The following is a 57671-nucleotide window of genomic DNA, read 5'->3' on the forward strand; positions in this document are numbered from 1 at the left end:
GTTAAAAGCAAACCCAGATTGTCTAAAAAGGGTAATAGACACCTACGAAAGGCCTTTTACCTACCCGCTTTATCCGTTATCAGAAGTGATGATCACTTTAAAGATATATTTAATAAACTAGTTGCAAGACATGGTATAAAAAAGAAAGCTATTGCTGCTATACAAAGGAAATTGTTGGAGATGACCTTTATTATCTTTAAAAAGCAAGTTCCCTACGATAAACTATACTATAAAAAATTAGAGAGCTGTACAAGTACAACTCTCTAAACAGGCTAACTTAGGTTGCCTTATAGACTACTAAGTTAAATATTATTTGGTTTTAAACACAGAATCTTTGCGTGAAACTAGTGTTTGGTGGTGTCTGCGGATTTCTTCTTGAAGAGGTTGTTCAGCGTGCCCTTCACTGTTTCGCCGGCTTGTTTGCCTATGTTTTCGAGGGGTTTGCCGGTGTTGGCCTGGCCGGAATCCTTTTTGCCTGTAAGCTGGTTTTTCAACTCGTCTTTCAGGGAATTCACCGCGGTGTTCTTAATGTGATTCAGGCTGTCTTTGATGGTGGCCTTGGCTGAATCTACCTGGTTCTTTACCAAAGTGGCGACCTCTGATTTCAGGTTGTTGGCAGATTCGCGCAGGTCTGTTTTTAAGCTCGGTTTTAAGATGTTTCCTGCCATTAATACCTGCAGGTGAACACTATCCCCCAATTTAACCGGGATACCCTTGCTTTGAGCCTGGGAAGCGAGGTTATTGACAAGGTTATTGCCGGCGCTGCCCATCAGGCTGCGTGGCAGGGCCAGTTGAAGGGTATAGTCCAGCGACTGGTCAAAACCGTGAGAACCTGCTATGAGCATCTGTATGCCGTTAACAGTTACTTTGAAAGGATCTACTTTTACTCTTCCGTTTTCGAAAGAAATATAGTTCTTAATATCTCTCAAAGAAAGATCTTTTAACTGGGAGATGTTAAGGGTATTGGCCAGCTGGTCTACCGGTGCAAACTGTTTCAGGAAGCCTTGTACCAGGAGCAGGCTGGCGTCGCCGGTCAGGGTGCTGAGGTCGGGCGACATATCTTTCCCCAGTTTGCCGTGCATGGTTAACTGAGATGTGATCTTACCATTCAGGAATTTACCGATCGGCATCAGTTTCTGCACGGTGTTGAAGGTATTGAAGGTTTGTTGTACATCCAGTTCCTGGACATTGTAAGCCAGGTTAATGTCCGGGTTGGTTTTGCTGTTCTTTGTACTGTAGCTGCCGTTGATCTCCATCGTTCCCTGGAGGGCGTTGGCTTTCAGGTGTTGTATGGCTACTGTTTCATCTTTCACCGCCAGGTTACCTGTTACATTGGTCAGGTCGGCTTTGGCGTAGGTGATCTTGCCAACGTTGGCCTGCAGGCCCAGATCCAGGTTGGCAGGAACTGCAAACGGCTGCGCAGCGGCAGTATCAGGAGCAGCGGTGGTTGCAGTGGACGAGGTGCTGTTACCCATCCATTTATCCAGGTTAATATCGTCTGCTTTGAAACGCAGGTTGCCTTGCAACGGGTCGTTCTTCAGGGCGTAAGCCAGTAGGTTGTTCACTTCCCCGTTTGCTTCGAAATTGGTTCCCAGGTAACGGCCATTCAGATCTTTTACGGTTACGTTCTTGGGGTTGAATTGCAGGAACAGGTTATTTAACTGAACCCCATCCGGGTAGTCCTTGCTCTTATAGAGCATGTTGCTGAGCTGCAGGGTGCCCGCTGCATAGAACTTATCGTACTGCTGTTTTTCGATGGCGCTCATGTTTCCTTTGGCGTTGATATCCGCATCCAGGATCCCGCTAAGGTTAGTGCCGGCTTCCAGTTTTACAAAATCTTTGATCTTCGAGAGATCCAGTTTTCCTTTCGCCGATGCATCTACATACATATCGGAAACAGGGGTCTTAACCAGTAAGCGCAGGTCTACCGGCGCATTGTCCATTTCCAGGTGTCCTGTTGGCATGTCAACGATCGTGTGATCAGGTACGCCGTCAGGATTGCTAACTTTCAACGCGATCTGTATATTCTTTACAGGTTTAGGCAGATCAGGGTATTGGAAGAAACCATCTTTAACGCCCAGGTTGATGCCAAATGCCGGCATCTGAACAGCGTTGTAGTTGCCTTTTACATAACCATCGAAGTTCGCGTTCCCGCTGGTTTTTATCTTGTCAAAATCTGTTTTGTAAACTGCCGGAACCAGGGATAATAAGTCTTTGAAATTAGTGGAAGGCGCTTTGAAACTGATGTCCATTCCATAGGTCGTATCGTTCACGAATTTAAAGAGACCCTGTAATGCAAGCTGCAGGTTGTTCAGAGATGCTTTACCATCTTTTAAGGTATAGGTGCTGGTAGTATTATCTACTTCTACCCCCGCATCAAGCGTGGTTCGAACCTGCGACAGGTAAGGGATAAGACCGTACCTGAAAGTAATGGCATTGGCCACTGTATTGGTAGCCAGCAGGAATTTATCCTGTGTAAAATCACCCTTTCCCTGGTGTGTCAGGCCATCTACTACCAGGTCCATATTCCCCTGGCGGTCTTCATACCTGATCCAGGCGTCTTCGATCTTATATTGTTGCAGGCTCAAAGCAAAGGTGCTTTTGGAAGTATCTGCACTTACAGCTGCGGTATCAGGTTTGGTGATATTCCAGTTTGCCTGCCCGTTCTTATCCACAATGGCGTGTATACGTGGCTGTGAGAGAGTGATATTATAGATCTCCATTTTATCTCCCCTGATCACGCTCATCAGGTTAACGGCAACGTCTATTTGTTTTACCGCTGCCAGGGTATCACCGGCAAACTGCCCGGTACCGACGATCTGCAGGTCATCCAGTCCTACAGCCACTCTTGGGAAATGCCTGAATAAACTGATATCTACGTCCGAGAAGTCAACTTTTGCGACAAGTTCTTCATTTAAAACGGTTTTAACTTTTGCTATAATCTTATCTTTAAAGAGATAAGGAACCGATATTGCAGCAATTACCAGCAATAAGATGATGATGGCCACAATTTTTAGGAACTTTTTGAGCATAGGTTTATGTTGTATTTTGGCGTGAAGATAAGGGAAAGAATTATTTTTGCGACAACACCGATATTATGACACCAGAAAGAAGAGAAAGATTACTGACTGTACTACAGAAGCGACAAACAAATCTGACAGTAGTATTGGAAGATGTTCAGGACCCGCACAATGTGGCTGCCGTAATGCGTACCTGCGATGCTGTTGGTATCCAGGATCTTTATATTATCACTACCCTGGCGCCAAGAAGAAAGAAATGGGGCCACAGGAGCAGCAGCAGCGCTGAAGGCTGGCTGACCATCCACCAGTTCACCGATCCCGAAGCCTGTGTAGCTGAATTAAGGAAGAAGTATAATAAGATCTACACTACTCACCTGGCCACTGATTCCGTGACTTTATATGATATAGACTTTACTGATTCTGTAGCCCTGGTATTTGGAAATGAAAGAACGGGAGTGAGCGACAAGGTAAGAGCCCTGGCAGATGGAAACTTTATTATTCCGCAGATGGGCATGATACGTTCCCTGAATATTTCTGTAGCCTGCGCCGTTAGTATTTATGAAGCCATGCGGCAAAAATCCCTTGCCGGGCATTATGACAAGCCAAGCCTCGCCCCGGAAAGATATAATGCGTTGCTGGAAGAATGGGGATTCAGGGGAGAAGAACTGAATGAAGAATTGTTGTAGCAGATATACTACATGATATAGATAAAAATGGCGAAGAGAAATCTTCGCCATTTTTATTGGTTTGCTGACAGCATGGATTTTTTTATACAGCGATAAATATTAATTAATTTATTTTTTATATATGTTTGGTGTATGAAAAGAATCCTATTTCTGTTTATTATAATTTTTTCAGCCTGTACCGGGGCACAGCAGGATAAAGGGGGCCTGCACACGGAAACCGCGGGGATTATTCCATCTGCCGATTCAACTATTCAAGTCGCCGGTTGGGAAGAGGATGAAGACCTGGATCTTCGCCCGCGTTTTGAAATGGATACCAGCGAATGCTCACGGCTATTGAACAGTTTTATCCAGAGCAGCAGTTTCACCTGGCTTGAAAACCAACCCAAAGACAGTATTTACGCGATGGTGAACGAGGTAGATGACAGCCTGGTAACTATCAGGTTGGAGTATCATAATGATGGAGAACATTTCACGGCGGGTTGGTTATCCCTGGATCTGCGTTCGGGGTTATTGAAAGATGAAATGAGCGAGTCGGATACTGTCAGGTCATTTACCTACGACAAGAAGAAGCTGGAAGCGTTGATGAGCAATTGTTTGTTTGAGGATAGCGAATAAAAAAAATCCCTGGCCTTGAAGGGCCAGGGACCAACATTTATACTTACATAAACCCTTATGCGCTGCAGGTTACGCAACCTTCTTCCATGGTGCAAACAGGGCCGGAAATGATCTCTTCCTGCATTGATTCTCCGCTTGGAGCAACAACCGGCTGGATCTGCTGACCGCCTTGTTTTTCTACCGTAAACTGTACGGCCTGGGTAGCGGCTTGTGTGCGCAGGTAGTACATGCCGGTTTTGAGTCCTTTCTTCCACGCATAGAAGTGCATGGAGGTCAGTTTACCCGTACTTGGCGTATCTACGAATAAGTTAAGCGATTGTGACTGGCAGATATATGCACCCCTGTCGGCAGCCATATCGATCAGGCTACGTTGCTTGATCTCCCAGACTGTTTTGTACAGTTCTTTAATATTAGCCGGGATCTCGTTGATGTTCTGGATAGAACCGTTATGGGCAATGATCTTGTTCTTCATGTCATTATCCCACAGGCCTAATTCTACCAGGTCTTTCAGAAGGTGTTTGTTCACGACGATGAACTCTCCGCTTAATACGCGGCGGGTATAAATGTTCGAGGTATATGGCTCAAAGCATTCGTTGTTGCCAAGTATCTGAGAAGTGGAAGCAGTAGGCATTGGCGCCAGCAACAGGGAGTTGCGGATACCGTCCTTGATGATGGATTTTTTCAGTGCGTCCCAGTTCCAGCGAGGACCCGGAGTTACGCCCCACATATCGAACTGCAGGATACCTTTGGAAGCCGGCGAACCAGGGAAGGTTTCGTAAGGGCCGTCTTTTTTAGCCAGGTCGTTTGATGCAGATAATGCAGCAAAGTAGATGGTTTCAAAGATATCTTTGTTCAATTGTTTAGCTTCTTCGCTTTCGAAAGGATAACGCATTAAAATAAATGCATCAGCCAGTCCCTGTACTCCTAATCCTACAGGGCGATGGCGCATGTTGCTGCGTCTTGCTTCCTCTACAGGATAGTAGTTATAGTCAATGATCTTGTTCAGGTTCAGGGTAGCCTGGTAAGTTACCTCGTATAATTTCTGGTGATCGAACTGTCCGTCGCTGATAAAGCGTGGCAAAGCCAGGGAGGCCAGGTTACATACTGCTACTTCATTTGCATCGGTATACTCGATGATCTCAGTGCAAAGGTTGGAGCTTTTGATTGTACCCAGGTTCTGCTGGTTGGATTTGCGGTTAGCCGCATCTTTATACAGCAGGTATGGGTTGCCGGTTTCGATCTGTGCATCGAGGATAGCGAACCAGAGATCCTGTGCTTTTACAGTTCTGCGGGCGCGGTTTTCCTCTTCATACTGGGTGTATAATTTTTCAAATTCATCACCCCAGGTTTCGTGCAGTCCCGGTGCTTCGTGAGGACAGAACAGCGACCAGTTGCCATTGGATTCTACTCTTTTCATGAACAGGTCTGGTACCCAGAGTGCATAGAAAAGATCGCGGGCGCGGAGTTCTTCTTTACCATGGTTTTTACGGAGATCCAGGAATTCGAAGATATCTGCATGCCATGGTTCCAGGTAAATGGCGAATGCGCCTTTCCTTTTACCGCCGCCCTGGTCTACATATCTTGCTGTGTCGTTGAACACGCGCAGCATTGGAATAATACCGTTGGAAGTACCGTTGGTGCCGCTGATATAAGAACCGGTAGCGCGAATGTTGTGGATGCTGAGACCAATACCGCCGGCGCTCTGAGAGATCTTGGCAGTTTGTTTCAGCGTATCGTAAATACCTTCGATGCTATCGTCCTGCATGGTCAGCAGGAAGCAGGATGACATCTGCGGTTTTGGAGTACCTGCGTTGAAGAGGGTAGGAGTAGCATGGGTGAACCAACGCTCGCTCATCAGGTTGTATGTTTTGATGGCAGACTCAATATCCTCTTTATGAATACCTACGGCTACACGCATTAACATGTGCTGAGGGCGTTCCTGGACTTTACCGTCTGTTTTCAGGAGGTAAGAACGTTCCAGGGTTTTGAAACCGAAGTAATCGTATGCGAAGTCACGATCGTAGATGATGCTGGAATCCAGGATCTCTGCATTCTTTCTAATGATCTCATAAATCTCGTCAGACAGCAAAGCCGCTGATTTGCCGGTTTTAGGATCAATATATTCATACAGTTTCTTCATCGTTTTGGAAAACGACTTGATCGTGTTCTTATGAAGATTGCTTACCGCGATGCGGGAGGCAAGCAAAGCATAATCCGGGTGTTTGGTAGTCAGTGAAGCCGCAGTTTCTGCAGCCAGGTTATCCAGTTCGCTCGTTGTTACGCCATCGTATAATCCTTGTATCACCTTCTTTGCTACGTCAATAGCATCTACATATTCAGTATTGAAGCCATAGCAGAGCTTTTCAATACGTGCAGTGATCTTGTCGAATTTCACTGCTTCTTTTCTTCCATCTCTTTTAATTACGAACATGGGTTTACGAATTTAAGAGGTTAGTAATTTAAAAAATTAGAAATCTTCTTCCAGGCTGAAGGTTTGCGCTTCTTTAGTACCGCCCATAACGCCGGATTTCTGGTAGTCGCCCACACGTTTTTCAAAGAAATTGGTCTTACCCTGTAAGGAGATCATTTCCATGAAGTCAAAAGGATTAGACGAGTTATATATTTTAGAATAACCTAATTCAGAGATCCATCTGTCGGCAACAAACTCGATGTACTGGCCCATCAAATCTGCGTTCATACCGATCAATGCAACTGGCAATGCTTCTGTGATGAATTCTTTCTCATAAGTCACTGCATCACGGATAATGGTATGCACCTGTTCTTCTGTTAATTTATTTTCCAGCATGCTGTATAACAGGCAGGCAAATTCACAGTGCAATCCTTCGTCGCGGCTGATCAGTTCATTGGAGAAGGTCAGGCCTGGCATCAGTCCTCTTTTCTTCAGCCAGAAAATAGAACAGAAACTTCCGCTGAAGAAGATACCTTCTACAGCAGCAAATGCTACCAGTCTTTCAGCAAATGTTCCGTTTTCTATCCAGCGTAAAGCCCATTCCGCTTTTTTCTTTACAGCAGGAACTGTATCAATGGCATGGAATAAACGATCTTTTTCGATAGGATCTTTCACATAAGTGTCGATCAGCAATGCATATGTTTCTGAGTGAATATTTTCCATCATGATCTGGAAACCATAAAAGCAACGGGCTTCAGGGATCTGTACTTCACTCATGAAGTTTACAGCCAGGTTCTCGTTAACGATACCATCACTGGCGGCAAAAAATGCTAATACATGAGAGATGAAATGACGTTCGCCATCATTTAAGGCTGCCCAATCTTTCAGATCAGCGCTCAGGTCAATCTCTTCTGCGGTCCAGAAACTGGCTTCATGTTTTTTATATTGCTCCCAGATTGCAGGAAATTTGATTGGCAATAACACAAAGCGCTCCTTGTTCTCTTTTAAAAGAATTTCATTCTCGTTACTCATCGTTTAATATTTTATATGGGTACTGTCGAAGTTTTTTGGTTTTTCATCTTTGGGGGTCAGCTGCTGAAATTACCACTTGATCCGACGACACATCTGGCTATTTCATCATCCCTGCTTTCCAAAACTATACGCTCAGGATTACAAATGTAAGCATCCAGTTAAGGGTGCAAAGAGATAGTTTTCAACAGGTGTGGAAAAAGATGTTGAACATTGTTGAAACGGAGTGCCGGTAAGCATTTGAAGGATTGTGAGCATTGCTATATAAGGAATGATTTGCATGTGAAAAACCCGGGGAAAAAAAAGAGGCTTTCGTGACAATTTTTTGAACAGTTGATAAGTCTATGACCCTCAGTACAAAAATCGCTCTCAAAAAAAATTGTGTATATATAAGCGAATTTTTCATATTTACATTTCTCAAGCATGATCATATGTCGGAATCGGTTATTACATTAAAGAATGTGCGAAAGGCATACCAGGGAAACCCAGTACTGGAAATCCCGTTCCTGGAAGTTCCTGTTGGAATCCACTGGCTGAAAGGACAGAACGGGGCAGGAAAAACAACTTGTATGAAAGTAATAGCCGGGTTGATTCCGTTCTCCGGTGAAATATTGTTGCGGGAAGATATTAGTAATAAATATAATCCGGTGGCGCTGCGCAAAGCTATCAACTATGCAGAGGCAGAACCGCTTTTTCCCGCCTACCTGACAGGCAACGACCTGCTGGCATTATACATGAACACCAAGGGAGGGGATAAGGACTGGATAAACGAAGTGGCCACACAGTTAGGCATACACGCTTATATCAACTTTCCCGTAAGCAGCTATTCAAGCGGGATGTTGAAAAAGTTGTCGCTGCTGCTGGCTTTTACAGGCACTCCTCAACTGATCCTGCTGGACGAACCCCTGATCACTATCGATACCGCGGCTGTGGAAACGTTATACGGGCTCATCCGTGAAAAATCTGAACAGGGCGTGTCTTTTATTATCACCTCTCACCAGCCGATCGATGAATCGGTCATCCGCCTGAGCGGCGTCTTAAACGTAGCTGATAAAACCATTACCCGGAACTGATATGCGCAGCACGACATCCATCCTCGACAAAATATTCGTCAAACGCTTCTACCTGGAGAACGTTGGTTTTTTCCTGATTCTCTTCTACCTGTTTTTTGGAACAGTCAATGGAGCGAACCTTATCAGCTATCATCATGCCCTCATCCGTGGATTTATTTCCAGTACCGGTTTCCTGCTTATTGTACTCGGTATCTGGACAGCCTACGCCATCAAGTGCATGTGGTTTGTGATGAAAACGCTGCATTCGCCGGGTTACGATTTTTTATTTTCCACGATGGGAAGCATTCCGCATGGCGAAAGAAAATGGCACTGGGTAAGGATACAAACAGAAATTTATTTACCGGTCCTGATCTATTCGGCAGTTTCCATATTCATCGCGGTGGCTGAACACCGGTATATACCTGCTGCAATTATCGCTGTAGTAAACATACTACATTGCGTATGGCCGTTATGGTTATATGAACGTAAGATATGGAAGCCTGATACCATTTTCTTCACAGGTTATATACAGCAATGGATCAACAAACACTTCATCAAACCGCCGGTGCTGTTCTTTATCTACGAACTGCTTACCAACTTCCCGATGCGGATCATTTCTACGAAACTGGCGTCTACAGGCGTGTTATGGCTTACCTTCCTGTTGCTGAGCCGCGATCAGGCGTTTGACCTTAGAGGATTGCAGCTGGGAGTGATCTGCTGCGCCCTGTTGCATATGCAGCTGATGATCCACCACCGCGCATTTGACGACACGTACCTGAGTTTCATGGAGAACCTGCCCATCCCTTTGTGGAAGATCTATGCAAGGCTGACAGGCATCTATGTTTTATTATTTCTCCCTGAAATATTGATGATCATTGTCAATGCGGCGCATGCTACGTCTGCCGTTGGCATTGCCACTGTACTGATAACAGGCATTTCATTAATGATGGTATTCCGTTGCCTGTTGTATTTCCCTAAAATGAATACGGAGATCCATATACGTTATACGCTTTCCATTTCCTTTGTAACACTATTTATGATACTGGCGCATTACGAATGGCTGGCCATACTGCTGCTGCAGCTGGCGGCAGCCACCCTTTTCTTTAGCAGGTACAGGAAATATGAAGCGTATATAGACCCGGATCTATGATCTGAGCCTGCGGCTCAGGTGAGCCAGCGCTTCCAGCAGTTGAGGCAGCTGCTTTTTGATCACTTCGTTGGTTAACTGCCCGTTGGCATCGAATTTATCCTGCGCATTCGCGATCATTATTTCAGGTTTGTTGATCACATAAGCATTCAGGAATACCATCACCTGCCGCAGGTGATATTGCATCCGCGCTGTTCCTACCTGGCCCTGTGACGCTCCCATAATGGCTACCGCTTTTTCGCTGAAAGGTTTGTCGGGATGCCTGGAAACCACGTCCAGCATGTTTTTCAGGGCGCCGGGGATAGAGTAGTTATATTCCGGGCTCACAAAGATCACTCCATCTGCAGATTTAATTTTTTCTACCAATGGCACTACTGTGGCTAATAATTCGGTATGCTGATCAGCATTGTACCAGGGAATATTATCGTACAAAACATGCTCTACCGTTATGTTGGCGGGCGCATGCTGCTGCAGGGCATGCAAAGCCATGGTGTTGTAGGAACCGCTGCGCAGGCTGCCGGAGAATGCGATGAAATGATACTGTTGATCTGTCGACATACTTTTGGAGTTTGATGTCTGGCAAATCTAAGCTATTCTGTTATATACGTTTTTCCTTGTTCACGAACTTGCGGTGGATCACTTCCTGTACAGGTATGCCTTCGATCTTGCTTTCCAGCCAGGAGATGATATCCAGGTACAGGAATGAACGTCTTTCGTATGGATCTTCAGAGATAGTTACCAGCCTGTCTTTCAGCTCAATAAAGGCATTACGCAAGGCTTTCGGATCTGCATAAATATAACGGCGCAGGAATTTCATGATCTCTTCCATCATTAATCCCAGGTCTTTATTCTTTGAAATAAAATGGTATACAGATTTGATCAGGTATTCTACGAGGCTGTAATTCTCCAGTTCGTAATGCGCTATCAGGTGCAGGATACGGGCAAAGCACTGGATATCGGCTCTGAGGTTGCCGATACGCAGGTTGATGATCTTATTCAGGTACAGGATGGCTTTACTGTTATCCCCGCTTCCGAAATAAAGACAGGCGATCTTGTAATAGAAGACCAGTACCCGGTGCTGGTCTATTTTCAGGGTATGTTTGCCGATCTCTGTTTCCAGTTCAGGAACCATTTTCAACCCTTCGCTGAAAGTACCTTCCAGGAAGTAACGGTTGATCTTCGCCGTGTAGAGGTATACAAAGGCAGAGGTCCGGGTGTTTTCATGAAATGAATCCTGGTTTTCGTGTATGTAGTTTTCCAGGTCAGCTAGCGCTGCTTTGAATTTCTCGAAGTTTGAAATATAGAAATGCGCGGTTAATAAGTTGTGCTGGGCTTTGATGTAGAGGTCTGCATCCGTGCGTTGCAGGGATGGATAGGCTTTGAAGAGGTCTACCCACTTTTGCGTATAGCGGTAGTACATCAGGAAATCCTGCAGGATGTAGTAGTACCAGCTGGATGCCTGGTATATGTAGATCTTTTCATAGAAGCTCATTTCCCCGTGTTTCAGTGGCGGAAGCTGGCTTTCAAAGAAGGATTTCACCATTTCGGCGTCCCGCTGGTTGCGGGCATGACCCAGTTTCAGGTAGAGGCCGTACATCCGGAGCGAGAGGGTAGATAAGCGGCTGATGTTGGTCAGCTGTTGTTCTATCTGCCGGGATTCGCAGCTGAGGACTTCGGCCCTGTTTTCGAGGCTGCGGGTGATATGACGGGCTTCTATCAGCTTCTCAAATTCTACTATTTCCCATGCCAGCATCACTTCTTCCTGCTCCATGGCCACAGACTTGGCTTTGGCCAGCAACTTCAGGCTCTGGTTGTATAATCCTTTGTTATAAAGTACCCGGGCATGGTCCATCTGCTCCCGCAGATCGATCACGGGGTCTTTCTGTTTATACAGTTGGCGGAGGCTGGACAACAAGTGTTTATATAAATGAGCCTTGACATTTGACAGCTGCTGCTTCTTTATATCTGTTATCTTCTTGAGAATCAACTCTTCATCATACTCTTTCATTTTGTCGAGCGTGTTGAAAAGCTGGATAAACAGGACATCTTCCTTGGTATTATTCTTATTGAACGCCAGCTGAAAGTTTCTCTTTTCTGCTTTGGTTAATGTTTTAATTAATACGAATAAAGCGTCGCTTTGACTGTTGGGCATCGTTAATAAAATCTTATAAACAATTGATAAACAATTACTTGGTATATATCGCGGGCTTTTAAAGGTTGTAATTAAAGCAAATTTAACGATATGCCAATTAATTAATGACCATTAGATTTGAAGGTATAAACATTTTTAAAAGGAAGCAATCAGAATGGGAAAAACGTTATTTGATAAGATCTGGGATAGCCACGTTGTAGTTAGCAAAGACGGACATCCCGATGCCGTGTATATCAACACCCACTTTATCCACGAAGTAACAAGCCCGCAAGCATTCGACGGATTGCGTAAACGGGGTATCCCGGTGTTCAGACCCGGAAAAACAAAGGCCACTGCCGATCACAATGTACCAACCTTACACCAGGACCAACCTATTAAAGAAGCATTAAGCCGTCGCCAGGTTGAAATGCTGACCAGGAACACAGCAGAATTTGGAATTGATTTATATGGTTTAGGACACAGGTACCAGGGGATTGTGCACGTGATAGGTCCTGAACTGGGTATTACCTTACCGGGTATGACCATCGTGTGCGGCGACAGCCATACCAGCACACACGGCGCTTTTGGCGCTGTAGCATTCGGGATCGGTACCTCCGAAGTAGAGCAGGTACTGGCTACACAGTGCATCCTGCAATACAAGCCTAAACGAATGAAGATAGAGATCAACGGGCAGTTGGGCAAAGGAGTAGTATCTAAAGACATAATATTATATATCATCTCCAGGATCTCCGCTTCGGGAGCTACCGGCTACTTCGTTGAATACGCCGGCGACGCGATCCGCAGCCTGAGCATGGAAGCCCGTATGACCATCTGTAATATGAGCATAGAAATGGGCGCCCGCGGAGGCCTGATCGCCCCGGACGACGTCACTTTCGAATACCTGAAAGGCCGCGAATTTGCACCTAAAGGCGCCGACTGGGATAACGCCCTGGCATATTGGAAAACACTGCACTCCGACGCGGATGCAGAGTTCGATAAAGTATTGTCTTTTGACGCGGCTGATATAGAACCGCAGATCACCTACGGTACCAACCCCGGGATGGGAATGGCCGTTACCGGCCGTATCCCCGCAGTGGAAGAAATTGAAGAAAAAGAAAGGCCATCATTCCGCAAGTCGCTCGATTATATGAACCTGCAGCCGGGCAAACCGCTGTTAGGACAAAAAGTTGACTACGTGTTTATCGGCAGCTGTACCAATTCACGGATCGAAGACCTGAGACTGGTAGCAGATTTTGTGAAAGGAAAACGGAAAGCCGACGACGTGGTGGTATGGATAGTGCCGGGATCTAAACAGGTAGAAGCGCAGGCAAAAGCGGAAGGAATAGATAAAATATTTGCGGAAGCCGGGTTCCAGCTGAGAGAGCCGGGATGTTCCGCCTGCCTGGCGATGAACGAAGACAAAGTACCTGCGGATATGTATTGCATTTCTACTTCCAACAGGAACTTCGAAGGCCGCCAGGGACCTAATGCACGTACCTTCCTTGCCAGCCCGCTTACCGCAGCTGCGGCAGCGATCACAGGAAAAGTAACAGATATAAGATCATTTATTGGTAACAATTAAAACATAAGATCATGGATCAATGGAATGCCGACTTGTATAAGTCCAAATATGCTTTTGTTTTCGAATACGGAAATAGCCTGATCGACTGGCTTCAACCCCAGGAAGGGGAAGCTATTCTCGATCTTGGTTGCGGTACCGGCGAACTTACAGCAGAACTGGCCCAACTCGGCGCTTCCGTTACAGGTATAGATGCCTCCGCATCCATGATCGAAAGCGCCAGGAAACATTTCCCGGAAGTGAATTTCGTAGTAGCCGATGCTACCTCTTTTTCCCTGCCCCGGCAGTTTGACGGCATCTTCTCTAATGCAACCCTGCATTGGATAAGGGAAGCCGACAAGGTAGCAGAAAGAATGGCCCATCATCTTAAGCCCGGCGGCCGTTTGGTGATAGAAATGGGAGGAAAGGGAAATGTAGAAAGTATTGTGAAAGGATTGGAAAGAGCGATGGAGCAAAGAGGTTATTCCTATGCGCCATTCTGGTATTTTCCATCACCTGCCGAATACGCTACGTTACTGGAAAAAGCCGGTTTCAGGATAGACAGGCTGCAGTATTTCGATCGTCCTTCCAAACTGGTAAGCCAGGAAGATGGAATTATCGACTGGCTGGAAATGTTTGCAGGTCATTTCTTTGCAACAGTGCCTGAAAATGATAAGAAAGCTATCATGGAGCAGGTGCAGCACGAAGTGGCTCCGCAGTTAACAAAAGATGACGGGTTGTACGCCGATTATGTTCGCCTGCGGGTTGGCGCTACTAAAATTTAAAGTGTAAATTATTTATGAGTAAAATATTCAGACATTTAGTTTCATCAGCAGTACCTCTGCCTATTGAGAATATCGATACAGATCAGATCATTCCTGCAAGGTTCCTGAAAGCTACAACCAGGGAAGGATTTGGGCAAAACCTGTTCCGCGACTGGCGTTATGAAGCCGACAATACGCCGAAGTCCGATTTCGTAATGAACAACCCGCTGTACAGTGGACAGATCCTGGTAGCAGGAAAAAATTTCGGCTGTGGTTCATCCCGCGAACACGCTGCATGGGCAATTGCCGATGCAGGATTTAAAGTAGTGATCAGCAGCTTTTTTGCGGATATCTTCCGCAACAACGCTTTGAATAACTTCATTCTTCCTATCCAGGTAACAGACGACTTCCTGGATAAGATCTTCAAAGCCATAGAAGCCAATCCTGCCGCCACTTTTGAAGTAGACCTGGAAGACCAGTTCATCCACATTATCGGTACAGGGTTAAAAGCCAGCTTCGACATCAACCAGTACAAGAAAACCTGCCTGATGAACGGGTACGATGATATCGATTACCTGTTAAGTCTCCGTAAGGATATCGAACAATACGAAACAACCAGACCATATAATTTCTAAATAAAGTTTAAAACCATTTATGGGCGTCGAGAAGAAAATATTAGTAATACCCGGCGACGGGATCGGCCAGGAAGTAACAGCCTGGGGACAAAAAGTACTGGAATCCATAGCAGCCAACTTTCATCACACTTTCACTTTTGAAGAAGGAATAATGGGCCATGTTGCTATTGAAGCCACCGGTAATCCATTGCCCGACGAAACACTTGAAAAAGCTAAAAGATCCGATGCTATCCTCTTCGGAGCCATCGGGCATGCAAAGTACGATAACGATCCAACGCTGAAAGTAAGACCAGAACAAGGTTTGCTGAAGATCAGGAAGGAACTCGGACTATACGCTAATCTTCGCCCTATAAAGTTGTTTGACGAACTGTTAGAAGCCTCCAGCATCAAACCTGAGATTTTAAGAGGAGCGGATATCCTATTTTTCAGGGAGTTGACGGGAGATGTTTATTTTGGAGAAAAAGTAAGAACAGCTGACCGCAACACGGCTTCCGACCTGATGATCTATCACAGGTATGAAGTGGAGCGGATTGCACGTAAAGCCTATGAAGCAGCGCGTACCCGCCGCAAAAAGCTCTGTTCTGTAGACAAAGCCAATGTACTGGAAGCAAGCCGTTTATGGAGAGAAGTAGTACAGGATGTGGCGAAGGAATACCCGGATGTGGAAACAGAACATATGTTTATTGATAACGCAGCTATGCAGCTGATCAAAGATCCTAAACGTTTCGATGTAGTGCTGACAGGCAACCTGTTTGGCGATATCCTCACAGATGAAGCCTCCCAGATCGCCGGTTCTATGGGCATGCTGGCATCTGCATCAGTTGGCGACAGCACAGGTTTTTACGAACCTATCCATGGTTCCGCACATGATATTGCCGGTAAGGGAATTGCTAACCCGCTGGCTTCTATCCTGTCGGCAGCCCTCCTGCTGGATATCTCTTTCGGCCTGAAAACCGAATCGCAACGTGTGATCAAGGCTGTAGAAGCTACGCTGCGACAGGGCTACAGGACAATGGATATTGCCAACAAGCATACTGTTAACGATTTTATTATGGGCACCGATGCAATGGGCGCCAAAGTATTAGAAAACCTGAATTAATCATTCGATAAAAATTATTTATAGCCATGGATAAAAATCGTGTATACGTCTTTGATACCACCTTAAGGGATGGTGAACAAGTGCCAGGTTGCCAGTTGACGACAGTAGAAAAAATTGAAGTCGCTAAAAAATTGGAAGCCCTGGGTGTGGATATCATCGAGGCCGGTTTTCCTATTTCCAGTCCTGGTGACTTTCAGAGCGTTGTAGAGATCTCCAAAGCGGTAAGCGAGCCGGTTATCTGCGCCCTGACCCGCGCCAACACCAAAGATATTGATGCGGCAGTGGATGCCCTGCGTTTTGCAAAACGTAAACGTATCCACACCGGTATCGGGTCCTCTGATATGCACATCAAATACAAATTCAACAGCACCCGGGAAGAGATCCTGGAAAGAGCTGTTGCCGCCGTAAAATATGCGCGCAAATTTGTTGATGATGTTGAATTCTACGCAGAAGATGCAGGCCGCGCAGATAATGAATACCTGGCCCGCATGATCGAAGCGGTGATCGCCGCCGGCGCCACTACCGTGAATATCCCCGATACGAACGGTTACTGCCTGCCCGATCAGTACGGCGCAAAGATCAAATACCTGGTAGATAATGTTTCCAATATCGACAACGCTATCATCTCTGTACACTGCCATAACGACTTAGGGCTGGCCACTGCCAACTCTATTGCCGGTATTATGAACGGCGCCCGCCAGGTAGAATGTACCATCAATGGTATCGGGGAAAGAGCTGGTAATACTTCCCTGGAAGAAGTTGCAATGATCCTGAAAACGCATCACAGCCTGGGTTATCATACCAACATCAATTCCAAGGGCATCTACGAGATCAGCAACCTGGTTGAAACCATGATGCACATGCCGGTACAGCCAAACAAGGCGATCGTTGGCCGCAACGCTTTCGCACACAGTTCAGGCATCCACCAGGATGGCGTACTGAAACACCGCGAAAACTACGAGATCCTGAATCCTGAAGATGTGGGTATCAACTCCAATGCGATCATCCTGACTGCAAGAAGCGGCCGTCATGCCCTGAAACATCACCTGCAACGCCTGGGTTATAACCTGGAGCGTATCAACATTGATGAGGTGTACCAACGCTTCCTGCTGATGGCAGATAACAAGAAAGAGATCAACGATGCAGACCTGCTGGAACTGATGGGGGATGGCGATGCTAAAACCTACGACGACCAGGCTATTAAAGTTACTTTATTGCAGGTAGTTTGCGGTGATCCTTTACGCCCGATGGCAACCATCAAACTGAAGATCAACGGTGAGGAAAAAGAAGCCAGTGCAGCAGGCAACGGTCCTGTAAATGCTACTATCAACGCTATTCATGGTATTATTAAAGATGAGATCGAGCTGGACGAATACAATGTTCAGGCAATGAGAGGCGGCAGCGAAGATGTAAGTAAGGTGAACATGCGTGTAAAACACAAAGGGCAGTCTTACTATGGTTTCGGTATTTCAACAGATATCGTTAATGCATCTGTACATGCTTATGTGGATGCGTTGAATAAAATATACTAGTCAATATAGTTTGTAAGATGTTAAAGGCGGGCGTTTTGCCCGCCTTTAATGTTAGGTCAACTGGTGTATTGCGGAAACAGGTTCTTTAAAATTATAATCATCATGCCAATCACATTAACAGAAGTGGTTGTAAGCAGCGTGATCAACACGGTATCTGATAAATTCAGGCATAGAAGTACTTGGTTGCAAAACAATATGCAAAGGGCAGCCATTAGCCACAAAAAAATGATCGCGGTGAAAACATAGGCCAAATGTTTACGCAGATTGGTATCTATTTCAAATCTCCTGACCCTGGCGATCTCCAGGTGATCTTCCAAAATTCCATCCGTGTTACTTTCGTCAATTATCGTATCATCAACAGGCAGTAGGAAATCATTGTCAGCTAAAAAGACCTGACTGCCATTTTCTTCAGTTGTGGGCTCCATTGATATCAATTACTTGATTGAGCTGTTTGCATTTTGTTCTTATAATATTCATAAAGATCGGCATCTGATATGACCAAATTTCCTTCTTTACTATACGCCTTCTTCAAGGCTGTATCTTTTCTCTGAATCATTCTACAAAGATAGGAGCCTTCAAATCTGCCGTAAATATTCCAGATCTGGTCCAAAAAATGTTTGTCATCAGACGCTATCCTGGAATTGCCTATCAGGTTAGGTAGTTTCCTTTTTATTTCTAACTTGCCATAAGCTTTTAAACTGAAAAACAAGGAAGAAAAGCAAGGACCAAAATCCCAGGCAATCGGGGACTCATCTGTTAACCGCTTTTTATTATTAATGGCTAAATACCAGCCATAAGCCAGATAGGTTAACTGTATAACTTTCATAGGGGTCATTTTGCCTCTTCCGGCGTACTTATCAATGAAGTAATTAGCAATCGTTGTAGGATTATACGGCATATCTTCATGTTTTCCATAAAGATACGACTTGAGGCTTTTGGCAATCATGCACCCTTTTCGCGGCTTTAAAATGAACAATAATGAATAAAAATCATAACAGAGGTGTATCAAAATGATCCGGTTCTTCACAAATTAATTTTCTATGATCCCAGTAACTTTTCTTACTCCCCTCCCGTTTAACGGGCATGAGAATAGTTTACTATTTACCTCTTTTATTATTATCACTGGCGGCCTGTAAAAAAACAGAAAGCGATCCGAACTGCGTACAGATCAGCCAGGGAAATATTTTCAGCGTTAAATACCTGGGCAGGATGGATGGCGCCCGGTTTGACGTGATCTGTAAATTTCCCAACGGCTGCGGGTTTATCAAAAATATCAGCGAAGTAAGGAGTGGCCAGGATGTCGACATCATCGCCAACGTTGGCTATAACGCCTGCAGCGCCTGTGTAGAAACTCCCAATACCCAGTCAGTTACCTATATTTTTAATCCCCCCGCTCCGGGAACCTATTACATCAGGTGGAGAGGAATTGTTGACAGGAAAGATACTGTTGTTATCCGTTAATTGAATATTACATCCATCAGGTAATACTTTTTATAGTCGGGCAGGTAATAGTGCCACCACTCTGTAGAACTGCCCTTAAATCCATATTTGAACATGGTGCTCCTGAGGAGGGTCCTGTTAGCCAGCACATTGGGGTCGGCAGGTTTGTAGTTCTGATGCGCTTTAAAAGTGAAGTTATCAAAATCTGTAGGCATGGCCACAGGCAAATTGGTTTTCAGATCTACCATGCTCAGGTCAACCGCTGCGCCCCTGTTATGCCCCGAGCCTTTACGCGGATCTGCCGCATACAGGTCGTTGGGCACGATCGTGAACATCTTCTCCGTAATACTATAGGGCCGGTAGGCATCATAAATCAATAATCCAAATCCTTTCTTCTTCAGTTCTTCCTGTACAGCTTTAAGTTTTTTCGCGGCCGGCAACCGCATGTAAATAGCAGTTCCTGTATATAGCCGCTGGCGCGTGAAGTTATTCGTAGTGGCGTACCTGATATCTTTCTTTATACCCGGTATGAACTTCTCAAGATCTACCATCCGTTGATTGCTGTCTGCCTTCACCTGTTGCTCGTATTGAGCGTGGCTGGTGATTACTGCCAACCCGTATTTATTCAGTGCGATTTTCTGGGCGGCTACTGTAAATGAAACCAGGGCAAACAGTAGCAACATTGAAGTGATTTTCATAAATTGATCTGGGTAGAAAACTACCAATTTATTGAATTTTGCTAAAATTAGGCAAGAAAGTATGAAATACAGTGAAAATACAATTGAATTAGGCATATATAAATAGGTATTTTAGAACCCTTAAATTTTAAATGATGGAATTGTTCAGGTTAGATAATAAAACGGCAATAATTACCGGTGGAGGAAGCGGCATAGGACAGGCGATCGCAACAACTTTCGGAGCCCAGGGGGCAGATGTACATATCATCGAATTGAATGAAGAAGGCGGAAAAGCTACAGCAGCCAGTATAACAGAGGCAGGCGGAAAAGCGACGGTACATGCCTGCAACGTAGCTAACCAGGCAGAAGTGATCAAAGTGATTGACGGAATTGCGCAGGCGACAGGGCGCATTGACATACTGGTGAACTGCGCAGGCATTGCGCATGTCGGCAACCTTGAAAATACTACAGAACAGGATATAGACAGGATATATGCGGTGAATATCAAGGGAACTTATAACTGCATGTATGCAACGATCAATAAAATGAAAGCGCAGGGCGGGGGAGTGATCCTGAATGTGGCTTCCATAGCCGCCAGCGTCGGCATTCCTGACCGTTTTGCCTACTCTATGAGCAAAGGAGCTGTATTAACAATGACCTTATCAGTGGCCAAGGATTACCTGGGCGCTAATATCCGTTGCAACTGTATTTCCCCGGCCCGTGTTCATACCCCGTTCGTGGATGGATTTATTGCCAAGAACTACCCGGGCAGGGAACAAGAAATGTTTGATAAGTTGAGCAAAACACAACCCATAGGCAGGATGGCCAAGCCGGTTGAAATAGGCAACCTGGCCCTCTACCTGTGTTCAGACGAGGCTGGCTTCATCACAGGTACCGATTACCCGATAGATGGAGGATTCATCCGCCTGAATAATTAATGATGATGTAAGATGGTTAACACGTATCTTTCGCCATCATTCATTAATCTTAATTCGTTTATGCAACAATTTCGACTAGGATTGGCCATGGCAATAGCTGTGCTTTCTGCCTGCAATTCCGGGAACCCGACGGCATCAGAACAGGCGGCAGACGCCAATACTGTACATCCTGCAAAACCCGAGGGTACTGTTTCTGTATCCATTGGTAACCGCGATAAAGATACCTCGCAGATTACCATCCAGTTTCAGGTAAAAGACCTGAAAAAAGAAAAGACATTTGATCAGGAGATTCTTAAGGACGTCGCTGACGGAGATCTCTACAAGGTGTTATGGGACCAACCCAACAGTGTTTACATCGCGGTGCTGAAACCGAACCACAACGCCCGTTATTATCACGGGTCTGTAGACAACGGCGAAGCCAAGATCCTTAAAGTAAATACTGCGCCTCAGCGTATCTGGCAATATATGGAAGATTCGCTGGGCCTGGGCAAGATCACGAATACCGGCAACAACCTGGTTAGCAGTTACCGCAAAGACATACAGTCGGGCAAGCTGCTGGGCGCCTTTGTTGCAGAGATCAAACCAGCCGATAAACCTGAGAATGTTGAACTATACGTAGAATTCGGTGGAGTGAATAAAAAAATGAACATCCATGTGCCAGCAGGGAGTAAAGCAATGATTCAGCCAACGAAAGACGATAGCCATGTTTATTTCTCTTTTGTGAATGGTGAGCAGGTGGAACCTGTGATCGACCTGTACGTTGACAACGGCAGGTTGCAGATTAAAACATTAAAGGAAATCAACTAAAATTAAACAATTAAAAAAGTAGTGAAATGAAACTGATCAGGTTTGGTTTACCGGGAGAAGAGAAACCGGGTGTAGTAACTGAAGCAGGTATGTTCGATGTAAGTGCATTCGGTGAAGATTATGGAGAACGATTTTTTGAAACAGATGGTATTAACCGTTTACAGGCATGGTGGAATGCCAATGGTGCAAACTGCCCTAGAGTAGCGGAAGGCGCCCGCCTGGGCGCTCCCATCCAACGTCCTTCCAAGATCATTTGCATAGGACTTAACTATGCAGACCACGCGAAAGAAACCAATGCACCGATCCCGGCAGAACCGATCGTATTTTTCAAGAGTACTACGGCACTGGTAGGACCAAACGACGACCTGGTGATACCGCGCAACAGCGTGAAAACTGACTGGGAAGTAGAGCTGGCCGTGATCATTGGTAAAAAGGCCAGTTATGTGGAAGAAAAAGACGCCCTGGATTATGTAGCTGGCTACTGCCTGCACAATGACTATAGTGAAAGAGCTTTCCAGATAGAAAGAGGAGGGCAGTGGGTGAAAGGAAAAAGCTGCGATACCTTCGCTCCTCTTGGCCCATGGGTAGCCACCAAAGATGAAATTGCGGATGTGAATAATCTTCGTTTATGGTTAACCGTTAACGGCAAAACCATGCAGGATGGTAACACCTCCAACTTTATTTTCAATGTTCCTTTCGTAGTGGCTTACTTAAGCCAGTTTATGACCCTGCTCCCGGGAGATGTGATCTCTACCGGTACGCCAGCCGGCGTAGGCTTGGGTATGAACCCGCAGGTTTACCTGAAAGCAGGCGATGTGATAGAACTGGGGATCGACGGACTGGGTACTTCCAAACAAAAAGCGGTAGCCTATAAATAAACACTATGAAAAGATATTGTCTGGCCCTGGATCTGGTAGATGATCCGCAAATGATCAGCGAATACGAAGCGCACCACCGCAACGTATCGGCAGAGATCAAAAAGAGTATTACCGACAGCGGTATTACTGTAATGGATATTTACAGGGCAGGTAACCGGCTGTTTATGATCATGGAAGTAGATGATACTTTTTCTTTCGAAAAGAAAGCGGCCATGGACGCGGCTAACCCCGCAGTCCAGGTCTGGGAACAACTGATGTGGAAATACCAGCAGGCGCTCCCGGTTGCAAAAGAAGGAGAAAAGTGGATCATCATGGACCAGATCTTCTCATTGTAGCAATTCCGCTGCTATAGCGCTTTATCCTGGCGCTATAGCAGTTTTTAAACTTACGTTATGATAATCGATGCTCATCAACATTTCTGGCAATTTGATCCTGTTCGGGATGCCTGGATAACTGATTCAATGCAACGGATCCGCAGGAACTTCCTGCCGGCCGACCTGGCTCCTGTTTTAGCATCCAATGGTGTAGAGGGCTGCATCGCAGTACAGGCGGATCAATCGCCCGCCGAAACGGCTTTCCTGCTCAACCTTGCCGAAAAGAACAGCATGATCAAAGGAGTTGTGGGATGGGTAGACCTGAGAGCCGACGATATTTCCGCTCAACTGGAGCAATACAGCCAGCATTCCCTGATCAAAGGATTCAGGCATGTGGTGCAGGGCGAGCCTGATAACCGCTTTATCCTGGGGGAGGCATTCTGCCGGGGCGTTAAAGCGCTGGCCCGGTTCGGCCTTACATACGACATCCTCGTGTACCCAAAGCAACTGCCGGCTGTAGAAGAATTTGTATTGAAATTCCCTGATCAGCGGCTGATCATCGATCACCTGGCCAAACCGGATATTAAATCAAAAGCTTTCGATACCTGGGCTGCACACATGAATAAGATAGCGCAGTCGCCGAACGTTTATTGCAAGGTAAGCGGGATGGTAACAGAAGCAGATTGGGAGAACTGGAAACCCTCAGATTTCAGGCCTTACCTGGAAACTGTTCTGCAGGCATTCGGACCCGAACGATTGGTATATGGCTCCGACTGGCCGGTATGCCTGGTAGCAGCCACTTACCAGGAAGTAAAACAACTGGTCACAGATTTTATCAGTCCACTTTCTGCCAGCGAACAAGCGGGCATTATGGGAGACAATGCCATCACCTTCTATCAACTCTGAAAATAATTATTAAATATACTATGGATCTAGGATTACAAGGTAAAGTGTTCATCGTTACCGGTGGAGCAAAGGGAATTGGTGAAGCTATTTCTAAACTGATCGCGGCCGAAGGCGGAAGTGTTATGATCGCAGGACGCAGCCAGGCAGATAACCAGAAAACTGTGGACGCAATTGTTGCCGCCGGCGGAAAAGCTGCTGCGGTGACCGCAGAGCTTGGCAACCCTGACGACTGTAAAAAAGTAGTAGCCGCCGCTGTAGAAAGTTATGGCAAGATAGATGGATTGATAAACAATGCAGGAGCAAACGATGGGGTAGGACTGGAAAATGGCAGCCCTGAAAAGTTTATGCAATCTTTACAGCATAACTTAAGCCACTATTATAACCTGGCGCATTATGCCCTGCCATACCTGAAAGCTACGAAAGGTAATATTGTGAACATCGGCTCTAAAGTGGCTACCACCGGGCAGGGCAATACCAGCGGTTACGCTGCTTCCAAAGGCGCTATCAACGCGTTAACACGCGAGTGGGCCGTGGAGTTGCTGCCATTCGGGATACGCGTAAATACCGTTATCCCCGCGGAAGTATGGACGCCCCTCTATGAAACCTGGATCAATTCTCTGCCGGATCCTGCAGAGAAATTAGCTGCTATTACTTCTAAAATTCCATTTGAAAAAAGAATGACCACTTCAGAAGAAATTGCCAATACTACAGTATTCCTGCTCTCTGGGCGTTCTTCCCATACGACCGGGCAGATATTGTATGTAGATGGAGGTTATACGCATCTCGACAGGTCAATCAGTTAAAATAAATCTCAGTTCCTTATTCAGTAATCTTTTAAATTCTTCGTTATGGCAGGAGGCGCAGTAAGTAATTCTTCCTTTACTACCACCGATACATCCTCGAAATCCAACAGTTACCTGTTCCCTTTTATTTTAGTTACAAGTTTGTTCTTCCTTTGGGGACTGGCCTATGGACTGCTGGATGTATTGAACAAACATTTCCAGGAGGTATTGAATATCACCGCCAAGCGTTCCACGCTCTTGCAAGGCGCTTATTTCGGTGCATATTTCCTGATGGCCCTGCCAGCAGGTATTTTCATGAAGCGGTTCGGGTATAAAAGCGGTATCATACTGGGCTTGTTCCTGTATGCGATCGGCGCTTTCATGTTCTATCCTTCAGCAGGCGCACAGAGTTTTAATTTCTTTCTCGCCTCGCTGTTTATACTGGCCTGTGGACTGGCATGCCTGGAAACAGCCGCCAATCCTTATGTTACGGTATTAGGACCGCCGGCAACCGCCACTCAGCGACTGAACCTTTCTCAATGCTTCAACGGGTTGGGATCGTTCTTAGGCCCTATCATCGGGCATAGCCTGTTTTTCGGGTCCAGCACCAAAGACCTGAGTTCTGTTCAGCTTACCTATATTATAATAGGTTGCGTGGTACTGCTGATTGCAGGATTCTTTTACAGAACGCCTTTGCCGGAAATTAAAAAAGTTGAGGAAAAGATCACTGAAACACTGGGAGATACCAGACCCCTGTTCGAACATAAACATTTTGTATGGAGCGTGGTAGCGCAGTTCTTTTATGTGGCTGCACAGGTGGGAGTGGGCGCCTTGTTTATCAACTATGTAACCGCTTACTGGCACGGGCTGGAATCTAAAACCGCCGCCCTGTTGCTGTCAGTAGCCCTGGGACTTTTTACTGTGGGCAGGTTTGTTGGTACGGCGTTGATGAGAAAGATCGCTCCGAATAAACTGCTGGCCATTTATGCGGCCATTAACGTGGCGCTTTGCCTGTTTGTAATGACAGGCGCCGGACCGGCAGCGGTAATAGCCCTGATTGCCGTTTTCTTCTTTATGTCTATCATGTTCCCAACCATTTTTGCGCTGGGAGTAAAGAACCTGGGTATCCATACCGAACGCGCTTCCTCTTTCCAGATCATGTCTATTGTAGGAGGAGCATCGTTGCCTTATGTAATGGGGATCATTACCGACCTGCAATCTGTGGCCATTTCTTATGTAGTTCCCGCCGTTTGTTTTGTTGTTGTATTCCTCTTCGGATGGAAAGGATATAAAACCAATTAATGCCTCATTGCAGGCTTTAAATCCGCAAAATCATTGTAACTTCCTTACATGATTTTGCGGATTTTTCTTTGTATGATCCTTGCGGGATCGGCGGTTCAGGTAATGGGGCAATCGGCCTCCCTGGAGTTGTCTGTTACCCATCAATTTGGAGGTAAGCCCCTGCAACGGGGCATGCCATACCTGGCGCCAGCCGGCGATACATTTACAATTAGCCGTTTCCGTTATTTCATCAGCAATTTTTCACTGCTGGATATGAACGGCAAAGAAACTGCATTGCCGCCCGCCTATTTCCTGGTAGATGATGCCAAAGAAGAAAGCAAGATAATGACGCTTAAAGATGTACCGCCGGGAAGTTATAAAAGCATCCGTTTTTTGATCGGCGTGGATAGCATAAAGAATGTGAGCGGACCGCAAAGCGGGGCGTTGGCCGTAGAGTCAGGGATGTTCTGGAGTTGGAACAGCGGCTATATAATGGCACAACTGGAAGGGCATTCGCCCGTGATCAAATCCCCGACCCGGGAATTTGTTTTTCATGTAGGAGGATACAGGCAGAAAGACCAGGTACTGAAGTTTGTGACATTGTCTTTCCCTGCTCCTGTACAAATAACAGGCAGCCAGAATAAAAGGATATCTATGACTGCCGATGTGAATAAATGGTTCTTACCTGATACCGTAGGTTTCCTCCATCAGCCGGTAGTAATGGCTCCGGGGCCGCAGGCCCGCAAGCTGGCGGCTAATTACCGGCATATGTTCACTATTACATCCGTAGGGGAATGAAGGCAAGATATTTCATAGCAGGTTTCTGTTTGCTGGTAGTACTGGCGCAGGCGGCTATTGTAAAAAAAGAGCCGGCGCCTTTCGTGTTGGTGCTGCCCCCGCATTTCCCCGCCCCGGTTTACGACTTTAAACATAACCCGCTTACCAAGCCGGGAGTGGCTTTGGGCCGGTTTATGTTCTACGACTACCGTTTATCTAAAGACAGTACCGTTTCCTGCGGCTTCTGTCACCAGCAGTTCGCGGCGTTCGGGCATTTTGATCATGCCCTGGCGCATGGCGTAGCAGGGGCGCAGGGAGTCAGGTCTGTTCCCACGCTTTTTAACATGATCTGGCAACGTTCATTTATGTGGGATGGCGGGGTGAATCACCTGGATATACAGCCATTAACGCCGTTGACCGATCATAACGAAATGGCAATGGACCTGGGCGAACTGTTGGTGAAAATGAGGAAGGATACCATGTACAGGCGCATGTACAAAGAGGCGTTCGGGACAGACAGTATCACCAGCGAGCGGATGTTTAAAGCTTTTTCACAGTTTATAGCCACCATGATCTCCGCCACTTCGAAGTACGATAGCGTAATGCAGCATACAGCCGTTTTTACGCCCGAAGAAGAGGCAGGGTATAAGATATTCCAGCAAAAGTGCTCAAGTTGTCATAAAGAGCCTCTTTTTACCGATTACAGCTATCGCAGTAACGGGTTGCCATACCTGGAGGCGCTGAATGATGTGGGAAGAATGAAGATCACCGGCAACGTGGAAGATAATTTGCGCTTTAAAGTCCCATCATTGAGGAACATACTGAAAAGCGCTCCCTACATGCACGACGGGCGGTTTTACGATATTTTCCAGGTATTTGATTTCTACGATCATGGCGTGAAGGTTACCGCAACAACAGATCCCTTGGTAAAGAACGGAATTTCGCTGGATGAGAAGGAGAAGCGGCAATTGTATTTCTTCCTGAATACCCTGACAGACGAGCATTTCCTGAAGAGCGAGGCGTTGTCGGAGATCCTGATCCCTGAATAAGGAAGAATGGATGTTAATAACCTTTTTTATAGATCTTACTCGAAAAGTCTTAATTTACAATTAACCATTTTTATGTCTGGATATCCAAGTTCAACCCATTTCCAGGCAAGACAATCTGTATAACCATATTTCTTTATTGATTAAAATCAAACTCCATGAAAAGCCTTTATTTGCCTGCATTGGCGGCCATCAGCCTTTTATTTGCCTGCCAAAAGAATGTGAATAATCCAACAACGCCCATTCCGGAAGACGGGAAGAAATACGCCTTTCATCTCGATGTATCCGGAGTCGTCCGCGAGAGTTCCGGTAACTTTGCCAGGACGGTTGATTCAGGGTTGCTGCAAAATGCTACTATGCTGGTCTACTCCGCCTTTGATGCCAATACCCGGGCATTGAAAAGAAGTATCATTAAGAACAGCGCTGATCCTACATTTGGCCAGTTCAACGACTCGCTGCCCCGGGGCAGGTACCTGGTTTCTGTAGCTGCTATCAAGGACACTACTTATTCGACACAATCAGTCGATAAATGGGCCGTTATATTTCATTACCCCGGCACGGACGCCTTCTATCAGAAAATGATCGTCAATATCGATAGTACAGTAAATGAAAACCTGGTACTTGAGCGGATAGTATCTAAACTGGTTATTAATGCGAAGGGAAGGATACCTTATAATGCGCGAACCGTTTCTATCAGGCCGGTAACCAAAGACCCTTCAGATATTAACGGGGTCCAGGGAACGCTGGACTATTTTACCGGGGCTATCCCTACACGTACTGCCAATGGCGCTTACCAGGCATGGAATTACCGCGTAGCAGATTCGCTAAATGGAAAAACAGGGCTGGTGTTCAATACCTACATATTAAATCCATCAGGCAGCCGCGTTATCTCATTGTCAATTACAGTTGCAGATTCCGTGGGGCGGCCTATAGGAGGTAAAACTATCTATGATATCCAGCTCGAAACGAACAAGGTGACGTCACTCACCGGCTTCCTGTTTGATAGTATTCCGGCTACCGGCGGGTTGGGAGTAAAGGTAAATTCGGAATGGAAAAAGGATAGTATTCTTGTACAGTTCTGATAAATAAAAAAAGACGTCTCACTGCCATGAACCCAATCTTTTGGGTACTCCACACTTGTGAGACGTCTTTTTTATTTGTTACCCTGTTATTTTTTTTCGTTCACTACCCAGCATCCTGCAAAGTGATCATCTACCATTCCTACCGCCTGCATATATGCATAACAGATAGTTGTTCCCACGAACTTGAACCCGCGTTTCTTCAGGTCTTTGCTCATGGCGTCTGAAATGGGAGTGCTGACAGGAACCTGGCCCATTGATTTAGGGTGGTTGATGATGGGAGTATGATTGACAAAAGACCAGATGTACTGATCAAAAGATCCGAACTCCTTCTGGACAGCAAGAAAGGCTTTGGCATTTTCAATAGTACCGGTGATCTTTAAGCGGTTGCGTATGATGCCTTCATTTTGCATCAGTTGCTCCACTTTCTTTTCATCGTACTTGGCAATTTTTTTGGCATCCCAGTTATCAAAAGCTTTGCGGTAATTCTCCCTTTTGGTAAGCACGGTATACCAGCTAAGCCCGGCCTGCGCCCCTTCCAGGTTCAGCATCTCGAAAAGGTGACGGTCGTCGTGATTGGGCCGGCCCCACTCTGTATCGTGATACTGCTGGTAAAGTTCATCTTTATTGCACCAGCTACATCTTTCTTTTTCTTTTACAGTTCCCATTCCCGGATTGTTTTTTGAACTTTTTGCTTGTACGCTTCCAGCTCAGTGGCGGTTTGGTTAATGAAGCTGTTATCTTCCAGGCTGCCTATCACTGCGTTCATTTCCTTCATGTTCCCGTAGGTCATTTGCCTGAAAGGATTTTTATAGTCTTTTTCCCTTGTACGCCTGATCTGTTCTGTCAGGAATTGCATGGTGCCAACAGAATCTGTGAGCCAGGAAGCCAGTTGTTCGCCGGTGAAGTCTTTGATGTTCACTTCTTTGATCTCCAACAGCGAAGCAAAGGCGTGCTGCAGTTTATCATCTACATACGCTTCACCGATCTCAATATACGCATCATGCAACTGATTCCAATTACTGATCTTATTTTTTTTGATCCTGGTTTTCAGTTGTTCCAGGGTTTCGGCTTTCATTAACTGCCCGCCAACGTTATGCCAGGCGCCGCGTTTAGCGCTTTTCACCGCCTCTTTCAATGCAGCAAAGGACGCTTTATCTGCGGCCAGGATATTTTTGATGCCGTAGAGGGCTATCAGTTCCCTGTACAGCGGGTATGCTTTATGCACTTTCAGCAATTGCACTTCCCTGGAACTGTTTTCCATACCTTTTACCAGGATGGTTAACCTGGCAACTTCGTCAGGGTGGTTTAACAACAGTTCCTTTCCTTTTTTACGTATATCCTTTTCTGTTAGCGTCTTTTTAGGCGCGTTCTCTTCCAGCCTGTACCAGGCTTCGCCGGTAGCCAGCTCCATGATGGCAAGGCCGTTGAACATTTCTTCCACTGAGTCTGGCGCCAGGTAATCGTACTCGATATGCTGGATCTTTTCTGTACGTTTATCCCTGTCTACATATTTCCATGAATTGCGTGCGATGGCATACATGTTATACATGAACCAGTAGCCGGGCATTATCTTAAGCCTGTTCTCGTGTTCGTCGTTCACTACCAGGCTGAATGGGATGGAGATATCCAGTTCTGAAGTATAAGTGCCTTTAGAGATCAGTGTGAAGCAGGCAAACGATGAGTTATGTTTCAGGCTTACACAGAGGCCAGGCCAGAATCCTCTCGCTGCAATGATCTCTCCATCTGCGCCCCTTGAGTTGTGATTGGAACCGATGGTTGCACCGGCGGCCATGTTGCTTTGCCCCATGATCAATGCCGCGCAAAGGAAGGAGTTATTATGGTGTTGCTCATGCGCGGGGAAGATCAGTGAGTTGAGCACCTCGCAGCAGGAGATGGTTGCGTTGTTGCCCAGGTAAGAGTTGATAAGGCGCGCGCCATATTTTAGCTGGGAATGAGAGGCCATTACAAAGCGAACGGCTTTAACGCCGTAGAATACACGGCAACCGTAACCAACAATGCCGTTCACCATTTCGCAGCCTTCGCCGATCTGCGATGAGGCTTCCGCACTGCTGTTAATGGTAAGGTTTTTAAGTTTGTTGGCGCCTTTCAGATAAGCGTCAGACCCGATGGTCACATCCTTGATCATTTTACAGTTCTTGATCACGCAGCGGTCGCCTACCATACCATAGTAGCCTCGTTTCTTATCGAACTGTTTTTCGGTAAATGATTTGAATTGCTGCTGCAATTGTTCATCATCCCGGTTGCGGGTCCAGAGGTATGCGTCGCCGGGCAGCATGCCATCGAATGGCATAACCCTGCGGCCGCCGTTTTCGTTGCATAGTTCCAGCCATATGCGGCCGCTTTCCTGTTCTGCTTCTTTCACGATACCATTACCGAACTTGGCATAGTCGGTAGTGGCCATTTCGTTGATGTTGGCTAAAATAACTTCGTTGCCTATAATGTAATGAGAGAGGTAGTTTACATTGTGCACTACTACATTGTCCCCGAAATCGCAGGCGCATATAGTGCTGTTGTAGAGTCCTACGGGCAATCTCAGGTTATGGAATTCGAGAAAGTAGGGTTCCAGTTTGCCAATCCGTACCATGCCGTAGAAGTGGCAGTGTTGTACTAATTGCGGGTTAAACTCTTCTGAAACAAAAATGGTATTCCAGTCGTCAGACGTGTTATCGTTTCGTACCAGCGCCTCTACCTCGTATGCAGTCAGTTTCCTGTACTGGTCTTTCCGGCTCCATTGTTCGTTGCGCAGATAGTATTCATCTTTTCCTTTTGGCAAAGGGGTTTCGATGAAATTGTATCCAAGAGAAGACAATGGTTTCTTTTGAATTTTATTCATAAGGATACCTCGATTTAATTGATGAATAACAGGATATAGCTTAATTGAATAAGCTATATCCTGCCAGCCATACAACCGCGAAAAAAGTTAATTATTCTACTGTAACTGATTTTGCCAGGTTACGTGGTTTATCCACATCAAATCCTTTCAGTACGCCAATATGATAAGCGAGTAATTGTAATGGGATTACAGAAATGATAGGCGCTACCAGTTCGTCGGCCGCCGGAACAAAGATCACGTCGTCGGCCATTGGAGGGATAGTGGTGTCTCCCTCGGTTACAACAGCTATCACTTTACCCTTACGGGCTTTGATCTCCTGGATGTTGGAAACTACTTTTTCGTAGTAGCTGTCTTTCGTAGCAACGATCACTACAGGCAGGTTTTCGTCTACCAGGGCAATCGGGCCATGTTTCATTTCTGCAGCGGGGTATCCTTCAGCGTGGATATAAGAGATCTCTTTCAGTTTAAGCGCTCCTTCCAGTGCAACAGGGAAGTTGTAGCCGCGGCCTAAATAGAGGAAATCACGTGCATCTTTGTATTTATCGGCGATCTTTTTCACCTGGTCGTCCAGTTTCAGGGCAGTCGCTACTTTGTCAGGAATCTGGTCCAGTTCGTCGAGCAGGTGCTGGAAACGTTGCTGGGTAATGGTGCCTTTATCCTCAGCCAGTTTAAGTCCGATCAGGCATAATACTGCCAGTTGGGCTGTAAAGGCTTTGGTGCTGGCTACGCCGATCTCCGGTCCGGCATGCGTATAGGCGCCGGCGTGAGATAAACGTGCGATGGAAGAACCTACCACGTTACATACGCCCAGGATGATAGCTCCTTTTTCTTTGGCGCTTTCTATAGCTACAAGGGTATCGGCAGTTTCGCCGGATTGGGAAACGGCAATGATCACATCTCCTTCTCCGATTACCGGGTTGCGGTAACGGAATTCAGAAGCATATTCTACTTCTACAGGGATGCGGCAAAGTTCTTCTATCATATATTCTGCCACCAGGCCGGCATGCCAGGAGGTACCGCAGGCAACGATCACGATGCGTTTCGCGTTCTGCAGCGCTTCTCCGTATTCGCGCATTCCTCCCATGGTGAGAGTGCCGTTCTTGGCGTCCAAACGGCCGCGGAGACTATCAAAGATAGTTTGCGGCTGTTCGAATATTTCCTTCAGCATGAAGTGATCATACCCGCCTTTTTCAATAGCTGCCAGTTCAAGGTCCAGCTTCTGAACATAAGGCGTTTGCCTTTCGTTGGAAATATTTTTGAGGATCAGTTCATCTGCTTTAATAATGGCGATCTCATAGTCGTTCACATACACTACTTCTTTCGTGTATTCGATGATAGGAGAGGCATCAGACGCCAGGAAATGCTCGCCTTTTCCAACGCCGATAACAAGCGGACTGCCTTTACGTGCAGCGATCAGGGTATCCGGGTTATCTTCATCAAGAAGTACGATCACATAAGCGCCTACTACTCTTTTCAGCGCAATGCGCAGCGCTTCTTCCAGTGAACACTGGTTTTGTTTTTTGATCTCTTCAATGAAATGCAGCAGTACTTCTGTGTCGGTATCACTGGTGAATTCATGTCCTTTTTTCAACAATTCCTGCTTCAGTTGAACATAGTTTTCAATGATCCCGTTATGGATCATTGCCAGTTTACCGTCTCCTGATTTGTGGGGGTGTGCATTCCTGTCGCATGGTTCTCCGTGGGTGGCCCATCTTGTGTGACCGATGGCGATATGACTGCGCATATCTTTTCCTGCAACATACTCTTCCAGCGCAGCAACTTTGTCTTTTCTTTTGTATACCTGCAGCCCGTTGTTGATAATGGCTACACCTGCGCTGTCATATCCTCTGTACTCCAGTCTTTTCAGTCCTTTTAATACTACCGGGTAGGCTTCTCTTTGCCCGATATAAGCTACTATTCCACACATACTTTTTTTGGGTTTGTGCTAAGGTTTATCATTGCAATATCGCATTAAAGTTAAAATTTCATCAGAAAAATGTGAATATTGTATTCGATATGGTTAAATATGGCCTATTTTGATTTGCCCAAGTTAAAATGAAAAAGGGAATATGGTTAATACAATTACGAAGATTAAGATTTCTTAATATTCATAATCATTATTCACCGTATTCCCTTGTATACTTTTATTAAAATAAGACTGTCGGAAGTTTCAGCTCACACAACAACTAATATTTTAAAAAAATAATATTTGATCAGTTTTTTATTTAGCAGTCACATTTCTATAATGAATTTGCAAAGAAACGAATAGCTTGCTAAAAAACATCAAAATAAAAAAAATTAAAATCTCTATTGTTTCAACAAGGTACTGTTGAACAGCAGATGTATTCTTTTATATTCATCCGTCCAGCTGGCAGGATTTACAAATCCATGGTCTTCGACCGGGTAAACGGCCAGTTCCCAGTTGTTTTTGCCTAATTCTATAAGGCGTTGCGACAAGCGCACAATATCCTGGAAATGTACATTCGTATCTACCATTCCATGGCACATCAGCAGTTTCCCCTTTAATCCTGATGCAAAATAGATAGGAGAAGAACGGCGATAGGCAATGCTGTCTGTAAATGGTTCGTTCAGGATATTGCTGGTATATCCATGGTTGTAATGCGCCCAATCGGTCACAGAACGTAAAGCGGCGCCGGCTGCGAATACATCTGGCTGGGTGAATAAGCCCATCAGCGTCATAAATCCTCCATAGCTTCCGCCATAGATCCCGATACGACGCGCGTCTATCTGCAATTTTTCTGCCAGATATTTTGCTCCGTCCACTTCATCGTCCAGGTCTTTGCCTCCCATATGCCTGTAAATGCCTGTACGCCAGTTGCGGCCATAGCCCGCGCTGCCGCGGTAATCTATATCCATAACCGTATAACCTTCGTCTGTCAGCAGGTTATGGAACATATATTCCCTGAAATAGCTGCTCCACCATTTATGCGCGTTTTGCAGGTAGCCTGCGCCATGCACGAAGATCACCGCTGCATTGTTCTTCTTTGCCGGGTCCGGCGTATAGAGCCTTGCATATACGGTTTGCTGGTCGCGCGATTGGAAAGTGATCACCTGCGGGTCTCGCCAGTTGTACGACTTAAACTCTTCCGACTGCGCCAGGTTCGTAAGCTGAACGGGTTTGGCATTTGGCTCATTTGCCTGCAGGTAAAGCTCCCATGGTTTGTTGGAGTAAGAGTAACGATAAGCGATCCATTTTCCATCAGGCGATACCGTTACTTCATGCGCACCGGGCTCTCTTGTGATCCTTACCGCCTTGCCGCCCTGTACCGGCAAATGGTAGAACTGCTTTTCGCCCGGGTGTACTTCATTGGTTATAATATAGAACTGCTTATGGTCAGGCGAGAGTTGCGCTTCCTGTACTTCATAGTTCCCGCTGGTTAATTGCGTTGTCTTCCCTGTATTTACATCGCAGGTATACAGGTGCGAATAACCGCTGGCTTCCGACTGGAACCAGCAGGTGTTTTCATTGATCCAGCCGATATTGCCGCCGCCACGGCTCCAGCCGATACCAGGTCCTGCTACCCAGGCTTCATCGCGTTGCCGGTCCAGGGGTTTCAGGTTCCCTGTAGCCGCATCCAGCAACATGATCCACCTGTCTTTATTATCCTGCGACCGTATATCTACAATAGCATTGGCGCCGCGGTCGGACCAATACGGCCCGTTAACGATCACTGGTCTGACAACCGGACTGTCTTTCTGCGGGTAATCTTTCGTATAGTCGGGCAGGTCTTTAATTCCTGGGAGCGTTTTTGTTATTATTGGCAGCACAGTATCTTTCTGCCTGTCGAACACCCAGCTTTCGAATGTGCCTTGTGGCGCTCCAACCTTCTCGCGCGATGGGATATCTGTTGTAAACCCTGATGCAGTTACAAAGTCGGGAACCACGGTGCTGCGGCCTTTGGCGGTTGCGTATAACGTGTAGGTTACAAACCTGCCGTCAGGACTCACCTTTACATTCATTACTCTTTTATCCTGCGTATATAGTTTTCTTAACCTGCTGTTTTCATGAGCTTTGCTGAACGCGGCTGCGGCATCTGTTTCCGCTTTCTTTTCTTTAATGATCTCCAGGAGCTCCAGTTGCTGGCGTTGCAGGTATTGTTCCTGCTCATTCCCTGGTTTGCCGGTTTTGTCATCCGGTTTGGAACCCTGCTGGAAATCGGTTAGCTGGGTCAGTTGCCCGGAGGCCCTGTCCCAGGCCCAGAGGTTCTGATCTTTCTGGAACACTACCTGTTTATCGTCCGAACAGAACACCGGGTTGTATTCATAGTCGGCAGTCTGTGTAATGCGTTGTACTTTACGGGTTTTGAGATCCAGCAGGTAGATATCACCTTCATAGCTATACGTAATCATTGACCTGCTGGTATTATACGTGCCCTGGGCCTGCGCCTGGATCAGCGATCTGCTGCCTGCATATGTTTTGCGGGGCGAATGATCACGGATGCTTGAAAAGTAGAGGGAATCCTTTATCTGCTTATCCGGGTTCCAGTTAAAGTAAATATTTTGATTATCGTACCCCCAGAACACTTCATCGGGTGAAGTACCGATCCATTTGGGATCGCGCATGATCTTTTCAACAGTTAGAAGGCCTGTTTGCTGGGCATAGGCAGCCGGCGACGATAAAAAAATAAAGACGGGTATCACCCATTTTCTCATAGCGGTTAGTTATTTTGTTGTGAGATAAATGTAATGGTTTAATAAGAAAACCCTGCATTTTTTGGACAGGCGTATCCTGATTATCTTTCTTACATTCGTTGTATGCGCATTCTGACAGCAATATTAACAGCGGTAATGGTATGGGCGATAGGCTGCCAGCCTGCTCCGGCTTCCAAAACCCAGGTGCCGGTAGCGGAAGACAGTGTTTTTCTTACAGGTACTTTCTTTATAGTAAGGCATGCAGAAAGGAACCCGGGCGAGGATTCGACCCTGACGCCGGCTGGCCGGCACAGGGCGGGCGCGTTGTATAACCTGCTTAAAGATTCGCTGATCAGCAAGATCTATTTCACGCCCTATAAAAGAAGTATCGAAACAGCCGACAGCCTCCGGTACTACCTGCATACGGATACCAGCTTTTACCAGGCAGATACCAGCGGCGAGAACCTCGTCTACCAGCTTACCCGCCACAACGACTGGGGTAAACGGATACTGATCATCGGCCATTCCAATACCATCATTCCCATCCTCAGAAGCCTGAAAGTAGAGGGGCCACTCAGTCCTATCCACGAAAACGATTATAACCGCCTATACCGCGTAAAAATGAGCCGCACAGGCACAGAGTTGACCGAGTCCTGCTACGAGTAGCGGTTTCACGCAGAGAGGCATAAGGAGCAAAGAAGCATAAGAATTTTTGACCGGAGCGAATATTAAGAAAGCAAAGAAGGAGATTGTTCATATAATCTTTCCTTTTTGCTTTCTTATTTTTCTTAAAACTATATTCTTATGCTTCTTTGCTCCTTATGCCTCTCTGCGTGAAACCTCCGCGTGAAACTACAAGAGGATGCCCCGCATAAGCGAATAAGCTACCGTGAAGTAGATCAGCAGGCCGGTGACGTCCACGAGGGTGGCCACGAATGGGGCGGAGGAAGTGGCCGGGTCGGCCCCGCATTTTTTAAGGATCAGCGGTAACATAGAACCGGAGAGGGTTCCCCAGAGCACCACGCCGATAAGCGAGATGCCTACAGTGGCTCCGATAAGAACAGTATGTTCGCCGTATGTATGAAAGAGTGAGTTCCAGAGGAGGATCCTGATGAAGCCTATTAATCCTAATATGCTGCCCAGGAGTATGCCGGAGATGATTTCCCTTCGCATTACCCGCCACCAGTCGGTAACGGTGATCTCGCCCAGGGCCATTGCCTGGATAATGAGCGTGGAAGCCTGGGAGCCGCTGTTACCGCCGGAAGAGATGATCAGCGGAACAAAGAGCGCCAGTACCACTGCTTTGGCAATTTCATCTTCGAAGAAGCCCATGGCTGTAGCGGTGAGCATTTCGCCAATGAACAATACAACCAGCCAGCCTACACGTTTTTTTACCAGTCTAAGCAGGGGCATATCAAGGTACGGTTCATCCAGAGCCTCGGTACCACCGATCTTCTGGATGTCTTCTGTATGTTCTTCGTTAGCGATCCATAACATATCATCGATGGTCACAATACCCAGCAGTACGCCGTTATCGTCAACCACCGGCAATGCCACGCGGTTCTCCATCCGGAAAACCTGTATGGCTTCTTCCTGGTCGTCGTTGGCATGGAGCGATACGAAACGGTCATCCATGAGGGTATGCACCACGGTATCAGGCGATACCAGGAGAAATTCCCTGATCCGGAAGTCGTCCAGCAATATTCCTTTTTCATCTATCACATAGATCACATCAATGGTTTCGCTGTCTTTACCATGCTCCCGGATATAATCCAGTACCTGTTTAACAGTCCATTCTTCCCTTACGGCAATATAGTCGGGGGTCATGATACGACCCACGCTGTTTTCTTTATAGCCTAAGAGGGAAAGGGTGATGCGTCTCTCTTCGGGGTCGAGCAGTTTGATCAGCTCTTTTACTACTTCACTGGGAAGTTCTTCCAGAAAGGCTGTACGGTCGTCGGCAGGCAGTTCGTTCATCAACTCTGCTACTTTAGCAGGGGTCAATGACCTTATAACATCTTCCTGCACTGGAAAATCAAGGATACGAAAAGCTGCAGCCGCACGGCCGATAGAGAGATTGTTGATGATGATACCGGCGTCATCCGGCTCTTCGTGAATTAATTCGGCTATATCCGTAATCAACTGGTCGTCGAGGTATACCGATAGCTCACGATAATTCTTTTCTTTCACCAAGGTTTGGAATCTTTCCAGTAAAGCTTCATTTTCCATGTACAAATACCTCTGACTGCGAAATTAAAGTAAAATAGGCTGCTGCCGAAAGTCTTTCTATAATAATTCTGCTACATGCAGGCGGATATTGCTGCTTAATGTATCCGTAGGCAGGTCGTTAGCGTCAAAGCCAAAAGGATCTTCAATTTCCTCTGCGATCAGCTCCAGGCTGGCCAGTACAAAGAAGATGAACACCACCATGGGAATAATGAGGTAACCCAGGCTGAATACATATCCAAAGGGCATGCTCATGATATAAAAGAAGATGAATTTCTTTATAAACACGCTGTACGAGAAGGGGATAGGGGTATTCCTGATCCTTTCGCAAGCCCCGCTTATTTCGGTAAAGCTCTGTAACTCATTGTTTAATATGATCAGTTGTTCGCCGGTCAGTTGATTGTTCCTGTGCAGTTCCATGGTCTTGGCCATCATCTGCAAGGCCAGTTGATTAGGAACATGCTTTTCTGGATCAATGGTCATCCCCGGCGCCTGTACCAGTTCTTCAGGCTTATACATTTTACGGAGGTGATTCTTCAGGGCAAAGGCATAGTTAGGGATCATAGCCCTGAAATAATCGCGGGCTTCCTTATTGGTTGCCGGCAACATGGCCTGCAACTTCATCGCCAGGTTACGGCTGCTGTTAACCAGCGTACCCCACTGACGGCGGCCTTCCCACCAACGGTCATACGCCGTATTGGTCCTGAATACTAATAACAAAGAAATAACAAACCCCAGCAAACCATGCATGATGGAAATGTTCTTTACCTCGCTGTTGGACGATAACTTCCATACAGATAACTCCAGCCAGGCAATAGCGGCCGAGTAAAGGGACAGGGCAATAAACATGGGGAACAGCTTGCGTACAGTATCCGCCTTATGGAAGCGGAATATGAATGTGAACCAATCTTTAGGATTATAGTTGATCATATATCTAGGTTAATGATGCGCAAAAAAAATATTTTTCGGGCCGCAAACCTAAATTTTTTGCACATGATTTTGATAACTTATCGGTTTAACTTTATTTTACGTCTTTCTTTTATCTGAAACAGCGCTATGATAAAGCCATACTTGTACATTGATAAGTCTAAGGGCCGGGGCCGGGGAGTATTTACCAAAGAGAAAATTCCGGCAGGCACCAGGATAGAAACCTCTCCCGTACTTGTCCTCTCTTATGATGATACCGAAATTGTAGATAAGACCAAGTTGCATAACTACATCTTCCTTTGGGGCGTAAGAGAAACCCGTTCATGTATAGCGCTTGGCTATTGTTCCATCTACAACCATGATTATAACCCTAATTGTGAGTATGAAATGGACTTTGACGCGGAAACCATGAGCATTATCACCATCCGGGACATCAAGAAAGGCGAAGAGCTCTTTATCAACTACAACGGCGATGTAACAGATACCTCTCCCGTTTGGTTCGATATCAAGAAACGGAAGGAAGATTAACCCTCATCCGGTTAACGAATTAAATGAGACAGTTTGATTCGTTTTTCTTTTATAAAAATATATAAGCGCTTATATAAATTTCTTACATTTACGTTGAGAATTTAATTGTATAAGTACTTATATAATTGACAGATAATAATTTAATAGCAATAGCATGTCGTTTTACCCATCTCTCGGTTACCTTGTGTTTGGCAGCAGGCTTCGCCGCCTGAGCGAATACTTCCTCATGGAAGTGAATAAAGTGTACGAACAACAAGGCATTCCCTTCGATGCAAGCTGGTTCCCTGTCTTCTACCTTCTTTCACAACACCAGCCTGTATCCATGATCGAGATAGCTGAACAACTGGAAATATCCCATTCGGCCGTTAGCCAGATGATCACCAACCTGAAGAAAAAAGGACTGGTAAAAACCACCCCCTGCAAAGAAGACGGCCGCCGGCAACTGGTAGCCTTTTCAAAAAAAGGCGAAGAAATGCTGCAGCAGATCCGCCCTGTCTGGGCCGCTATCACCGCAGCCATGGACGAACTGGTTGCTTCCAATAAGCAAAGCCAGCAGGTGCTCGCAGGCATCGCCCAGATCGAACAATCCGTACAAATAAAACCTTTATCTGAAAGGATAAGAGAACAACTATAAAATACACCAAACAATGAACGATATCTTCAAATATGGAATCGACCAGCTGACAGTCCCTAAGGCAATCGCCATCGCTTCAGGGAAACTGAAAGGGGTGCTTACCCCGGAAGTGATCAGCAAGGTGCAGACCAGCTACGGTTATGTACAAACGATCGTAAGCCAGCATACTACGGTATATGGCGTTAACACCGGCTTTGGTCCGCTTTGCGATACTAAAATATCGGAAGAAGATACCAGGGCGCTCCAGTACAACATCCTGCAAAGCCATAGCGTAGGCGTGGGAGAGCCTATTCCTGAAGAGGTTGCGCGGATCATGCTGGTAACCAAAGTACACGCCCTGGCGCAGGGCTACTCCGGCGCCGCACTGGCCACCCTCGAACGCATCATCTGGCATATCGATAACCAGGTAACTCCCCTGGTGCCCGAAAAAGGCTCTGTTGGCGCCTCCGGCGACCTCGCTCCTCTTTCTCATCTCTTCCTGCCTTTAATAGGTTTAGGCAAGGTATGGTATAAAGGCCAGGTAACTGATACTGCCGCCATGATGCAGGCAGAAGGCATTCAACCCATCGTGCTGGGCCCGAAAGAAGGCCTGGCGCTGATTAACGGCACACAGTTCATCCTTTCTTTTGCCGTGAAAGCAGTACAACGTTTATACAACCTGCTGGAAGCTGCCGATATTATTGGCGCCCTCTCGCTGGAAGGACTGATGGGCACTGCCAAACCTTTTGATCCGCGCCTGCACAACATCCGCCCATTCGCAGGCAACCAGCTGGTAGCACACCGGTTGAAAACCATGCTGGAACAGTCGGAGATCATGGAGTCGCATGTGGATTGCGGCCGCGTTCAGGACCCTTATTCCCTCCGTTGCATGCCGCAGGTACATGGCGCATCCCGTACCGCCTGGCTGCACCTGCTCGAACTTACTACCATAGAGCTGAACTCAGTGACCGATAACCCTGTTATCTTCAGCGCTGCCGATACCATCAGCGGAGGAAACTTCCATGGCCAGCCTATGGCGCTGCCGCTGGATTATGCAACTATCGCCGCGGCAGAAATCGGGAATATCTCCGACCGCCGCTGTTACATGATGATAGAAGGCAGGTATGGGCTGCCTAAATTACTCATCCAGGACGCAGGTCTTAACTCCGGTTTCATGATCCCCCAGTATACCACTGCTGCATTGGTTACAGAAAATAAAACGTTATGTTTCCCTGCCAGCGCCGACAGCGTACCTACTTCACTGGGCCAGGAAGACCATGTTTCCATGGGCTCTATCAGCGGGCGAAAACTGAACCAGGTGATCAGCAATGTAGAATACATACTCGCTATTGAATTGCTGTATGCCGCACAGGCCGTGGATTTCAGGCGACCGTTGAAGTCAGGCCCCATCCTTGAAGCAGTGCATCAATATACCCGCTCCAAAGTATCGTTCGCGAACAAAGACAGGATATTCGCCAACGACATAGCCGCTCTTCATACCATTGTACAGGACCAGTCGCTGGTTCGTGTAGCCAACGAAACGGCCGCCCAACATCAACTTAACTTAAACGGATTATACAATGACCAGTTTGGACTTTATTAATAAATACGCGGCGCACCCGCATTACAAAGCCCCACGTGGCAATACGCTTCACGCCAAATCATGGCAAACGGAAGCCCCGCTTCGCATGTTGTTGAACAACCTGGATGCGGCAGTAGCAGAAAATCCTGATGAGCTGGTAGTTTACGGGGGCATAGGCCAGGCGGCCCGCAACCGGGAGTCGCTGCAACGCATTATCGAACTCCTGCTGGAACTGGATGAAGACCATTCACTGCTTGTTCAATCAGGCAAGCCCGTAGGTATTGTACGCACCCATCCCCATGCGCCGCGGGTAATGATCGCCAACAGCAACCTGGTTCCCAAATGGGCAACCTGGGAGCATTTCAATGAACTGAGAGCAAAAGGACTCATGATGTACGGCCAGATGACGGCCGGTAGCTGGATCTATATCGGCACCCAGGGCATCCTGCAGGGTACTTATGAAACCTTTATGGAGTGCGGCCGCCAGCATTTTAACGGCAACCTTAAAGGAAAGCTGCTTGTCACTGCCGGGATTGGAGGAATGGGAGGAGCGCAGCCCCTGGCCGCAACCATGGCCGGAGCTGTATTCATTGGCGCAGATGTAGACCCTGTACGCATACAAAAAAGGCTCGATACCCGCTATATCGATAAAATGACCCATTCATATGAAGAAGCTATCCGGTGGGCAAAAGCGGCGCTTGAAAAAGGCGAGGCGCTGTCTATCGGGTTGGTGAGCGATGCCGGCGATATGCTTGAAAGAATGCTGAAAGATAATATCATCCCGGATATCCTTACAGATCAAACCTCGGCGCATGATCCGCTGAACGGGTATGTTCCCAATGGTCTTACCCTCGAAGAAGCGGCAAAGTTAAGAACTGAAGATCCTGCGGCTTACAAAGCCCGTTCACTGAAAAGCATGGCCCGCCATGTAGGTTTCATGCTGGAGATGCAGCGCAAAGGCGCGGTAACATTCGATTACGGCAACAACCTGCGCGAATTTGCAAAAGAAGGAGGCGAGCCCGACGCATTTAATTTCCCGGGTTTCACGCCGGCGTATATACGACCTTTGTTCTGTGAAGGAAAAGGTCCTTTCCGTTGGGTAGCCCTCTCCGGCGACCCTGAGGACATTTACACCACAGATCAGGCATTAATGGAAGCATTCCCGGAGAACACTCACCTCATCAACTGGTTAAAACAGGCAAGGGAAAAGATCGCCTTCCAGGGGCTGCCAGCGCGGATTTGCTGGTTAGGATTGGGAGAAAGGGAAAAAGCTGGTCTGATCTTTAATGAACTGGTAAGAACAGGCAAGGTAAAAGCGCCGATCGTGATAGGCCGCGATCACCTCGACTGCGGTTCAGTTGCTTCTCCGAACAGGGAAACAGAAGCCATGAAAGACGGGTCAGATGCAGTTAGCGACTGGACCCTGCTGAACCTGATGGCTAACACGGGAGGCGGCGCTACCTGGGTTTCTTTCCATCATGGAGGCGGCGTAGGAATGGGATACTCGCAACATGCCGGGATGGTTGTGCTGGCAGATGGAACAGACCGCGCAGCGGCCTGCCTCAAACGGGTGCTGTTCAATGATCCCGCCATGGGAATTTTCAGGCATGCCGATGCAGGCTATGAAAAAGCGCTGGAGTTGTCGCATAAATTCGGTATCAATGTTTCCCGCTAAAAAGATATAATGCAAGAGGCAAAGGAGATGAATATTCTGTTTTGCCTCTTGCCTGAAAAACTGACTATATGAAAACGTTAACAGGACCATTTACCCAATTGCTACCCTTGAACAACCTGGGCGTTAAAGGACCGTTACACGATGAACAACTGGAGGTATTTGAAAATGCCGGTATCGTGGAAGAAGATGGTAAGATCGTGGCGGTTGGGGAGTTTGAGGCGTTAAGGATGCAGTTCCAGGGTTGTGAAATTGCGTTTATTGACACGCCTATGGTAGTACTGCCCGGGTTTGTCGACTGCCATACGCATATTTGTTTTGATGGCAGCAGGAGCAGGGATTATGCCATGAGAATAGCAGGTAAAAGTTACCTGGAAATTGCCCGTGCCGGAGGCGGAATATGGGATTCTGTTACAAAAACAAGGCAGGCCGACCTGGTTACCTTAACTGAAAATACAGTGGCAAGGGCTAACAGGCATTTGAAAGACGGGGTTACTACCATTGAAGTGAAAAGCGGGTATGGACTGAGCCTGGAAGAAGAGCTGAAAATGCTAAGGGCGATCCAGAAAGCAGGCATGCACACCCAGGCAACATTGATCGCTACCTGCCTGGCAGCGCATATGAAGCCCCGTGATTTTGAAGGCACCGCCGGCGCCTACCTGCAATGGATACTCGAAGAACTGTTGCCGGTAGTGCAACTGGAAGAATTAACGAAGCGTATAGATATCTTTGTGGAGGAGACTGCATTTTCGCCGGAAGAAGCGACCTGGTTTTTACAACAGGCTACAGCCAGAGGTTTTGCAGCCACGGTACATGCCGACCAGTTCACTGCCGGAGGTTCAGCCGTTGCAGCCAAGGCTGGCGCAGTTTCTGCGGATCACCTGGAAGCCAGTACGGAAATTGAAATAGCATTAATGGCCGGTTCAGAAACGGTAGCGGTGGTATTACCGGGCGCCTCGCTTGGCCTGGGCATGGGTTATGCGCCAGCGCGCAAATTGTTAAACGCCGGTGCAAGCGTTGCGATAGCCAGTGACTGGAACCCCGGTTCTGCACCCATGGGAGATCTGCTGATGCAGGCTGCTGTCATGAGCGCAGCAGAAAAGTTATCAACAGCCGAAGTATTGGCAGGCTTAACTTTCAGGGCGGCAAAAGCTTTGCAGCTCACTGATGTGGGTAAGCTGGAAGCCGGGTACCAGGCCGATTTCCAGGGATACCCAACCGCCGACTACAGGGATATCCTGTATTACCAGGGAAAAATGAAACCAACAGCAGTTTGGAAAAAAGGCAACTTGATATGATCACAACAGCAAACTACCGGCCTACAGCAACAGGCATATGGACAGGACGCACAGACGGAACTTCCGTTGAACAGTTAAGATGGCACCAGGTTATCAGGACTGCCAACCTGCTGGAAGCCCCGCTTCCCCTTTTGCAAAAAGGACAGAAAGGTATAGCCTTCTTAGGCTTCGCATCCGACGAAGGAGTAAGGCGCAACAAAGGCCGGGCAGGTGCAGCAGAAGGACCTGTAGCGCTAAGGAATGTAATGGGCAGCTTCCCTGTTCATTTTCCTGGTGATGTTGTATTGCTGGACGCAGGTGATGTGATCTGTGTAGGCAAGGAGCTGGAAAACGCTCAGGCGGTGCTGGCACAGGCAGTATTGGCTTTGCTGAATGCCGGCTATTTTCCTGTATTACTGGGAGGGGGGCACGAAATCACCTACGGCCACGTTACTGGCCTTAGGCAGTATGCAGCCGCCCAGCAACTGGGATATATCAACTTTGACGCGCATTTTGATATCCGCATCCCTGAAGCCGAAGGCGCCAGCAGCGGCACCGGTTTCTGGCAATTAGCACAGGACAGCAAAACCGCCGGCAGGCCATTTCATTACCTGGCCCTTGGCATCCAGCAGAATGGAAATACCCGCCAGCTGTTCAATATTGCAGGGGAAGAAGAAGTAACCTATGTAGGAGCTGACGCTTTTCACCTGAATGATAAAGACACCGTTTTTGCAGCAATACAACATTTCCTCAGCCAGGTAGATAAAGTATACCTCACCACATGCATGGACGTATTTGCATCTGCATTTGCGCCGGGTGTAAGTGCAACCGCTTATAACGGCATACTCCCGAATGGGCTTATGTTGCAGGCATTTCGCCAGATCCTGGGCAGTGGGAAAGTGATCAGTGCAGATGTGGCAGAGTTGAACCCATCGCTGGATGTGGATAACCGGACAGCTAAACTGGCTGCTTCGCTGATCTTTGAAATAGTGATGGCTTATTGCGGGGAAGCCTCCTGACCGATCACCAGCTTCCTGAGCTGCCTGGCAGCCAATGCCAGTTGTTCTTTTTCGTCTGTCTGGATAAGTGAAACCAGTTGAGATGTATGTACGGGTAAGTTGATCCGCTCTCTTTTCAGCCAGGTTACCAATTGCCTGATGTCGTGCAGCAATACGCTGGTATCATGCCAGTCGCCCAGCAGTTCTCCTCCTTTCCGCATTTCTTCCACCAGTTTTTTACCGCCATACGAAACAGGCAAAACCTCCGACAATATGGTAAGCTGGTAATACAGCGCTTTCACTTTTTTTCTCTCTTCATGCCATACTTCATGATGTGCATTGCTGGGAGGAACGGTGATCTGTGCGCGTTGCCTGTTAAGGAATGTTATCAGCGCTTCCATTGCCTGGTCGTTGTCCAGGTCTTTGGTTGCCTGGCGGAACCTTTCAGGCAGGGTATCCAGTTTTTTAAGGGTCGTGTGTTTAATAGCGGCTTTTAGCATCTCTATGGCAGTGGCCTGCCTTGTTTTCAGCAGGAGGTGCGCATGTGAGAAGCGTGTCTTTGCTTTTCTTTCGTAGCGTTTCAGGTGCATTTCCTGCAGGTGCGTATCCCTGGCGGCTCCGCCGATGCTTTGCAGCAGCCTGACAAGATGAAGATGTTTGCCGGCGCCGAATGAGTAACCGGGCAGTTGTTGGGCGAGGGAGAAAAATGCCCTTAGTTTTTTGGTAGCCACCCGGATGGCGTGTACGGCTTTGGGGTCGGCCGGTTGATCCGCTAACCCTTTGTACGCATGCAGTACCACGTCACATTCCTGGCGCAAATAATCATATAGAGCTTTGGACAGCATCTACCTAAGATAAAAAAAATCAATCGGTTTTGAACGTTATTAAAAGAATTAATATATTTGCGCACTAAATTTTTTTAATATGAAACGTTTCCCCAAACTACTAATGTTAGGAATGCTATGCTGCCTCTCCACAGCGGTTTTTGCTCAAAAGATCAAACTTCAGAACGGCGACCTCTCTGTATTTGAAGGACAGAAAGAATTGAATGTCGAGTTTACCTATGACAATTTGAAAGTTGGCAAGGAAGACGAAGCCGACTATGTAAAAAGAAGAACTGCCGAATACAACAACAAGGAGGCAGGAAAAGGCGACAACTGGGCCAAAGCCTGGGTAGATGACAGGAAGAACAGGTTTGAACCGAAATTTGACGAGTTATTCAACGAGAATGGCGATATCAAAGTAGGATCTTATCCTTCCGCCAAGTACACCATGGTTTTCCACACCACATTTATTGAACCTGGTTTTAACGTAGGCGTTGTACGTAAAAACTCGTACATCGATGCGGAAGTTACCATCGTCGAAACAGCTTCCCGCAAAGAAGTGGCAAAGATCTCCATCGATAACGCTCCCGGCAGAATGATGGGTATGGACTTCGATACCGGCATGCGCATCACCGAATCCTACGCCGTATCCGGCAAGAAGCTCGCTAAGTTCGTGCGTAAATAGTTTCACGCAAAGGAGCAAAGAAAAGCAAAGGCGCATAAGATTTTTTGATCGAAGCGAATTTTAAGAAGCAAAGGGATGAGGATTATGTTTTATAACACAATCTTCGCTCTCTTTGCTTTCTTATTTTCATCTTAAAAAAAATCTTATGCGCCTTTGCTTTTCTTTGCGCCTTTGCGTGAAACTAAAACACGATGGTTTTGTTGCCGTGCAGGATCACACGGTCGTCTATGTGGGCTTTCACGGCACGGGTAAGTACCTGTCGTTCGATGTCGCGGCCTAACATGACAAGATCTTCCACGGTGTGTTTATGGCTTACCCTCGCTACATCCTGTTCAATGATAGGCCCTTCGTCGAGTTCATCTGTAACGTAGTGGGCGGTGGCGCCTATCAGTTTTACTCCTCTTGCATACGCGTTCTGGTATGGTTTTGCACCTGCGAAAGCAGGCAGGAAGGAATGATGGATGTTGATGATGCGCTGGGGGAAGTGTTTAACGAAATTGGCCGAAAGGATCTGCATATAACGGGCCAGTACGGTGAAGTCGACCTGGTGATCGTGCAGCAACTGTATGGTTTTGGCTTCCTGTTCAGCTTTGTTGGCGGCAGTTACCGGGATATGATGGAATGGGATGCCAAAATTGGCCACATCTTTTTCCAGGGTCCGGTGATTGCTGATCACAAGTGGTATATCTACCTGCAACTCCCCGCTTTTCCATCTCCATAATAATTCCAGCAGGCAATGGTCGTAGGCCGATACCATGATAGCCATTTGTTTACGGCGATCGGAATAATCTATGGTCCATTCCATTTGCAGGGGAGTGGCTACCTGTGCCTGGAAGGCAGCTTCCAGCGCAGCTTTATCGAGGTTCGGCAGGAGGAATTCCATACGCATGAAAAATAAACCTTCCCGCGGATCAGTACTGTGTTGACTGGCATCCAGTATATTTGCACCGGATTGGTATAGGAACTGCGATACGCCGGCTACTATACCTGGTTTATCAGGACAGCAGATCAGCAGGCATGCAGTAGGCTGTTGTGTATTACTAAAAAGCATAATCCCTAAAATATAAATTAAATATCATCTCATTTGAAAAAAATAGGATTGATGTCAGATACCCACAATTATCTGCATCCACAAGTATTTAAGTATTTTGAAGACGTAGATGAGATATGGCATGCGGGAGATATAGGGAATGCAGGACTGGCCGACCAATTGGAGGCATTTAAGCCTTTCAGGGCGGTTTACGGCAATATCGACGGGGCAGATATCCGTATCCGTTACCCCGAAGTATTAAGGTTCACAGTAGAAGATGTTCCCGTTTTGATGATACATATAGGCGGTTACCCGGGAAAATACGCCCCGGGCGTGAAAGCCATGATACAGCAGCAGCCTCCCAAACTATTTATCAGCGGCCATTCGCACATTCTGAAGGTGATACCCGACCCGGCACTGCATTTGTTGCATATGAACCCGGGCGCCTGCGGACAACAGGGATGGCATAAAGTGAAAACCTTATTACGGTTCAGGATCGACGCCGGGAACATCCAGGAACTTGAAGTGATAGAGCTTCCCTGATCATTTTTCATCTTACAACCTACAACATAATGAATCTACGATACTGGATAGTATTACTGTTAGGAATTACCACGATCGGCCAGGCAAGGGGGCAGGGACGCTTCCTGAAATGGCTGAAAACAGAGAATGATACAGCGTATATCGCCGATTACACGGAAGATATCACTTTCAGGCTCTATGGTTCCCGCAAATACACCAAGTATGATATCATAGACAGGAAAAATAAAACAGATGTCCTCTATCGCCCCAATACCCCATTCAACGTTGGATTTGGAGCTAATTACCGCTTCCTCGGCATCAACATCGGCTTCAATCTTCCCTTTATTAACCGCCATAATGATAAATACGGGAAAACCAAGTATATCGACCTGCAATCGCATATTTACCTGCGCAAGATCGTAGTCGATTTCTATGGCCAGTACTATAAAGGCTATTACATTGCCAATCCTGAAAAGGTATTCGGGAAAGAATATGCAGCCCGGCATCCCTACCCGCAAAGGCCGGATCTGCGCAACATCGATTTCGGGCTGAATGTCCAGTATGTGTTTAATGATAAACGGTTTTCGTACCGGGCGCCTAACCTGCAGAACGAATACCAGCACAAAAGCGCCGGGTCGCTTATTGTAGGCGGAGAGATCTTCCTGGGCAGGATCAAAGGCGATTCTTCCCTGATCCCTCCTAACATGCAGGACACCCTGTTCCTTAGAGAGCTGCCTTTTTATAAGACCAATATTTCTTCCCTGGCTGCCAATGTAGGCTATGCCTATACATTCGTATTGAAGCAGCACTTCTTCCTGTCGCTGTCGCTGACCGCCGGTTTGGGAGGCAATGCTACCAGTCTTTTCCTGGAAAACGGGGAGGTGAAACGGAATGTAGGGATACAGTTCAGCAATACGGTAAGAGCTTCTATGGGATATAATTCGCATCGTTATTTTGCCGGGGTCCATTACGTTGGCATGGCTACCCGAAGCGGGATGGCGGTACCGCATACCTACCAGACCTTTGGTACAGGTAATTTCAGGGTTAGCCTGGTAAGGCGGTTCGCCCTGAAAAAACCTTTATGGAATATGAAAGCGATCTAGCTTTTTTCCGGTGTTATCCACTTTGTTTTAAGCGGGGGCTGGTATTGTTCCAGTTTCACCAGCAGTTCGTCTATCCTGTTGCTATGCAGCAGCATCTCCTTGTTCTCGGTAGTTAAGAATGCTTTGCTGTTCATGGTTTGCGCCAGTTGCAGCAACGGATCGTAGAAGCCGTTGGTGTTCAGCAGGCCTACAGGTTTCCTGTGCAGGCCCAGCTGGCCCCAGGTAAGCATTTCAAAGAGTTCTTCCATGGTGCCGAAGCCGCCCGGAAGCGCTATTACAGCATCGCTCAACTCGTTCATTTTGGTTTTGCGTTCGTGCATTGTGTCTACCAGTATCAGCTCTGTCAGATCATTATGTGCCAGTTCTTTTTGTTGAAGAAAATAAGGCAATACGCCTATTACCTTTCCGTTGGCTTGCAATGCGCCGTCGGCTACTGCGCCCATCAATCCTACTTTTGCGCCTCCGTACACCAACGTCAATCCCCGTTTGGCAAGGGCCTGGCCAAGCTCATAGGCCTGTTGTAGGTATGCAGGTTCATTGCCTGCACTGGATCCGCAAAAAACGACTACACTTTTCATAGTTTATAAATTGGTTATTTCTGTTTCAATATTTTTTCTTGCTGCCGCCTCGTAGCGGGAGCGGAATTCGGCTGTTTTATAGATGGCCGGCATTTGCAGGAAATGTTGCAATACCTTTTTCCTGCCTGGTTTATAAAGAAGATCCGGGTATTGGATGTATTCCTGCCTGATCTGCCGCGTGTATGCTTCATAGATGGCTGGCTCAGCTCCGAGGATCTGCAGGTCAAAGTCGAGCAGGTAATCCACGTCGGGTTGCTGATCTGCATTTACATGGGTTTTGGTAGCCATGATATATGCTTTAACCCTGGCTGTTTTTTCGGCAGGGAAGCCTGTTCTTTCCAGGTGTTGTACCGCTGCTTCGGCGCTTTCTTCTTCATTCGTTTTACTGCTTGCATTGTATACATAGTCATGGAAGAAGATAGAAAAAGCAACAACGTCTGTTTCCCTCAGCAGGGAAGCGTATTCCTGCAGGGAATTGAACATGGCCTGTATATGATGCAGGGTATGGTAATAACGGCCCTTGCTTTCGTAGGCCAGTACCAGGTCTGCGAAGGTTTGGTCGGTAAACTGGCGATCGGTGGTAATGGATTGATGGAGCTGGTTCCAATGGGCCTTAAGTTCGTCTGTTAACATAGCAGGCAGATAATAGTACAGAGCGAAGATAAAGGTTTTGGGGAGATGGGTTGATTGAAAATAAAAAGGTTGTCTCTATTAGAACAGAGACAACCTTTTCCATTACTTAAACCGGGAAAGACTATGCTTTCGCGAATTGAGCGCGGATCACATTCAGCGCGCCGCCTGCTTTGAACCACTCGATCTGTTGTTCGTTGTACGTGTGGTTTACAGGGAACTGCTCAGTAGAACCGTCTTTATGATGCAATTCGATGGTTAATTGTTTACCTGGTGCGAATTCGGTAAGGCCGAGGATATCGATGGTATCATCTTCCTGGATCTTATCGTAATCTTCTTTATCAGCGAAGGTCAGCGCGAGCATACCTTGCTTTTTCAGGTTAGTTTCGTGGATACGCGCGAAGGATTTAACCAGGATCGCACGAACGCCGAGGTGACGTGGTTCCATTGCAGCGTGTTCGCGGCTGGAGCCTTCACCATAGTTTTCGTCACCCACTACAACAGCGCCTAAACCAGCAGCCTTGTAAGCGCGCATGGTTGCAGGAACAGGACCGTATTCGCCGGTCAGTGCATTCTTAACGGTATCGGTTTTATCGTTGAAGGCGTTCACTGCGCCAATCAGCATGTTGTTGGAGATGTTATCCAGGTGGCCGCGGTATTTCAACCATGGACCAGCCATAGAGATGTGGTCAGTGGTACATTTGCCTTTCGCTTTGATGAGGAGTTTCAGACCTTTCAGATCAGTGCCTTCCCATGCAGCGAATGGAGCCAGCAGTTGCAGACGATCGGAGGTAGGAGAAACAATTACCTGAACGCCGCTACCGTCTTCGGCAGGAGCCTGGTAACCTGCATCTTCCACAGCGAACCCTTTAACCGGCAGTTCAAAGCCTTTAGGTTCATCCAGCTTCACATCTTCGCCGTTCTTGTTTTTCAGGGTATCTGTCAGCGGGTTGAAAGTAAGGTCGCCGGCAATAGCCAGGGCAGTAACGATTTCAGGAGAAGCAACGAAAGCGTGGGTAGAAGCCAGACCGTCGTTCCTTTTCGCGAAGTTACGGTTGAAGGAAGTGATGATAGAGTTCTTGCGGTTAGGATCATCGATGTGACGAGCCCATTGACCGATGCAAGGACCGCAGGCGTTAGCCAGCACTACACCGCCCACTTTGTCGAATGTGTTCAGTAAACCGTCTCTTTCGATGGTGTAACGAACCAGTTCAGAACCTGGGGTGATGGTATATTCAGATTTCATTTCCAGGCCTTTGTCCAGGGCTTGCTGAGCCAGGGATGCAGAGCGGGAAATATCTTCGTAGGAAGAGTTGGTGCAGGAACCGATGAGGGCTACTTCCAGTTTCTCAGGCCAGTTGTTTTCTTTTACTGCCTGTGCAAACTTAGAGATAGGCCAAGCCAGATCCGGGGTAAACGGACCATTTACATATGGTTCCAGTTCATCCAGGTTGATCTCGATCAGTTGATCGTAGTATTTTGCAGGATCGGCATATACTTCAGCATCCGGGCGGAGGTGATCTTTCACTGCATCGGCCAGGGTAGCTACTTCAGTTCTGCCGGTGATTTTCAGGTATTCAGCCATTTTGCTGTCATAAGCAAACAGAGAGCAGGTAGCACCGATCTCAGCGCCCATGTTACAGATAGTAGCTTTACCGGTTGCGCTGAAGCTGTCGGCGCCTTCGCCAAAGTATTCCACGATTGCACCGGTACCGCCTTTTACGGTGAGGATACCAGCCACTTTCAGGATAATATCTTTTGCAGAGGTCCATCCGCTCATTTTACCGGTCAGTTTAACACCGATCAGTTTTGGCATTTTAAGTTCCCAAGGTAAGCCAGCCATTACGTCTACAGCGTCTGCACCGCCAACACCGATAGCCACCATACCCAAACCACCTGCGTTAGGAGTGTGAGAGTCAGTTCCGATCATCATACCACCAGGGAAAGCATAGTTTTCCAGTACTACCTGGTGAATAATACCTGCACCTGGTTTCCAGAAACCGATACCGTATTTGTCAGAGATAGAAGAAAGGAAATCGTAAACTTCTTTGTTAGTGTCAATAGCCGTCGCCAAGTCTTGCTTTGCGCCAACTTTTGCCTGTATAAGGTGGTCACAGTGAACAGTGGAGGGAACCGCAACTTTATCACGGCCGCAGGTCATAAACTGGAGCAATGCCATTTGGGCGGTTGCATCCTGCATAGCTACGCGATCCGGAGCAAATTCAACATAGGATTTGCCTCTTTCGTAGGGCGTGGTAGTAGGTGCATACAGATGAGCGTACAAAATCTTCTCGGCAAGTGTCAGCGGACGACCCAGCATTTTACGGGTTGCTTCCACTTTACCCGGTAGTGCCGCATACACTTTTTTAATCATGTCAATATCAAACACCATGGGAAAAAAAATATTTAAGAGCGGTTAAAAATTGCTCGCAAAATTAACTAAAAACAAACAAGTTTTTAAATTAAAAAACGTAAGATATAATTGGCTGAGCCGGAACCCCTAGTACCGAAAACGTTCACCAGGGCGGCGAAAAACGGCTGAAAGGGCTGTGGTAGCCAGATAGGTGGTTATTTCATTTTAACATTTTGATGGGGATTTTTCTTCTCATCCAATAGCGCCGCTGAAGCTGATTTAACGAAATGATTATTTTAAATAATTGATATTCAATATATAGATAATTTGTTATGCAACCTGGCCGGACTCTTGTTTTTACTATCGGAATTTGATAAATTTGATTTATGAACCGTATAAAAGATTTTGTGGAATGGAAGGCGTTTGGCGTGTGTGCCGCTATTGGGGAAAAACTGGGAGTGGCCTCATCACGCATACGCATCTTTTTCATCTATGCCACCTTTCTGACAATGGGTTCACCCCTCATTGTTTATATGATCCTCGCCTTTTGGGTTAACATGAAAGCATACATCCAGAACGCCAGGAGAAACCCTTTACGTTACTTATAGCTCTCGGAGTTTCACGCAAAGGAGTTTCACGCAAAGAGGCAAAGAAGCAAAGAAGCATAAGAAGTTTTTTTAAGGAAAATAAGAAAGCAAAGGAGTTGAAGATTGTGTTATATAACATAATTTTCAACTCCTTTGCTTTCTTAAAATTCGCTTCGGTCAAAATATCTTATGCTTCTTTGCTTCTTTGCCTCTTTGCGTGAAACTCCTTCGCGTGAAACCTACTCGAGGTGGAAGTTGGTCATCGCATGGTAGTGGTTCTGCAATTCGTTTAATGTAATGGGCGCGTTCAGACTCCTGGTTTCGTCCCGGTAATGCAGTTGCAGTAAAGGCTCATGCCCTGGTTCAAAAAATCTTACAGAAAACGGCCCTCTTACATATAAGTCGCCGCCACCTTTGGTTGAACCGGCTTCATCTTTGTGAAACTGCAGTTTTAGCAAGGTTTCAGGAGTCAGGTGTATCGGAACCAGGTTGTCCAGGTCGTACCAATACTCGTTGTCGCCTTCCGTTGCTACTAACACTTTTTTTTCGAAATGATCCACCTGTACAATGGTTCCTTCTTTCTCTGCTCCTCCATAGTTTGTGATAACGGTATCACCAGATTTTAAATCGTGAATGTTAATCATAGTGAGCTGGATTTAGTGCACTATGAATTTACAGAAAAGAAGGTAAAGCAGCAAAAAAGGAGTCGTTAACTAGCGAACTACCTTCCTGATCTCTACCAGTTTCTCCAGCAGCTCTTCCAGCAGATCCAGGTGCAGCATATTGGCGCCATCAGATTTTGCTTTGGAAGGATCAGGATGTGTTTCTATGAATAAACCATCAGCGCCTGTTGCAATAGCTGCTTTCGCTATAGTGCCTATCAGGTGAGGGTTACCGCCGGTAACGCCGCTGCTTTGGTTAGGTTGTTGCAAGGAGTGCGTACAATCCATGATCACCGGTTCTCCGAACTGTTTCATGATAGGAATATTCCTGTAATCCACCACCAGGTCCTGGTAGCCGAACGTTGTACCGCGCTCTGTAAGCATAATGCGATCGTTGCCCGCTCCCTTTATCTTTTCAACAGCAAATTTCATTGCTTCCCCGCTCAGGAACTGGCCTTTCTTCACATTAACGAATTTGCCTGTTTCCGCTGCGGCGATCAGTATATCCGTCTGGCGACATAAGAACGCCGGGATCTGCAATACATCCACGTATGCAGCAGCCATTGCAGCTTCTGCAGCAGAGTGGATATCTGAAGTCACCGGAACATTAAAGTGCTTGCCTATCTTGTTTACCAGCTCCAGTCCTTCCACATCTCCTATACCCGTAAAAGAATGTACACTGGTACGGTTAGCCTTACGGTAAGATGCTTTGAATATATAAGGAATGGATAAACGTTTACAAATAGCCGTCACACGTTCTGCTACTGTCATCAGTATCGATTCTTCCTCCACCACACAAGGACCTGCAATCAGGAAGAAATTTTCCGGGTTATACTGCTCCTGGAACAATGATTTTAAATGCTTCATTTTATATGGGTCTTTGTTAGAAGGTGCAAAGATAAGCCTTTTTAAAGGCTAATCCCTATTATCAGCGCCTATATCACGGCCTGAAATGCTAATATTGTCATAAAATTGTAATCTGACGAGGTTGTCTCATCATCTCATTTGCTTTCATTGTTATAGCATTGTCATGCTGCGAAGGGGACTGAATGTAAATACAGCGGAAGCAGTTAATATTACGGTCCGATTTAAAAAGTTACAACCATAATTTGTTATGAAGAAAGATAAGATCCTGGTAATTGGCGCCTGTGGCCAGATTGGCGTAGAGTTGACACTAGCGTTAAGGAAGATGTATGGAGATGCTAACGTAGTAGCTTCAGACCTGAGGGAGGAACATGAACTGCTGAAAGGCACAGGACCTTATGTGTCGCTGGATGTGATGAACAAAGAAATGTTGCACGTACTGGTGATCCGACATAACATTACCCAGATCTACCTGCTGGCGGCTATCCTTTCTGCCACCGGCGAAAAGAACCCGTTACTGGCATGGCATATCAATATGCAAAGCCTGCTGAACGTACTGGATATTGCGAAAGAAGAGAACCTGGATAAAGTTTACTGGCCAAGCTCCATCGCAGTATTTGGTCCTAACTCTCCTGCTAAGGAAACGCCTCAGCATACGATCATCGAACCAACTACCATCTATGGTATCAGCAAATTTGCAGGCGAACGCTGGTGCGAATACTACAACCACCGTTTCGGCGTAGATGTACGCAGTCTTCGTTACCCGGGCCTTATCAGCTATAAATCTGCACCCGGCGGAGGAACGACCGATTACGCAGTTGAAATTTTCCATGAAGCGAAAGAACATCAGAAATACACCAGCTTCCTGTCGGAAAATACTTACCTGCCTATGATGTACATGCCGGATGCCATCAGGGCTACCATAGAACTGATGGAAGCAGATGCCGCCAAGATCACTGTCCGTTCTGCCTATAACTTGTCTGCCATGAGTTTCTCGCCAAAAGAAATAGGTGCAGAGATCAGGAAGCATATACCTTCGTTTGAACTCAGTTACCAGCCGGATTACCGTCAGCAGATCGCCGATGGCTGGCCGGATAGCATGGACGATTCACAGGCCCGCAAAGACTGGGGTTGGAAACCGGAATATGACCTGGAAAAGATGACGGCAGATATGTTGAAAAATATTTAATCACTGCAGGTTACACAAAATAGCAAAAGAGGCTGACCCACATTACAGGTCAGCCCTTATTATCTATGATAGTTATCGTTTGCCCATCTCCGGGATACATCTACTCAATAACAAACTGCTTCAGTTTATTCGGGTCTACCACGTTATTGATGCGCAGGATCGTATTTCCATCTTCGCTGACATCAAAGATCTGGCAGGTAACTACACGGCCCTTGTACGTATAAACGAAAGCCGGTTGATGATTCACCCACCTGAAAGTAACTTCCGCTTTGGATAAATACCTGGTATAAATAATCTGCAATATTTCCAGGACATCCGTAACGCCTTCCGTGATCTTGCGAACCACTTTCAGTTGGCCGCCATCCGCCACCATCGTCACTTCCGAATATAACATACTTTCCAGCCGCTTTACATCTCCCTGCCTGATCGCATCTATGTAATCAGCTAACAGCCTGGAAGTCTGTTGTTGCTGCGCCGCCGTTCTCACAGCCGGTCCCGGCTTAAATAGCCTTGTTTTTGCACGGCTTAACAGTTTCCTGGAGTATTCTTCCGAAATGGAAAGCACAGCTGCTATTTCCTTATGGTCGTAGTCGAAGCTCTCGCGAAGTATAAATACCGCCCGCTCCATGGTGCTCAAACGCTCCATTAGTACCATCAGCGAATACGAAAGGATATCTTTCATATTGATGTTTTTATCTGCGTTATCGT

55 protein-coding genes (1 of these 55 running past the window's edge) are annotated in these 57671 nt (G+C 46.7%); 34 read left to right on the plus strand and 21 right to left on the minus strand.

Annotated elements, in window-relative coordinates; translation table 11 throughout:
- On the plus strand, positions 1–267 hold a 267-nt coding region (locus tag BLV62_RS23165), incomplete at its 5' end, for a transposase (RefSeq protein ID WP_139170151.1).
- 77 nt (positions 268–344) lie between these two features.
- Here BLV62_RS23165 and BLV62_RS23170 read toward each other — a convergent pair.
- A complete protein-coding gene (locus BLV62_RS23170; RefSeq protein WP_089764746.1) occupies positions 345–3032 on the minus strand; it encodes an AsmA family protein in 2688 nt (895 codons plus the stop codon).
- A 65-nt stretch (positions 3033–3097) separates the two neighbouring features.
- Between BLV62_RS23170 and BLV62_RS23175 the strand changes: the two genes are divergently transcribed.
- Together BLV62_RS23175 and BLV62_RS23180 are read left to right on the plus strand one after the other, a co-directional pair.
- Positions 3098–3706, plus strand: a complete 609-nt coding sequence (locus tag BLV62_RS23175) for a TrmH family RNA methyltransferase (RefSeq protein ID WP_089764748.1) — start codon at positions 3098–3100, stop codon at positions 3704–3706.
- 132 nt (positions 3707–3838) lie between these two features.
- Positions 3839–4321: a hypothetical protein gene (locus tag BLV62_RS23180; RefSeq protein WP_089764749.1), complete on the plus strand. Its 483-nt coding sequence runs from the start codon at positions 3839–3841 to the stop codon at positions 4319–4321.
- A 55-nt stretch (positions 4322–4376) separates the two neighbouring features.
- On the opposite strand, the gene BLV62_RS23185 is transcribed toward BLV62_RS23180, so the two are convergent.
- Positions 4377–6752 carry a ribonucleoside-diphosphate reductase subunit alpha gene (locus BLV62_RS23185; RefSeq protein ID WP_089764751.1) on the minus strand — a complete coding sequence of 792 codons (2376 nt, stop codon included), beginning with the start codon at positions 6750–6752 and terminating at the stop codon, positions 4377–4379.
- Positions 6753–6788: 36 nt separating this feature from the next.
- Positions 6789–7763: a ribonucleoside-diphosphate reductase small subunit gene (locus tag BLV62_RS23190; RefSeq protein WP_089764753.1), complete on the minus strand. Its 975-nt coding sequence runs from the start codon at positions 7761–7763 to the stop codon at positions 6789–6791.
- Positions 7764–8191: 428 nt separating this feature from the next.
- Here BLV62_RS23190 and BLV62_RS23195 point away from each other — a divergent pair, with 428 nt between their 5' ends.
- Together BLV62_RS23195 and BLV62_RS23200 are read left to right on the plus strand one after the other, a co-directional pair.
- Positions 8192–8833, plus strand: a complete 642-nt coding sequence (locus BLV62_RS23195) for an ABC transporter ATP-binding protein (RefSeq protein WP_089764868.1) — start codon at positions 8192–8194, stop codon at positions 8831–8833.
- Position 8834: 1 nt separating this feature from the next.
- Entirely contained in the window at positions 8835–9962 is a 1128-nt protein-coding gene (locus BLV62_RS23200; RefSeq protein WP_089764755.1) for a hypothetical protein, read from the plus strand.
- On the opposite strand, the gene BLV62_RS23205 is transcribed toward BLV62_RS23200, so the two are convergent.
- Complete coding sequence (locus BLV62_RS23205) at positions 9957–10517, minus strand: NADPH-dependent FMN reductase (protein WP_089764757.1); 561 nt, start codon at positions 10515–10517, stop codon at positions 9957–9959. The genes BLV62_RS23200 and BLV62_RS23205 overlap by 6 nt on opposite strands.
- 40 nt (positions 10518–10557) lie before the next feature.
- Positions 10558–12111 carry a hypothetical protein gene (locus tag BLV62_RS23210; RefSeq protein WP_089764758.1) on the minus strand — a complete coding sequence of 518 codons (1554 nt, stop codon included), beginning with the start codon at positions 12109–12111 and terminating at the stop codon, positions 10558–10560.
- A gap of 154 nt (positions 12112–12265) precedes the next feature.
- On the opposite strand from BLV62_RS23210, the gene leuC reads away from it, so the two are divergent.
- The 6 genes from leuC to BLV62_RS28405 all read left to right on the plus strand — a co-directional run bounded on the left by leuC (position 12266) and on the right by BLV62_RS28405 (position 17924).
- Positions 12266–13672 carry a 3-isopropylmalate dehydratase large subunit gene (gene leuC, locus BLV62_RS23215; RefSeq protein WP_089764760.1) on the plus strand — a complete coding sequence of 469 codons (1407 nt, stop codon included), beginning with the start codon at positions 12266–12268 and terminating at the stop codon, positions 13670–13672.
- An 11-nt stretch (positions 13673–13683) separates the two neighbouring features.
- A complete protein-coding gene (locus BLV62_RS23220) occupies positions 13684–14433 on the plus strand; it encodes a class I SAM-dependent methyltransferase (RefSeq protein ID WP_089764762.1) in 750 nt (249 codons plus the stop codon).
- A 14-nt stretch (positions 14434–14447) separates the two neighbouring features.
- A complete protein-coding gene (gene leuD / locus BLV62_RS23225) occupies positions 14448–15047 on the plus strand; it encodes a 3-isopropylmalate dehydratase small subunit (RefSeq protein ID WP_089764764.1) in 600 nt (199 codons plus the stop codon).
- 19 nt (positions 15048–15066) lie between these two features.
- On the plus strand, positions 15067–16146 hold the full coding sequence (leuB, locus tag BLV62_RS23230; protein WP_089764766.1) for a 3-isopropylmalate dehydrogenase: 1080 nt from the start codon (positions 15067–15069) through the stop codon (positions 16144–16146).
- Between the two features lie 26 nt (positions 16147–16172).
- Positions 16173–17678: a 2-isopropylmalate synthase gene (locus BLV62_RS23235; RefSeq protein WP_089764767.1), complete on the plus strand. Its 1506-nt coding sequence runs from the start codon at positions 16173–16175 to the stop codon at positions 17676–17678.
- A 102-nt stretch (positions 17679–17780) separates the two neighbouring features.
- Positions 17781–17924 (plus strand): hypothetical protein, encoded by a 144-nt coding sequence (locus BLV62_RS28405; protein WP_168927960.1) that lies wholly within the window; start codon positions 17781–17783, stop codon positions 17922–17924.
- Between the two features lie 184 nt (positions 17925–18108).
- Here BLV62_RS28405 and BLV62_RS23245 read toward each other — a convergent pair whose 3' ends face one another.
- A complete protein-coding gene (locus tag BLV62_RS23245; protein WP_089764869.1) occupies positions 18109–18576 on the minus strand; it encodes a Panacea domain-containing protein in 468 nt (155 codons plus the stop codon).
- 185 nt (positions 18577–18761) lie between these two features.
- Here BLV62_RS23245 and BLV62_RS23250 point away from each other — a divergent pair, with 185 nt between their 5' ends.
- Positions 18762–19139, plus strand: coding sequence for a hypothetical protein (locus tag BLV62_RS23250; RefSeq protein WP_089764771.1), 378 nt, complete (start codon positions 18762–18764; stop codon positions 19137–19139).
- On the opposite strand, the gene BLV62_RS23255 is transcribed toward BLV62_RS23250, so the two are convergent.
- Positions 19136–19801 (minus strand): M15 family metallopeptidase, encoded by a 666-nt coding sequence (locus BLV62_RS23255; RefSeq protein WP_168927959.1) that lies wholly within the window; start codon positions 19799–19801, stop codon positions 19136–19138. The two genes, BLV62_RS23250 and BLV62_RS23255, sit on opposite strands and share 4 nt — an antisense overlap.
- 146 nt (positions 19802–19947) lie before the next feature.
- Between BLV62_RS23255 and BLV62_RS23260 the strand changes: the two genes are divergently transcribed.
- From BLV62_RS23260 to BLV62_RS23305, 10 genes are all read left to right on the plus strand, one after another.
- Positions 19948–20733, plus strand: coding sequence for an SDR family NAD(P)-dependent oxidoreductase (locus BLV62_RS23260; RefSeq protein WP_225889688.1), 786 nt, complete (start codon positions 19948–19950; stop codon positions 20731–20733).
- Positions 20734–20793: 60 nt separating this feature from the next.
- Entirely contained in the window at positions 20794–21540 is a 747-nt protein-coding gene (locus BLV62_RS23265) for a hypothetical protein (protein WP_139170363.1), read from the plus strand.
- Between the two features lie 26 nt (positions 21541–21566).
- On the plus strand, positions 21567–22418 hold the full coding sequence (locus BLV62_RS23270; RefSeq protein ID WP_089764776.1) for a fumarylacetoacetate hydrolase family protein: 852 nt from the start codon (positions 21567–21569) through the stop codon (positions 22416–22418).
- A gap of 5 nt (positions 22419–22423) precedes the next feature.
- A complete protein-coding gene (locus BLV62_RS23275; protein ID WP_089764778.1) occupies positions 22424–22753 on the plus strand; it encodes an L-rhamnose mutarotase in 330 nt (109 codons plus the stop codon).
- 57 nt (positions 22754–22810) lie between these two features.
- Positions 22811–23638, plus strand: coding sequence for an amidohydrolase family protein (locus BLV62_RS23280; RefSeq protein WP_089764780.1), 828 nt, complete (start codon positions 22811–22813; stop codon positions 23636–23638).
- 20 nt (positions 23639–23658) lie between these two features.
- Entirely contained in the window at positions 23659–24441 is a 783-nt protein-coding gene (locus BLV62_RS23285) for an L-fucose dehydrogenase (RefSeq protein ID WP_089764782.1), read from the plus strand.
- A gap of 45 nt (positions 24442–24486) precedes the next feature.
- The gene (locus BLV62_RS23290; RefSeq protein WP_089764784.1) at positions 24487–25722 is read left to right on the plus strand and encodes a sugar MFS transporter; all 1236 of its coding nucleotides are present in this window, start codon (positions 24487–24489) and stop codon (positions 25720–25722) included.
- 48 nt (positions 25723–25770) lie between these two features.
- Positions 25771–26499 carry an MbnP family protein gene (locus tag BLV62_RS23295; RefSeq protein WP_139170364.1) on the plus strand — a complete coding sequence of 243 codons (729 nt, stop codon included), beginning with the start codon at positions 25771–25773 and terminating at the stop codon, positions 26497–26499.
- Positions 26496–27527 carry a cytochrome-c peroxidase gene (locus BLV62_RS23300; RefSeq protein ID WP_089764788.1) on the plus strand — a complete coding sequence of 344 codons (1032 nt, stop codon included), beginning with the start codon at positions 26496–26498 and terminating at the stop codon, positions 27525–27527. Before BLV62_RS23295 ends, BLV62_RS23300 begins: the two co-directional genes overlap by 4 nt.
- Before the next feature lie 155 nt (positions 27528–27682).
- The gene (locus tag BLV62_RS23305; protein WP_089764790.1) at positions 27683–28606 is read left to right on the plus strand and encodes a hypothetical protein; all 924 of its coding nucleotides are present in this window, start codon (positions 27683–27685) and stop codon (positions 28604–28606) included.
- Between the two features lie 86 nt (positions 28607–28692).
- Here BLV62_RS23305 and BLV62_RS23310 read toward each other — a convergent pair whose 3' ends face one another.
- The 4 genes from BLV62_RS23310 to BLV62_RS23325 all read right to left on the minus strand — a co-directional run bounded on the left by BLV62_RS23310 (position 28693) and on the right by BLV62_RS23325 (position 36134).
- Complete coding sequence (locus tag BLV62_RS23310) at positions 28693–29271, minus strand: DNA-3-methyladenine glycosylase I (protein WP_089764792.1); 579 nt, start codon at positions 29269–29271, stop codon at positions 28693–28695.
- Complete coding sequence (locus BLV62_RS23315; protein ID WP_089764793.1) at positions 29259–31460, minus strand: DUF4954 family protein; 2202 nt, start codon at positions 31458–31460, stop codon at positions 29259–29261. The genes BLV62_RS23310 and BLV62_RS23315 overlap by 13 nt, the downstream gene beginning before the upstream one ends.
- Before the next feature lie 91 nt (positions 31461–31551).
- On the minus strand, positions 31552–33387 hold the full coding sequence (gene glmS / locus BLV62_RS23320) for a glutamine--fructose-6-phosphate transaminase (isomerizing) (RefSeq protein WP_089764795.1): 1836 nt from the start codon (positions 33385–33387) through the stop codon (positions 31552–31554).
- A 380-nt stretch (positions 33388–33767) separates the two neighbouring features.
- Positions 33768–36134 (minus strand): S9 family peptidase, encoded by a 2367-nt coding sequence (locus tag BLV62_RS23325; RefSeq protein ID WP_089764797.1) that lies wholly within the window; start codon positions 36132–36134, stop codon positions 33768–33770.
- Between the two features lie 102 nt (positions 36135–36236).
- Between BLV62_RS23325 and BLV62_RS23330 the strand changes: the two genes are divergently transcribed.
- Complete coding sequence (locus BLV62_RS23330) at positions 36237–36779, plus strand: histidine phosphatase family protein (protein ID WP_089764798.1); 543 nt, start codon at positions 36237–36239, stop codon at positions 36777–36779.
- Positions 36780–36965: 186 nt separating this feature from the next.
- Here BLV62_RS23330 and mgtE read toward each other — a convergent pair whose 3' ends face one another.
- Both mgtE and BLV62_RS23340 read right to left on the minus strand, forming a co-directional pair.
- Positions 36966–38342: a magnesium transporter gene (mgtE, locus tag BLV62_RS23335; RefSeq protein ID WP_089764800.1), complete on the minus strand. Its 1377-nt coding sequence runs from the start codon at positions 38340–38342 to the stop codon at positions 36966–36968.
- A gap of 57 nt (positions 38343–38399) precedes the next feature.
- A complete protein-coding gene (locus BLV62_RS23340; RefSeq protein WP_089764802.1) occupies positions 38400–39269 on the minus strand; it encodes a bestrophin family protein in 870 nt (289 codons plus the stop codon).
- Between the two features lie 126 nt (positions 39270–39395).
- On the opposite strand from BLV62_RS23340, the gene BLV62_RS23345 reads away from it, so the two are divergent.
- From BLV62_RS23345 to hutG, 6 genes are all read left to right on the plus strand, one after another.
- Positions 39396–39794, plus strand: coding sequence for an SET domain-containing protein (locus BLV62_RS23345; RefSeq protein ID WP_089764804.1), 399 nt, complete (start codon positions 39396–39398; stop codon positions 39792–39794).
- A gap of 154 nt (positions 39795–39948) precedes the next feature.
- Complete coding sequence (locus BLV62_RS23350) at positions 39949–40428, plus strand: MarR family winged helix-turn-helix transcriptional regulator (protein ID WP_089764806.1); 480 nt, start codon at positions 39949–39951, stop codon at positions 40426–40428.
- 13 nt (positions 40429–40441) lie between these two features.
- Positions 40442–42010, plus strand: coding sequence for a histidine ammonia-lyase (gene hutH, locus BLV62_RS23355; RefSeq protein WP_089764808.1), 1569 nt, complete (start codon positions 40442–40444; stop codon positions 42008–42010).
- On the plus strand, positions 41988–43664 hold the full coding sequence (gene hutU, locus BLV62_RS23360) for a urocanate hydratase (RefSeq protein WP_089764809.1): 1677 nt from the start codon (positions 41988–41990) through the stop codon (positions 43662–43664). The genes hutH and hutU overlap by 23 nt, the downstream gene beginning before the upstream one ends.
- 68 nt (positions 43665–43732) lie before the next feature.
- The gene (hutI, locus tag BLV62_RS23365; RefSeq protein ID WP_089764811.1) at positions 43733–44959 is read left to right on the plus strand and encodes an imidazolonepropionase; all 1227 of its coding nucleotides are present in this window, start codon (positions 43733–43735) and stop codon (positions 44957–44959) included.
- On the plus strand, positions 44956–45957 hold the full coding sequence (gene hutG, locus BLV62_RS23370; protein ID WP_139170365.1) for a formimidoylglutamase: 1002 nt from the start codon (positions 44956–44958) through the stop codon (positions 45955–45957). The genes hutI and hutG overlap by 4 nt, the downstream gene beginning before the upstream one ends.
- On the opposite strand, the gene BLV62_RS23375 is transcribed toward hutG, so the two are convergent.
- Positions 45936–46781 carry a CHAD domain-containing protein gene (locus BLV62_RS23375; protein ID WP_089764815.1) on the minus strand — a complete coding sequence of 282 codons (846 nt, stop codon included), beginning with the start codon at positions 46779–46781 and terminating at the stop codon, positions 45936–45938. The genes hutG and BLV62_RS23375 overlap by 22 nt on opposite strands.
- Positions 46782–46860: 79 nt before the next feature.
- Here BLV62_RS23375 and BLV62_RS23380 point away from each other — a divergent pair, with 79 nt between their 5' ends.
- A complete protein-coding gene (locus tag BLV62_RS23380; RefSeq protein ID WP_089764817.1) occupies positions 46861–47445 on the plus strand; it encodes a hypothetical protein in 585 nt (194 codons plus the stop codon).
- A gap of 181 nt (positions 47446–47626) precedes the next feature.
- Here the strand turns inward: BLV62_RS23380 and purU are convergent, their stop codons facing one another.
- Complete coding sequence (purU, locus tag BLV62_RS23385) at positions 47627–48496, minus strand: formyltetrahydrofolate deformylase (RefSeq protein ID WP_089764819.1); 870 nt, start codon at positions 48494–48496, stop codon at positions 47627–47629.
- A 51-nt stretch (positions 48497–48547) separates the two neighbouring features.
- Between purU and BLV62_RS23390 the strand changes: the two genes are divergently transcribed.
- Positions 48548–49018: a metallophosphoesterase family protein gene (locus tag BLV62_RS23390; protein ID WP_258522446.1), complete on the plus strand. Its 471-nt coding sequence runs from the start codon at positions 48548–48550 to the stop codon at positions 49016–49018.
- Between the two features lie 29 nt (positions 49019–49047).
- On the plus strand, positions 49048–50100 hold the full coding sequence (locus tag BLV62_RS23395; RefSeq protein WP_089764823.1) for a DUF4421 domain-containing protein: 1053 nt from the start codon (positions 49048–49050) through the stop codon (positions 50098–50100).
- Here the strand turns inward: BLV62_RS23395 and BLV62_RS23400 are convergent.
- From BLV62_RS23400 to BLV62_RS23410, 3 genes are all read right to left on the minus strand, one after another.
- Entirely contained in the window at positions 50097–50678 is a 582-nt protein-coding gene (locus tag BLV62_RS23400; RefSeq protein ID WP_089764825.1) for an LOG family protein, read from the minus strand. The genes BLV62_RS23395 and BLV62_RS23400 overlap by 4 nt on opposite strands.
- A 3-nt stretch (positions 50679–50681) precedes the next feature.
- On the minus strand, positions 50682–51311 hold the full coding sequence (locus tag BLV62_RS23405; protein WP_089764827.1) for an HD domain-containing protein: 630 nt from the start codon (positions 51309–51311) through the stop codon (positions 50682–50684).
- Between the two features lie 121 nt (positions 51312–51432).
- Positions 51433–53700 (minus strand): aconitate hydratase, encoded by a 2268-nt coding sequence (locus tag BLV62_RS23410; protein ID WP_089764828.1) that lies wholly within the window; start codon positions 53698–53700, stop codon positions 51433–51435.
- A gap of 347 nt (positions 53701–54047) precedes the next feature.
- Between BLV62_RS23410 and BLV62_RS23415 the strand changes: the two genes are divergently transcribed.
- The gene (locus BLV62_RS23415; RefSeq protein WP_089764830.1) at positions 54048–54269 is read left to right on the plus strand and encodes a PspC domain-containing protein; all 222 of its coding nucleotides are present in this window, start codon (positions 54048–54050) and stop codon (positions 54267–54269) included.
- A 218-nt stretch (positions 54270–54487) separates the two neighbouring features.
- Here BLV62_RS23415 and BLV62_RS23420 read toward each other — a convergent pair whose 3' ends face one another.
- Together BLV62_RS23420 and kdsA are read right to left on the minus strand one after the other, a co-directional pair.
- Positions 54488–54892, minus strand: coding sequence for a hypothetical protein (locus BLV62_RS23420; RefSeq protein WP_089764832.1), 405 nt, complete (start codon positions 54890–54892; stop codon positions 54488–54490).
- A 69-nt stretch (positions 54893–54961) separates the two neighbouring features.
- The gene (gene kdsA / locus BLV62_RS23425) at positions 54962–55777 is read right to left on the minus strand and encodes a 3-deoxy-8-phosphooctulonate synthase (protein WP_089764833.1); all 816 of its coding nucleotides are present in this window, start codon (positions 55775–55777) and stop codon (positions 54962–54964) included.
- Between the two features lie 247 nt (positions 55778–56024).
- Here kdsA and BLV62_RS23430 point away from each other — a divergent pair, with 247 nt between their 5' ends.
- Complete coding sequence (locus tag BLV62_RS23430) at positions 56025–56963, plus strand: NAD-dependent epimerase/dehydratase family protein (RefSeq protein ID WP_089764835.1); 939 nt, start codon at positions 56025–56027, stop codon at positions 56961–56963.
- 100 nt (positions 56964–57063) lie between these two features.
- Here BLV62_RS23430 and BLV62_RS23435 read toward each other — a convergent pair whose 3' ends face one another.
- Positions 57064–57671: the 3' portion of a sigma-70 family RNA polymerase sigma factor gene (locus BLV62_RS23435; protein ID WP_225889687.1), read on the minus strand. Its footprint extends 241 nt past the window's final position; the window shows 608 of its 849 coding nt (coding positions 242–849); its start codon lies beyond the right edge, outside the window — the gene reads right to left on this strand; its stop codon occupies positions 57064–57066.

Origin of the sequence: Chitinophaga terrae (ex Kim and Jung 2007) (genome assembly GCF_900107795.1) — a bacterium.
In the GTDB taxonomy this organism is placed as follows: domain Bacteria; phylum Bacteroidota; class Bacteroidia; order Chitinophagales; family Chitinophagaceae; genus Chitinophaga; species Chitinophaga terrae.

Coding starts and splice junctions, on each gene's coding strand:
- BLV62_RS23170 (WP_089764746.1), bottom strand. CDS start 3,032: ATGCTCAAAAAGTTCCTAAAAATTGTGGCCATCATCATCTTATTGCTG.
- BLV62_RS23175 (WP_089764748.1), top strand. CDS start 3,098: ATGACACCAGAAAGAAGAGAAAGATTACTGACTGTACTACAGAAGCGA.
- BLV62_RS23180 (WP_089764749.1), top strand. CDS start 3,839: ATGAAAAGAATCCTATTTCTGTTTATTATAATTTTTTCAGCCTGTACC.
- BLV62_RS23185 (WP_089764751.1), bottom strand. CDS start 6,752: ATGTTCGTAATTAAAAGAGATGGAAGAAAAGAAGCAGTGAAATTCGAC.
- BLV62_RS23190 (WP_089764753.1), bottom strand. CDS start 7,763: ATGAGTAACGAGAATGAAATTCTTTTAAAAGAGAACAAGGAGCGCTTT.
- BLV62_RS23195 (WP_089764868.1), top strand. CDS start 8,192: ATGTCGGAATCGGTTATTACATTAAAGAATGTGCGAAAGGCATACCAG.
- BLV62_RS23200 (WP_089764755.1), top strand. CDS start 8,835: ATGCGCAGCACGACATCCATCCTCGACAAAATATTCGTCAAACGCTTC.
- BLV62_RS23205 (WP_089764757.1), bottom strand. CDS start 10,517: ATGTCGACAGATCAACAGTATCATTTCATCGCATTCTCCGGCAGCCTG.
- BLV62_RS23210 (WP_089764758.1), bottom strand. CDS start 12,111: ATGCCCAACAGTCAAAGCGACGCTTTATTCGTATTAATTAAAACATTA.
- leuC (WP_089764760.1), top strand. CDS start 12,266: ATGGGAAAAACGTTATTTGATAAGATCTGGGATAGCCACGTTGTAGTT.
- BLV62_RS23220 (WP_089764762.1), top strand. CDS start 13,684: ATGGATCAATGGAATGCCGACTTGTATAAGTCCAAATATGCTTTTGTT.
- leuD (WP_089764764.1), top strand. CDS start 14,448: ATGAGTAAAATATTCAGACATTTAGTTTCATCAGCAGTACCTCTGCCT.
- leuB (WP_089764766.1), top strand. CDS start 15,067: ATGGGCGTCGAGAAGAAAATATTAGTAATACCCGGCGACGGGATCGGC.
- BLV62_RS23235 (WP_089764767.1), top strand. CDS start 16,173: ATGGATAAAAATCGTGTATACGTCTTTGATACCACCTTAAGGGATGGT.
- BLV62_RS28405 (WP_168927960.1), top strand. CDS start 17,781: ATGCCAATCACATTAACAGAAGTGGTTGTAAGCAGCGTGATCAACACG.
- BLV62_RS23245 (WP_089764869.1), bottom strand. CDS start 18,576: ATGCCGTATAATCCTACAACGATTGCTAATTACTTCATTGATAAGTAC.
- BLV62_RS23250 (WP_089764771.1), top strand. CDS start 18,762: ATGAGAATAGTTTACTATTTACCTCTTTTATTATTATCACTGGCGGCC.
- BLV62_RS23255 (WP_168927959.1), bottom strand. CDS start 19,801: ATGTTGCTACTGTTTGCCCTGGTTTCATTTACAGTAGCCGCCCAGAAA.
- BLV62_RS23260 (WP_225889688.1), top strand. CDS start 19,948: ATGATGGAATTGTTCAGGTTAGATAATAAAACGGCAATAATTACCGGT.
- BLV62_RS23265 (WP_139170363.1), top strand. CDS start 20,794: ATGCAACAATTTCGACTAGGATTGGCCATGGCAATAGCTGTGCTTTCT.
- BLV62_RS23270 (WP_089764776.1), top strand. CDS start 21,567: ATGAAACTGATCAGGTTTGGTTTACCGGGAGAAGAGAAACCGGGTGTA.
- BLV62_RS23275 (WP_089764778.1), top strand. CDS start 22,424: ATGAAAAGATATTGTCTGGCCCTGGATCTGGTAGATGATCCGCAAATG.
- BLV62_RS23280 (WP_089764780.1), top strand. CDS start 22,811: ATGATAATCGATGCTCATCAACATTTCTGGCAATTTGATCCTGTTCGG.
- BLV62_RS23285 (WP_089764782.1), top strand. CDS start 23,659: ATGGATCTAGGATTACAAGGTAAAGTGTTCATCGTTACCGGTGGAGCA.
- BLV62_RS23290 (WP_089764784.1), top strand. CDS start 24,487: ATGGCAGGAGGCGCAGTAAGTAATTCTTCCTTTACTACCACCGATACA.
- BLV62_RS23295 (WP_139170364.1), top strand. CDS start 25,771: ATGATTTTGCGGATTTTTCTTTGTATGATCCTTGCGGGATCGGCGGTT.
- BLV62_RS23300 (WP_089764788.1), top strand. CDS start 26,496: ATGAAGGCAAGATATTTCATAGCAGGTTTCTGTTTGCTGGTAGTACTG.
- BLV62_RS23305 (WP_089764790.1), top strand. CDS start 27,683: ATGAAAAGCCTTTATTTGCCTGCATTGGCGGCCATCAGCCTTTTATTT.
- BLV62_RS23310 (WP_089764792.1), bottom strand. CDS start 29,271: ATGGGAACTGTAAAAGAAAAAGAAAGATGTAGCTGGTGCAATAAAGAT.
- BLV62_RS23315 (WP_089764793.1), bottom strand. CDS start 31,460: ATGAATAAAATTCAAAAGAAACCATTGTCTTCTCTTGGATACAATTTC.
- glmS (WP_089764795.1), bottom strand. CDS start 33,387: ATGTGTGGAATAGTAGCTTATATCGGGCAAAGAGAAGCCTACCCGGTA.
- BLV62_RS23325 (WP_089764797.1), bottom strand. CDS start 36,134: ATGAGAAAATGGGTGATACCCGTCTTTATTTTTTTATCGTCGCCGGCT.
- BLV62_RS23330 (WP_089764798.1), top strand. CDS start 36,237: ATGCGCATTCTGACAGCAATATTAACAGCGGTAATGGTATGGGCGATA.
- mgtE (WP_089764800.1), bottom strand. CDS start 38,342: ATGGAAAATGAAGCTTTACTGGAAAGATTCCAAACCTTGGTGAAAGAA.
- BLV62_RS23340 (WP_089764802.1), bottom strand. CDS start 39,269: ATGATCAACTATAATCCTAAAGATTGGTTCACATTCATATTCCGCTTC.
- BLV62_RS23345 (WP_089764804.1), top strand. CDS start 39,396: ATGATAAAGCCATACTTGTACATTGATAAGTCTAAGGGCCGGGGCCGG.
- BLV62_RS23350 (WP_089764806.1), top strand. CDS start 39,949: ATGTCGTTTTACCCATCTCTCGGTTACCTTGTGTTTGGCAGCAGGCTT.
- hutH (WP_089764808.1), top strand. CDS start 40,442: ATGAACGATATCTTCAAATATGGAATCGACCAGCTGACAGTCCCTAAG.
- hutU (WP_089764809.1), top strand. CDS start 41,988: ATGACCAGTTTGGACTTTATTAATAAATACGCGGCGCACCCGCATTAC.
- hutI (WP_089764811.1), top strand. CDS start 43,733: ATGAAAACGTTAACAGGACCATTTACCCAATTGCTACCCTTGAACAAC.
- hutG (WP_139170365.1), top strand. CDS start 44,956: ATGATCACAACAGCAAACTACCGGCCTACAGCAACAGGCATATGGACA.
- BLV62_RS23375 (WP_089764815.1), bottom strand. CDS start 46,781: ATGCTGTCCAAAGCTCTATATGATTATTTGCGCCAGGAATGTGACGTG.
- BLV62_RS23380 (WP_089764817.1), top strand. CDS start 46,861: ATGAAACGTTTCCCCAAACTACTAATGTTAGGAATGCTATGCTGCCTC.
- purU (WP_089764819.1), bottom strand. CDS start 48,496: ATGCTTTTTAGTAATACACAACAGCCTACTGCATGCCTGCTGATCTGC.
- BLV62_RS23390 (WP_258522446.1), top strand. CDS start 48,548: ATGTCAGATACCCACAATTATCTGCATCCACAAGTATTTAAGTATTTT.
- BLV62_RS23395 (WP_089764823.1), top strand. CDS start 49,048: ATGAATCTACGATACTGGATAGTATTACTGTTAGGAATTACCACGATC.
- BLV62_RS23400 (WP_089764825.1), bottom strand. CDS start 50,678: ATGAAAAGTGTAGTCGTTTTTTGCGGATCCAGTGCAGGCAATGAACCT.
- BLV62_RS23405 (WP_089764827.1), bottom strand. CDS start 51,311: ATGTTAACAGACGAACTTAAGGCCCATTGGAACCAGCTCCATCAATCC.
- BLV62_RS23410 (WP_089764828.1), bottom strand. CDS start 53,700: ATGGTGTTTGATATTGACATGATTAAAAAAGTGTATGCGGCACTACCG.
- BLV62_RS23415 (WP_089764830.1), top strand. CDS start 54,048: ATGAACCGTATAAAAGATTTTGTGGAATGGAAGGCGTTTGGCGTGTGT.
- BLV62_RS23420 (WP_089764832.1), bottom strand. CDS start 54,892: ATGATTAACATTCACGATTTAAAATCTGGTGATACCGTTATCACAAAC.
- kdsA (WP_089764833.1), bottom strand. CDS start 55,777: ATGAAGCATTTAAAATCATTGTTCCAGGAGCAGTATAACCCGGAAAAT.
- BLV62_RS23430 (WP_089764835.1), top strand. CDS start 56,025: ATGAAGAAAGATAAGATCCTGGTAATTGGCGCCTGTGGCCAGATTGGC.